Genomic DNA, 51,204 nt, shown 5'->3' on the forward strand with positions numbered 1-51,204 from the left:
TACGAGCGCTATCCCAGCACACTCGCCGATCTCCACATCGTCGCCTTCGTCTGCCTCATGCTCAAACAGGCCGCTCAACTGGCAAGCGGTTCATAACAGTCTCTAGAGCGCAGGTCCCCAAACCTTCCAGGAGAGGGACAGGGTGAGGTGTGCGAACGCTCCGAAAAGGTCCCACACCTCACCCCAACCCTCTCCTTTCAGGAGAGGGAGCCCGTCGAGGCCACTCGATCCACGATAGAACCATCCCGCCGACCCTCAACCACGACAATCCATCCGTCGAAACCGCCATCGACCTCGTGCCGCACGAGGCCAAGCGCAAGTACATGGATGACGTCCTACCAAATTCGTTCGGTTTCCAAGGGACGAACGCGAACTTGGTGATGCGGCGGGTGGATCAGAGAAACTGCCACCTTCAGGTTGAAATTCTACGCCCGACTCGCGACCCGCGATTTGCTCGGGGCAGAAAACTATGCTTAGCTCAAGCATTATATATGGATGTTTGGTATGGCGTATGAATCTGCTCGAATTTTAATTCTTTGCAAGACGTATCCATCTCCGAGTTCGAAATACGCTGAGACATCGTGTGTCGCCGGCATTAGCGACACCGGAGAACTTATTCGCCTCTATCCGATACCTTTCCGTATGATCGGCGAAAAAGCAAAATTCAAAAAAATGGCAATGGATTACTGCGAAAATATCAAAGACAAAGTCGGATCGCCGAAGAGAAAGCCATCGGATCGGAGTCGACACGATTATCTGCGAAGGCAAGCCCTTATCGACCGATCACAACTGGAGGATGAGAAGAGATTGGCTTGAAAAACTTCCGGTATTTCGTAGCATCTTAGATTTAGAAGCCGACCGCAAGTTAAATGGCACGACATTAGGTCTATTGAAAATTGACCAAAATCTACGCCTCGACATCACCAAAGCCGACCATCCAGAATGGACAGAAGAAGAACAGTCAAAACTCTTAATTCTGCAAAATAAACTCGACTTATTTGATCCAACAGACAGATCCCAGATAAAAACCCTTAGAAAAATTCCATATAACTTTTATTACTGCTATGATCTAGATCGAACAATAAAGCATAAGATTGTAGATTGGGAAATCGGAGCATTATATTGGAACACCAGATTCTCCCACGGCCCCAGGCGGGAAACACCATTCAGAGAGAAAATCGAGCAATACCTTCCAAAGCAGGATCTATTTCTACTAATGGGAAATATTCATCGATTTCCAGACCAATGGCTGGCTATAAGTTTAATATATCCGCCGAAGATCGAGCCTTCAATTCAAGGCTCCTTTTTTGACTAAGAGATGATCAGTTTTTGAATTCGACAGCCGATCAGCTGCTTCTGATATAAAATTGCGATGGCAAGTTTTGAAATCTGCCTCAAAACAAACCAGACATACATTCAATTCCATTGAGGTGTCCGCAATCCATTCCACTAAATCTGAATTTTTATTGAGATATTCTACAAATTGCGATGTATAATTTGACCAATTTTTGTCAGCCTTATACTTATTTCTAATCGATTTCGGGCATCCGAGCGCCGGCAAGTGAGTATAGTCTATACCAGAAATCCTTAATCCATCGCAGAAGGCCTTTTTAGAAAATCCCGGCTTGCGCGAAAGGGGCAATTGACGAACATCTAGCACTAGATCGATGGACCTTTGTTTTAATTCCAGCAAAAAATCTGGAAACGTAGATCCCTCATACCCTATAGTAAATAATGAAAAAATTACTCCAAAATCTCAATGGACCTATCTGCTAAAGCAACAGCTTTAAACGAAGCACGTCGCGCCGCAGTGGGTTATCGCACAACGACCACACGAAAGCTTCTTTTGCAATACAGCGGATAACTGACTGCCAAAGCGGGCCCATTTCTGCAAGCGGGATGGGTTAAAGGCAATCCCCATTTCGCCACAAAACCGACCAAACTCGCGCGCCTAACGGCCAGCCCGTCGCGCCCATTCGAGGTGGCGCGAGACTGTCCCACGTCCTCGAAAAACGGCGGGGGAGGGGGCCCGAGGCCCGAACAGGATGTCCATGTTCTTCCGCAAGCGCCCGAATCCCGAGCCCGTGCCGGCCGCCTCCGAGGAGCGGGCCTTGCCGCAGCGCCTGTCGCCGCGCAGCCCGAGCGAGGCCATCAAGCCCACCGCCGCACCGCCGCCGCCCGATCTGCCGGAGCGCCGCCGGGGCGGCCTGCTCGCCACCATCTCGGGCCTGCTCACCTTGTCGGTGGTGCTGGCCATCGGCGTGATGATCGGCATGACGCTGTTCGAGCGGCAGGTGAAGGAGCCGGGGCCGCTGCCCGCCGACAAGGTGGTGGTCATCTCGCCTCGCAGCGGCACCTCCGAGATCGCCGAGGCCCTGTCCCGCGAGGGCGTCATTGCCCACACGGCCCTGTTCGAGTGGGCCGCCCGCCTGAGCGGCAAGGCCCTCAAGGCCGGCGAGTACACGTTCAAGGCCCATGCCAGCATCAACGAGGCCATCGAGACCCTGTCGTCGGGCCGGCAGGTCCAGCACGCCGTCACCTTCCCGGAGGGTCTGACGAGCGAGCAGATCGTGGCGCGGCTCAACGACAACGACATCCTGTCGGGCGACATCAACGAGATCCCGGCCGAGGGCGCGCTCCTGCCCGACACCTACAAGTTCGAGCGCGGCGCCACCCGTCAGCAGATCGTCAACCTCATGCGCGCCAAGCAGCGCGAGGTCCTGGCCGACATCTGGAAGCGCCGCTCCGCCGAGATCCCGGTGAAGACCCCGGCCGAGATGGTGACGCTGGCCTCCATCGTCGAGAAGGAGACCGGCCGGGCCGACGAGCGGCCCCGTGTGGCAGGCGTGTTCGTCAACCGCCTCAACAAGCGCATGAAGCTGCAATCGGACCCCACCATCGTGTACGGGCTGGTGGGCGGGCGCGGCACCCTCGGGCGCGGCATCCAGCGCTCCGAGATCGAGCGTGCGACGCCCTACAACACCTACGTGATCGAGGGCCTGCCGCCCGGCCCCATCGCCAATCCGGGCCGCGCCGCCCTCGAGGCCGTCGCCAACCCGTCGCGTACCAAGGACCTGTTCTTCGTGGCCGACGGCACCGGCGGCCACGCCTTCGCCGAGACCCTGGAGGGCCACTCGCGCAACGTCGCCCGCTGGCGCCAGGTCGAGCGCGCCCGCCAGGCCCCGACCCCGGACGCGGCCGTCGACAAGGTCGAGCCCAACCCGACGCCCGATCCGGGCCGCGCCTCGGCCTACGCGCCGGCCGACGGCACCAACTTCGCCGGCGGCGCCGACCCCTCGGCTCCGCGTCCGAAGGCCTTCGACGCCTCCGAGGGCACACGCCTCGATCCCCTGCGCAACAAGACCTTCGACCTGAATTCGCCCAAAAGCGTCCCGGTGCTGAAGCAGCCGTGAGACGCGGGGTAGCCGCGCGCGTCCCCGCGCCCCGCTTGCGGGGAGAGGGCCGCGACGCCCCCGTCGTCGGCGCGGCGAGGCGGAAGCCGAGGGTGAGGGGGCGGCCCCGAACGAGCCTCCTGCTGATGAGAGGCCCCCTCACCTTCGCTTCGGCTTCGCCTGCGCTCCCCGCCTGCACGCCGAGGTGCAGGCAGGCCTCTCCCCGCCCGGCGGGGAGAGGGGAGCGGCAACCGGTGTGGCTCTCCTTCGAATACGGTCCAGTCCAACAATGATCCTCTCCAGCATGACAGGATTCGCCCGGGCCGTCGGCACCACCGGGGCGGTGCAATGGGCCTGGGAGGTCCGCGCCGTGAACGGGCGCGGGCTGGAGGTCCGCCTGCGCGTGCCCAACGGCTACGACGCGGCCGGGGAGGTCGCCCGCACCGCCCTGCAGAAGACCCTGGCGCGCGGGCAGTGTCAGCTCTCCCTCAACCTCTCCCGACCCGACGCGGCCCCGCGCATCAAGATCAACGAGGGGCTGCTGGCCGAACTCGCGGCGGCGGTGGCGCGGGTGCCCCGGCCCGAGGGCGTCGCCCCGGCGACCCTCGACGGGCTCCTGGCCCTGCGCGGCGTCATCGAGGCCGAGGACGAGGCGTCGACGGATACGGAGGCCCTCCACCGCGATCTCGCCGAGGGGGTGGTGCGCCTCGTCACCGACCTCGTGGAAGCCCGCCGCGCCGAGGGGCGGCAGCTGCGCGCCGTCATCGAGGCGCAGCTCGCCGAGATCGGCCGCCTGACCCGAGCGGCGGAAGACTGCCCGGCGCGCAAGCCCGAGGCCGTGCGCGCCCGCCTCGCCGCCACGGTCTCGACCCTGATCGCGGTCGGCAACCTCGACCCCGACCGCCTGCACCAGGAGGCGGTGCTGCTCGCCGCCAAGGCCGATGTCCGCGAGGAACTCGACCGCCTGGCCGCCCACCTCGCCAGCGCCGCCGACCTGCTGGCGGCCGGTGGTCCCGTCGGCCGCAAGCTCGATTTCCTGGCCCAGGAACTCGGCCGCGAGGCTAATACCCTGTGCGCGAAGGCGAACGACATCGCCCTGTCGCGGATCGGACTCGACTTGAAGGCCGTGGTGGAGCAATTCCGCGAGCAGGTTCAGAACGTCGAGTAGGTTTTTTTGCGATGCAGGCGACGGCGATCGAGCGGCGCGGGTTCATCCTCATCCTGTCCTCACCCTCGGGCGCGGGCAAGACCACCCTGACGCGGGCCGTGGCCGGCGACCCGAAATGGGGCCTCGACCTCTCCATCTCGGTGACCACCCGCGCGCGCCGCCCCTCGGAGATCGACGGCAAGCACTACAACTTCATCGACCGCGAGGCCTTCGACGCCCTGCGCAGCGCCGACAACCTCCTCGAATGGGCCGAGGTGCACGGCAATTTCTACGGCACCCCGCGCCGCCCCGTGGAGAAGGTGCTGGGGGCCGGCCGGGACATGATCTTCGACATCGACTATCAGGGCACGCGGCAGGTGCGGTCCAAGCTCACCCAGGACGTGGTGACGGTGTTCATCCTGCCGCCCTCGCTCGCCGAGCTGCGCCACCGCCTGGAGCGCCGGGCCGAGGATTCGCCCGACACCATCGAGAAGCGCCTCGCCAACGCCCGGATGGAGATCCAGCGCTGGAGCGAGTACGACTACGTCATCGTCAACGACGACCTCGACGACGCCTTCCGCTCGCTCGAAGGCATCCTCATCGCCGAGCGGCTGAAGCGCGACCGTCGCACCGGCCTGACGCCGTTCGTCGAGGGACTGCTCGCCGAGCCGGACTGAGCTACACCCGGGGCGAGACCACCGTGGCGCGGCGCGCCTCCAGCATCTGCCACGCGATGAGGGCCGGCACGCCCAGCACCACGTCGGGCACGCGCTTGGCCAGCGACAGCGCCAGCGACGTCCCGGGATCGAGGCCGAACAGGCCGCCGAGGAGCACGAACCCGCCCTCCTGCACCCCAAGGCCGCTCGGCACCGGGAACGCCGCGGACTTGATCGCCTGACTCAGCGCCTCGATCACCACGATCTCGGTCCACGTCACCCCCTCGACGCCGATGCAGGCGAGCGCGATCCAGATCTCGACGGCGCCCATGCCCCAGGCGAGGAGGTGGAGGCCGAATCCAGCCGCGAGCGCACTGCGCCGATCCGGGGCCCAGACCGCGTCGAGGGCGTCGTAGACCCCGCCCGGCGGGCCGTTCCGCGGCGTCACGGCCGCGCCAGCCCAGCGGCGCATCCGGTCGGTGGAACGGCGCACGAGGTCACGGGCCGCGCCGCTGCGCTGGACCGCGAAGAAAGCCGCGACGATCACCGCCGTCACGGCGAGCGCCCCCGCCGTCCAGGTCGCCAAGGCCTCGGCGGTGCCGCCGCCCACCTGCGCGAGCAGCACCACGCCGAGGAGCGCGAACAGCCCCTGGGTCGCCACCTGCATCAGCATATCGACGAGGATCGAGGCCGCCGCCAGGGACCCCGCCACGCCCCAGAACGTCAGCAGCCGCCCGCCGACCACATCGCCGCCGACGGACGCCACCGGCAGCAGCACGTTGATGCCCTCGCGCACGAAGCGCAGGATGAGGAACGCCCCCGCTTCAACCTGAGCGAGCCCCGCAAGGAGCCGCGCCCAGGCGAAACCACAGGTTGCCACGATGGCCGCCCGCACCAAGACGATGCCGATGAGGCCGAGGGCGCCGATCCGCCCGAACGCCTCCCCGACCGCATGCAGATCGTGCGTCACCACGAGCCAGATCCCGAGGCCCAATCCCAGAATCGTCCCGATCAAGGGCAGCCGGCGCAGGAGCGCCCGGCCGATGGCGCCGGTCGAAGACGGCTTCATGATGGGCGATCCTGGCGGATCGAAACGCTTCGGATCAGCATCATCGCGGGGGGCGGATAGCCTCGGAAATTCAGGGCGCACGCGGCCCGGAACACGGATCTTCCGGAGTGCCGGGCGGCGTTAGCTTAGCTTTGGGGCCGAAATCGGGGAGGAGGGCGGCGAGGATCGCCCGGCGGTCCCCCGCCGGGTCGATGAGGACGATGCGCCCCTCGGCGAGGCTCGCGGTCGTCGCCACCGCCACGGTGCGTTTCGGGCATGGACCGAGGCACCCGACCTCGACGAGGCGGGGCTTGAGGAGGCCCCCCTTCGACGACCCGCCGCACTCCTTCAGGGCGCGTTTGAGGATCGTGCGCACGGCGCCCTTGGGGAGTCCCTGACGCTTGGCGCATTTGGTGCAAACGAGAACGACATCACCGAATTTGGCCCGGGCGTACCGGATCTTATGGGGCGTCACATCGGTCAGGTCTCGTGTCATCGTGTTCCTTGGCGGGGCGGTCTGCCCGGCGTTCATTCGTTCCTGCGCTCGACCCGGCCGCTCGGGTCTAGCCACCCGGGCTCGACCGCTGAAGCCACGCCTTAAAAAGGGCCGAAAAACACGGGACTTCCCAGGGTAACGGCATGGGGTCGAAAGGGCTCCGCGCCGCCTCCGGTGCCATGGGTGCCGGAAGCGCGGTGTGGGGTCGCGTTCGCGCGCCGAGCCTTCAGGAATCCGATGCGATGAATGTCGACGAGGTCAAGCAGTCGGAGCGCCTGCGCGGGGTCATCGACCTCGCGCTGCGGGCGGTCCCCGATCTGCGGCGCAACGCCGAGACCGTAGAACCGATCCCCACCGGCCGGGCGCCGACCCTCCTGCGCAGGGCGAGCGAACGCCTCGACTGGCGGCGCCTTCCCGGCCTGCGGCCGGCATCCTCCAAGCCGCCGAACCTCACCATCGACCTGATCCGCAACTTCAGCGTCTTCGTGCTGCTACCGACGCTGATGCTGGCGATCTATCTCTACGGTTTCGCCGCCAACCAGTACGTCGCCGAAGCACAATTCACCGTCCGGGGCAATGTCGAGCCCATGGAGGAGGCTTCGGTCGGCCAGTTCGCCGACCTGATCCAGAAGCATAACAGTCAGGACAGTTTCATCGTCAAGGACTATATCCAGAGCCAGACGCTGGTGTCCAAGATGGAAGAAACGTTGAAGGTCTCGGCGATGTTCGCCCGTAACGAGGCCGATTTCTGGACCCGCTATCGGCCGCCCCAGCCCATTGAGGACCTAGCTCGATACTGGCGTAAGCATGTCATCGCCCGCATCGATGTGATCTCGGGCGTGATCACCCTGACGGTTCGCGCCTTCACGCCGCAGGATGCGCTCGCGATCTCCAAGGAGGTGATCGCGCGCACCGAGGTGCTGATCAACCAGATCTCGCGCGCGGCCCAGGCCGATCTCGTCGCCCATGCCGAAGCCGATGCCGTGCGGGCGCAAACACGCCTGCGCGAAGCCCACCTCGCCCTTCAGAAATTCCGCAACCGCTGGGGCATCATCGATCCGATCAAGGCGGCGGAAGCGACGCTGACGACCCTCGGCAGCCTGCGCAAGGATCAGCTCAAGGCCGAAACCGATCTCCAGGTTCTGCGTGGATCGAACCTCGACGAGAAGTCCCGCAGCATCCAGACCCTCGTCGCCAACCTCGCGGCGATCCAGCAGCAGACCAAACGGCTTCAGGATCAGCTGACGACGGAAGGTCTTTCGGGTTCCGACCCGTCGAACAACATGACCCGGGCGCTGCTCGAATACGAAGGGCTGCAGGTCGAGAAGACCATCGCGGGCAAACTGAACGAATCCGCCAATCTCATGGTCGATCGGGCCCGCGTCGCGGCCACGAAGCAGCAGATCTTTCTGGCGACCTTCGTGCCGCCGGATCTGCCCATCGCCTCGCTGTATCCGCAACGCGGGTATGCCCTCGTCGTCGGCTTCTTCTGCTTCCTGGTGGTGTGGAGTTCCATCGCCCTGATCGTCGCCGGTCTGAAGGATCAGCGTCTCTGAGGCTGCGACCGATCCGGCCGGATCGGATCGCGGCTCTCGGTCACCGGTTCGTCGTGGTATCTCGCCGAGCCGGCATTCCCGCCCGCCCATGCGTCACAGCCGGAACGACATGTCCGAATTCTCCGACCTCATCGCTCGCGCCGTAAACCCGTCCATGACGCGCGAGGCACGGGAATCCGTCTACGGCGTGGTCAAGGAAGCGGTGCAGCGCCTCCAGACCCGCGATGGGCTGGCGGCGGACGACCCACGCATCGCGCTGCAGCAGCACCTCGTCGAGGAGACGATCCGCGACGTCGAGGCCGATATCGCCCGCTTCGTGTCCCTGGAGAAGCTCGAGCGGGCGCACGCGGCCCAGGTCGCCGACGAGGCAGCGCGGAACCGCTGAGGGCCATGGGGGTGAGCTGAACCCAATCCCCCGTAAAGCGGTCTCCCTGGAGAGCCAGCGGCGAGCCCCGGAATGCTCGTCGGAGCGCCTCCTTCACCCGGGCGTCAGCCGTAGGCGGCAGCCGCCCGCGCGCTGCCGGGTTCGGCCACGCTCAGACCGGCATCGACATACTCGTTGAGCTTGTTCCGCAGGGTCCGGATCGAGATGCCGAGGATCTTGGCGGCATGCGTCCGGTTGCCGAGGCAATGGTCGAGGGTGTCGAGGATCAGGTCGCACTCCACCTGCGCCACCGTCTGGCCGACGAGGCCGCGGGTGGCGGCTTCGGCGACGCGCGCGGCACGCTCGGCCGGACCGGCGGCGGGACCACCGATGCTTTCGCCCTCGGGCGTCAGGATCGCGTCGGGGCCGATCTCCGGACCGGAAGCCAGCAGAACCGCCCGGTGAAGGGTGTTCTCGAGTTCCCGCACGTTGCCGCGCCAGGGATTGGCACGGACGAGCCCCTGCGCCTCGCGGCTCAGGGGTCGCACGGGCACGCCGTTCACCTCGGCGTATTTCCGGGCGAAGTGGCCGGCGAGTTCGAGAATATCGGCGGGGCGCTCACGCAGAGGCGGCAACTTCAGGTGAACGACGTTGAGGCGGTAGTATAGATCCTCGCGGAACGTGCCCTTTCGAACCTCGTCGAGGAGATTGCGGTTCGAGGTCGCGAGCACCCGGATATCGACCTTGACCGGCGCCGAGCCGCCGACCCGGTCGATCACCCGCTCCTGGAGGGCACGCAGCAGCTTCGATTGCAGCCGCACGTCCATTTCCGAGATCTCGTCGAGAAGGAGAGTGCCGCCGCTGGCCTCCTCGAAGCGGCCGATACGGCGGGCGACCGCGCCGGTGAAGGCACCCTTCTCGTGGCCGAACAGCTCGGATTCGAGGAGCGCCTCGGGGATCGCCGCGCAATTGACGCAGACGAAGGGCTTGGCCGTGCGGTTCGACTTGCCGTGGACGTGGCGGGCCAGCACCTCCTTGCCGGTGCCGCTCTCGCCGGTGATGAGCACGGACGCCTCCGAGCGGGCGACCTGTTCGGCGAGCTTCACCACCCGCTCCATGGAAGCATCCCGCCAGACGAAGGCGCGCCCGTCTTCGGAGACCGCCTGCAGCACCGCGGCGATGAGCTCGGGGTCGGGGGGCAGGGGAATGTATTCGCGTGCGCCCGCCTGGATGGCCGCCACCGCCGCCTTGGCGTCGGTGGCGATGCCGCAGGCGATCACGGGCGTGCGGATGCGTTCGTCGGTGAGCGCGGTGACGAGTTCGCGGATCGGCAGACCGACATCGATCATGATGAGGTCGGCGCCCTTGGCCCGCAGCACAGCCAGTCCCTGCGGCAAGCTCTCGGCGTTGGTGACCGCCGCTCCCCGGTTCATGGCGATCTTGGAGGCGGTGACGAGTTCGCCGTTGAGGCGTCCGATGATGAGAAGCCGCATGGCTCAAGGTCTCCGTGTCGGGGCCTCGCGCGGGCGCGCGGTGGGCCGGGAATGGTCAGTGATCGTTCTTGATGATCTCGGTCATGGTCACGCCGAGGCGCTCCTCCACGAGGACGACCTCGCCACGGGCGACGAGGCGGTTGTTGACGAAGATGTCGATGGCCTCGCCGACCTTGCGGTCGAGTTCGAGCACGGCACCGGGCTGGAGCCGCAGCAGATCACCGATGGGCATGCGCGAGGAGCCGAGCACCGCCGAGACCACCACGGGTACGTCGAAGACCTGTTCGAGGTCGGCTGCACTCTTGGGTGTGGTCGGCGCTTCGCGGATGGATTCGGTGCCGAGTCCATCGAAGGACGCATCCATTCCATTGAGCTGCGGCAGGGTGAAATCGTCCGACATGGTCTGGCTTTCAAAGGATCAGGCGGTGAGGCCGAGGGCATCGAGCACGGCGGCTTCGATGCGGGCGCGGTCGCGCACCACACCGCCGTCGGCCCATTCCATCCGGGCATCCCCCGGAGCGAGGTCGGGTTCCCCGAGAACCACGAGGCGGCCCTCGAAGCCACGCTCGCGCGCCAGACGCTTCACCAGGGCTTCGGCTTCGTCGACGAGGCTCTCGTGGACGCGGACCACGAGGTGAGGCACGCCGCGCAGATGCTGCAGGGCGGAACGGGCCGCATCGCCGATGGCGGCCAGGGGTTGTGTATCGAGGGCCTCGCCGGCGATGCGCCGGGCCAGCGCCACGGCGAAATTCATGGCCTGCGCCTCGCGCTCGGCGTCGCGTGCGTCCGCCTGGCCGAGCAATCCGGCTGCGGCGAGCCCGAGGCGCGTAAGGGCATCGGCCATGCGACCCTGCGCCTGCATCTCGGCCTGGGCGCGGCCCTCCTGCACGCCACGGGCGTAGGCGTCGGCCACCGCCTCGGCCAGGGCCGCATCGTCCTTGGGCGAGGCGACGCTGGCGGGGCGGGGCCGGAAGTCGGTGTCGAACAAGAAGGGACGGGCGTTCAATAGACCAGTTCCTCTTCACCACTCGACTTGGCGATCATGATCTCGCCCTTCTCGGCCAGGTCCTTGGCGAGTTCGGTCATCTTGGCCTGGGCCTCGTCGACCTCCTTGAGACGGATCGGCCCGAGCGATCCCATCTCGTCGGTGATGTTCTTGGCCGCCCGGGTGGACATGTTCGACAGGAAGAAGCCGCGCACGCGCTCCTCCGCCCCCTTCAGGGCCCGGCACAGGGTATCGTTGTCGATCTTGCGCAGGAGGGTCTGCACGCTGCCCGGATCGAGCTTCAGCAGATCCTCGAAGGTGAACATCAGCTGGCGAATCTTCTTCGCCGACCCACGGTTGGCCTGATCGAGGGCGGCGAGGAAGCGGCCTTCCGTCTGGCGGTCGAAGGCGTTGAACACATCGGCCATGAGCTCGTGGGCGTCGCGCCGCGTCGTCTGGGCGATGGTCGAGACGAACTCGACGCGCAGGGTCTCCTCGATGTGGCGCAAGGCCTCCTTCTGCACCGTCTCCATGCGCAGCATCCGGTTCAGGACGTCGATGGCGAAATCCTCGGGCAGGATGGTCAGCACCTTGGCGGCGTATTCCGAGCGGACCTTCGAGAGAACCACGGCCACCGTCTGCGGGTACTCGTTGCGCAGGAACGAGGCGAGGATCTCGGGATCGATCTGGGTCAGGCTCGCCCAGACCCGCTTGCCCGAGGCCCCTTTGATCTCGGCCATGATCGAGGAAACCTGATCCTGCGGAAAGATCTTGAGGAGAAGCGATTCGGTCCGCTCGAAGTTCGACGTGATGCCGCCGCCCGACGACAGGCGCGAAACGAAATCGACGATGAGTTTCTCCACGGTCTCGGCCTCGAGGGAGCCGAGCTGGACCATGGCATGCGAGACCTTCTTGACCTCGTCCTCGTCGAGCATCTGCCAAATCGGCGCACCTTCGGTATCGCCGAGCAGCAGGAGGAGGGCGGCGGCGCGCTGGGTGCCGGGCATGGCGGCGAAGGCCGCTCCGCCGGCATTGGCCAGTTCCGCCGCGATGTTCAAACCCGAGGACATGGCCTCAACTCCTTAGGGACGACGCGCGAAAGGCTAGGCGGATCTCAGTTGTCGTTGATCCAGTTGCGCAGGACCTCGACGGTCTCGCCGGGGCTGGCACGGACCATGTCGACCACTCGTTGCACGGTTTCGGCCTGAACCTGGCCGTTGATCTTGGCGAAATCGACGAGGCGGGCGGTCGGGTTGTCGCGTGGCGCCATCATCGCATCCAGCGCAGGGTCGCCGGTGCTCGCGGACGGGCCGGCCACCAGTGCGATGGCGACGGGCTCGGCGGTGAGCACCCTGCGCAGGAGCGGACGCACCACGGCGAGCAGCACGATGAGGGTCAGCATGGCCAGGACCGTCAGCTCGACGATGCGCATGACGTCCTCCTTGGAGGGAGACATCAGGGACTGGACGAGGCTCGGCTCGATGAACTCGGGCGGGGCCGGAGCCTCCGCGAAGCGCAGGTTGACCACCTCGACCTGATCGCCGCGCGCCTTGTCGAAGCCGATGGCCGTGCGCACCAGGGTCGTGATGCGTTCGACTTCGGCCGCCGGGCGCGGCTGGTAGGTGGGTTTGCCGTCGGCCCCCGGCACGTAGGCTCCGTCGACGAGGACCGCCACGGAGAGCCGCTTGACCCGGCCGCCCTCGACCACCTCGGTCTTGGTCACCCGCGAGATCTCGTAGTTGGTGGTCTCTTCGTTCTTGTTCGTGGAATCCTTCTGGGCCGGGGCGGCGCCCGGCTGATTGGCTCCGGGCAGTTCGTTGCCGACGCTGACGGCCCCCTCGGTCCCGCCCGTCAGGGAGGTCTCGCTGCGGGTCTGGGTCGAGCGCACCACGCGGCTCTCGGGATCGAAGCTCTCGGAGCGGCTCTCGATGCGGTTGACGTCGAGTTCGGCGCTGACCTGCACCCGGGCGCGGCCGGCACCGACGATGCCGGCGACGATCTCCTCGATCTGCGCGCGCAGGCGCCGTTCGAGGCCGACCTGCTTCTCCTCGAGCCCCAGCCCCTTGTCGGCCTCCGCGTCACGGGCGCCATCGGCGAGAAGTCGGCCGCGCTCGTCGACGATGGAGACCCGCTCGGGCTTGAGCCCCTCCACCGCCGAGGCGGTGAGGTGGCGGATGGCGCGGACCTGGGACGGATCCAGGTCGCCCATGAGCTTGAGCACGATGGCGGCGCTCGGCGTCTCGCGGTCACGGTCGAACAGGCGCCGCTCGGGGATCACGAGGTGGACGCGCGCGGCCTGGACCCGGCCGATGGCGCGGATGGAGCGGGACAGTTCCCCCTCGAGGGCCCGCAGGTGGTTCACGTTCTGGACGAAGTTGGTGGACGAGAACGCATCGCCCTTGTCGAAAATCTCGTACCCCACACCCGCCTGGCCCGGCAGCCCCTTGCCGGCAAGATCCATGCGCAGGCGGGGAAGATCGGCGCGGGGAGCCATGATGGTCTGACCGGCATCGCCCTTGGTCTCGTACTTGATGCCCCGCGCATCGAGGTCGCGGATCACCGCGGAGGAGTCGGACATGGACAGGTCGGCGAACAGCACGCCCATGTCGGGCTTCGAGACGCGAAGGATCACGAAGGCGAAGAAACCGATCAGCGTCATGGTGACGGCGGCCATGGCGGCCAACCGCGCCGGCCCCAACTTCATCACCAGTTCGAGAACCGATTTCACCGCGCGACGCACCCACCCGAACAAGCGTGGCGGACACCCCGCCCCCGCCCGGCAAAATTTGCCCAGGCCGTGGTTAGCGAGCGGTTAACGATGCGGAGACCATCGCGGGAATCCGAACGAGCGCCCCCCGAAAACACGAAAAAACCGCGTCCCCTGGGGGGCGCGGTCTTTCGAGAGGATCGGCGGGCGCTTTCCCCGTCGGACGAGGCGGTCCCGGTCAGATCCGTTTCGTCAGTGCCGGTAATGCTGGATGCGCGTGGTGCGCAGGCCGGCAAGGCCGTGCTGGTCGATGGAGAACTGCCAGCTGAGGAACTCCTCGGTGGTGAGGGTATAGCGCTGGCAGGCCTCCTCCAGGCTGAGCAGGCCACCCCTCACGGCGGCGACCACCTCGGCCTTGCGACGGATCACCCAACGGCGGGTAGTCGTCGGGGGAAGATCGGCAATGGTTAATGGACTACCATCAGGCCCGATCACATACTTCACTCTCGGGCGGCTTGGTTCGGTCATGATACGCTCTACAACTCGACTGACCTGTCGAGATTGGAAGCTACTTGCCTCCACTTAAAATATGTTGAAGCGGAACGATTGCATCTGATTCGTCTCGACGCTCATGTGGACAACCCTGTTCCGATGCTCCGCACGCTGCCGATCGGAACCCGTGCAGAGTCGATCAGGAGGACCGGTGCGGTGCCGCTGAGATCGATCCCGTCGACCTTGCCGGTGATCTGCGTATCGACGTTCACCTGGGTCCCCGTCGCGTCGCGGGCATCGACCTTGATGGAATAGGTTCCCGACGGTGCGCTCATCCCCGTGGATGCCCGCCCGTCCCATACATAGCTCTGCGCCCCGGCCGGCATGGCCTTGCTCTGCGTCGCCACCACGTTGCCCTGGGCATCCGTGATGGTGATGGTCGCCTGGGTGGCGGCGCGCGAGGGCGTCAGGGTCCAGGTGGCCGAGCCGCCGGCCAGATCGGCGGTCTTGCCGTCGGCGGTCACGGTCTGGCCGATGAAGCCCGTGGCGGAAGCCGAACTCGACGCCTTGGCGTTGGTGAGGATCGAGTCGAGGCGATCGTTGGACTTCAATTGCTGCTCGACGCCCGCGTACTGCACCAGCTGCTGGGTGAACTGGTTGGTGTCCATCGGGTCGAGGGGATTCTGATTCTTGAGCTGCGTCGTCAGCAGCGTCAGGAATTGCGTGAAGTTGCCCGCGATTTCCTGGGCGGACGTCCTGGTGGTCGAACTCGCCGACGCGGCGGTGTTCGCCAAGCTGCTGATGCCGGATGACATATCGGATGCCCCTTCAGATTCGGATGTCGAGGCCGGTCAGGCCCCTCAGGGTGCGTACGGGGATGGCTTCGAGGGCGGCGAGGCCCTCGGGCTGGTGGGAAAGGCCGGGTCCACCGGAGCGGCCATCGGGGCGGCGCCCATCGGAGCCCTGGTTCTCCGTGCCCTGGCCGCCGGACTGCGTGTCGCTGCGCAGGGACAGGCTGATGTTGGCCTCAGGGGCGTCGAGGCCGGCCTGCGAAAGGGCCTGCTGCAGGCTGCCGGCATCGCGCTGGAGCAGGGCGAGGGTCTCGATGCGGTCGACGACGAGATGTGCCATCACCGTCCCGCGCTCCTTGTCGATGTCGAGGCTGACGTCGATGCGTCCGAGTTCACCGGGATCGAGCCGGATCTCGAAATGGTTCGAACCCTGAAGTGAGCGTAGGCCGATGGTCATCGGCACGGCTCCCAACGGTACGGCGGGCGCGGCGGCTTGCGGCGCGGGGGCGGCCGTGACCGACGCACCGGACGCCGCCGTTGCGGCGGGCGCGGCCGAGAAGCCCGGCACGAGCGCATCGAAATTCTCCCGGACGGCGGACAACCCTTCGGGCATGGCGAACGCCGCGACGGGCTCGGCGCTGCCGAACGCCTCGTGCACGGCCACCGCCGCATCGGACTTGCCGCCGAGTGCCGGATCGAACTTTCCGGCCGCCGATATGTCCGGCCGGGCTAGGGTATTCTGCCCAGCGGCGGCGGGCGCCCCGCCCCTGGACGACGGGACGCCCCCGGATGGAAGCTGGAGCTGCCCCGTCGAGGACGAGACTTGCCCAGTCACGGCTGAGGCCTGACCCGCCGCATCCTGCCCCCCCGACACCGCGTCCCCAGCGACGGATGTCTGTCCCCCTTGGCCGGGTCCTGCTTGGAGCATGGGCTGGGGCGGAGGGGGCGCGGGCAGAACGCCGAAGCCCATGAGGGAGATGGCCGGCTCGTCGGCCGACAGCCCGGCGGGGTCCGTGTCCTCCTCCGTCCCGTCGCCGGTACCCACTTCCGAGGAACCGATGATCGCCGCGACATTCGAACTGGCGAGGACCGCCCCGGCCATGCCCGCCTCGGGGGAGCCCGCAGCGCCGGCCGGAACGGAGGCGACGAGGCCTACCCGGTCTTGCGACAGGGCGTTCGTCCCAGCCCCAGCCTCGCCGGATGGGCCGGCATTCGCCTTTGTCGAGACCTTCGCCGAAGGAGCCGGGGCGTCACGCACGGCTCGAACGGGCGCCGGTGAGCTTTCAGCCCCGGATGAATCGATCCTCGATGACCCGGCCTTGGTCCGTTCCGTGGTCCGGGTCTGCCCCGTGTCGATGTCCGGCGTCCGGGCTCGCTCGGATCGGCTGGCGATGTTCGCGCGGGCAAGCTCGGCCCGGGCGGTCTGCGTACGGGCGTCCGGTGTATGGACGTCCTGGGACCGGGTGGCCACGGTCGCACGGGACGGTTCGGGATCACGAACGACGAAAGCGGCCCGTGCCGGGGCTTGCGCCGAAACACGGGGGGCGGTCGGCGTCGCACGGCGCAGGAGAAAATCCGTTTCGAGGAACGTCTGCGCCATGGGTCCAAGGTCTCCTTGTCGGATCCTGGAGCAAGGGACGCGCCAGCCTCCCGAACCAGTCAATATCTTGTAAAGACGAGATTTTTTCGTCTCGGCCCGAAGGCGATGCGGCGAAATCTGCGCGTCGCCCGGCAAAACTTGCCGGGTCTGCAGAGGGATGCCCGACTCCGAATGAGCCGTTTCGTTCCTAGAGACGCGCTCTCTTCGAAGGCGCGAACCGAGTCCGTTCCGGTGGCGATCGGCCCTGCCGGCCCTGTCCCTGGAACTCGGGCGCAAGGAACGCTATAGACTCGCGACCGGGACCGGACCGGCCCCGTCGGTGAAACCTGGCGCGATGAATTCCCTCGATCTTCCCAAGGCCCCGCACGAGACGCGTGTCGTCGTCGCCATGTCCGGCGGCGTCGATTCCTCCGTCGTGGCCGGCCTCCTGAAGCGCCAGGGCTACGACGTCGTCGGCATCACGCTCCAGCTCTACGATCATGGCGCCGCGACCCACCGCAAGGGCGCCTGCTGCGCCGGTCAGGACATTCACGATGCCCGCCGGGTCGCCGAAGTCCTCGAGATCCCGCATTACGTCCTCGATTACGAGGATCGGTTCCGGGAATCGGTGATCGACAGGTTTGCCGAGAGCTACCTCGCGGGCGAGACGCCGATCCCATGCGTCGAGTGCAACCGGTCCATCAAGTTCCGCGATCTCCTCGCCACGGCGCGCGACCTCGATGCGGACGCCCTGGCGACGGGCCATTACGTCGCGAGCCGGCCCATGCCGCAGGGCGGACGCGGCCTGTACCGCGCCCTCGATCCCGCCCGCGACCAGAGTTATTTCCTCTACGCCACCACGGGCGAGCAGCTCGATTTCCTGCGCTTTCCCTTGGGTGAATTGCCGAAGGACGAGACCCGGCGCCTTGCCCACGAACTCGGCCTGTCGGTGGCCCAGAAGGCCGACAGCCAGGACATCTGCTTCGTGCCGCAGGGACGCTACGCCGACGTCATCGCCCGCCTGCGGCCCGACGCGGCCCGGGCCGGCGACATCGTCGATCTCGCCGGCCGGATTCTCGGTCGCCACGAGGGCATCGTCCACTACACCGTCGGCCAGCGCCGGGGACTGCGCCTCGCCGTCGGCGAACCGCTCTACGTGGTGCGTCTGGAGCCCGACACCGCCCGTGTCGTCGTCGGCCCGCGCGAGGCCCTGGCCACCAGTCGCATTCGTCTCACCGACGTGAATTGGCTGTCCGAAAGCGTGCCGGTCGATCTGTCCGTGGCCGTGCGGGTCCGGTCGACCCGGGAGCCGCGCCCGGCCCATCTCACCCTCGACACCGCCGCCGGCACCGCCGAGGTCGTTCTGGCGACGCCCGAGGACGGCGTCTCGCCGGGCCAAGCCTGCGTGATCTACGCGGATGACGGCCCGCGTGCGCGGGTGCTCGGCGGTGGCACCATCCGGCGCATCGACGCGTTGCAGGCTGGAGCCGCGCAGGCGGCCTGACCCACTCTTCCACTTCCCACAGGACTTCGAGATCGACATGCTGAGCGAGCCGCGGGAGGCCGGTCCGAGCACCGCCCTGATGCGCAAGGCCTATGCCCGCTGGGCGCCGGTCTACGACGTCGTCTACGACAAGCTGACCGAACCCGCCGCCCGCGACGCCGTGGAAGCGGCCGTGGCCTGCGGCCCGCGCATCCTCGAAGCCGGCGTCGGCACCGGCCTCTCCCTGGGTTACTACCCGCGCACCAGCTTCGTCTGCGGAGTCGATCTGTCCGAGGACATGCTGAAGCGCGCCCGCGCCAAGGTGCGCCGGCGCGGCCTCACCCACGTGCGCGGTCTCCAGGTGATGGATGTCTGCCGCCTCGGCTACGCCGATGCCAGCTTCGACGCCGTGGTGGCCCAGTTCCTCATCACCCTGGTGCCGGATCCGGAAGGCGCACTGTCGGAGTTCCTGCGGGTGGTACGGCCGGGCGGCGAGATCGTGCTCGCCAACCATTTCGGTCAGACGGACGGGCCGATGGCCAAGGTCGAGGAGATCGTCGCCCCGCTCTGCACCAAGATCGGGTGGTCGTCCGACTTCAAATCCACACGGATCGAGGCCTGGGCCCGCACCAACGGCGTCGAGTTCATCGGCGTCGCCCCGACCTTCCCGGGTGGCTTCTTCAAGATCCTGCGGATGCGCAAACGCGCCTGACACCGAAACCCCGCGAACCTCTGAATCCGGCCCGGCGCGTCCCGCACGCTCCGGGCTTCTTCATGATTGCGGCTTGGAATTTCATCCTCCTCCGAAGGTCCTTCGCGCGGTCGCACCGGACCAAAGCGTGGCTGTGGCGAGGTCGCAACACCCCAAAACCATCCAGACTTTGCCTTGGGAGGCGCCAGCCCCCGCCGCGATCCCGCCATAAACCGGGACCACCTCATGCCGTGCGGTAAACGGTAGTCCCCCCAACGATTTACCGCAGAGTTCCGAGTCATTCGACGAGTGAACCACGTGGGTTCGCACGCCACCCGCGTGGGGTCGTGCGGCACACCGGACGACCGGACCTCATGTCCAAGCGTAGCAGGCCGGGGCGGCGAGATTGACCATGGACGCGCGCACCACCGACAAGTCCAAGCTTCCGAGCCGTCACGTGACGGAGGGACCCGAGCGCGCGCCCCACCGCTCGTACCTCTATGCCATGGGCCTCACCAAGGAGCAGATCCATCAGCCGCTCGTCGGCGTGGCTTCGTGCTGGAACGAGGCGGCGCCCTGCAACATCTCGCTGATGCGTCAGGCCCAGGCCGTGAAGAAGGGGGTTTCGGCCGCCAACGGCACCCCGCGCGAGTTCTGTACCATCACGGTCACCGACGGTATCGCCATGGGGCATGCCGGCATGCGCGCCTCCCTCCCGTCCCGCGAAGTCATCGCCGATTCCGTCGAACTCACCATGCGCGGCCACGCCTACGACGCCCTCGTGGGGCTGGCCGGCTGCGACAAGTCCCTGCCCGGCATGATGATGGCCATGGTGCGCCTTAACGTGCCGTCGATCTTCATCTACGGCGGCTCGATCCTGCCCGGCTCGTTCCGGGGGCGTCCCGTGACGGTGCAGGACCTGTTCGAGGCGGTCGGCAAGGTCGCGGTCGGCGACATGTCCCTCGAGGATCTCGATGAGCTGGAGCAGGTCGCCTGTCCGTCGGCCGGTGCCTGCGGCGCGCAGTTCACCGCCAACACCATGGCCACCGTCTCCGAGGCCATCGGCCTGGCGCTGCCCTACTCGGCCGGCGCACCGGCACCCTACGAGATCCGCGACAGATTCTGCATGACGGCGGGCGAGAAGGTGATGGAGCTCATCGCCAAGAACATCCGTCCGCGCGACATCGTCACCCGCAAGAGCCTCGAGAACGCGGCGGCGGCGGTGGCCGCTTCGGGCGGCTCCACCAACGCGGCCCTGCACCTGCCGGCCATCGCGCACGAATGCGGCATCAAGTTCGACCTGTTCGACGTCGCCGAGATCTTCAAGCGCACGCCCTACATCGCCGACCTGAAGCCGGGCGGGCGCTACGTCGCCAAGGACATGTTCGAGGTCGGCGGCATCCCGCTCCTCATGAAGACGCTCCTCGACCACGGCTTCATGCACGGCGACTGCATGACGGTGACCGGCCGCACCATGGCGGAGAACATGGAGCGGGTGCACTGGAACCCGGACCAGGACGTGGTGCGGGCCGCCAACACGCCCCTCACACCCACGGGCGGCGTCGTCGGCCTGCGCGGTAACCTCGCCCCCGAGGGCGCCATCGTGAAGGTCGCGGGCATGCCGGCATCCGCCCAGGTCTTCACCGGCCCGGCCCGGGTGTTCGATGGCGAGGAGGCCTGCTTCGAAGCGGTCCAGAAGCGCACCTACAAGGAAGGCGAGGTTCTGGTCATCCGCTACGAGGGCCCGAAGGGCGGCCCCGGCATGCGCGAGATGCTCTCGACCACCGCGGCTCTGTACGGCCAAGGCATGGGCGACAAGGTCGCCCTCATCACCGATGGCCGGTTCTCGGGCGCGACGCGCGGGTTCTGCGTCGGCCATGTCGGGCCGGAAGCCGCCATCGGCGGCCCCATCGGCCTGATCCGGGACGGCGACGTCATCACCCTGGATGCGATCAACGGCACCCTCGACGTCGCCGTGAGCGACGAGGAGTTCGCCACGCGCCGGGCCGCTTGGACGCCGCGGACCAACTCGGCGACGTCCGGCTACCTGTGGAAGTACATGCAGACCGTCGGTCCTGCCGTGGACGGCGCGGTGACCCATCCGGGCGGCGCCGAGGAGACGCACACCTATGCCGACATCTAGGACCGCCCTCGGCCGCCCCGTGCGGCCGGACCGGGCCGCCCCGGATCGGCCGACGCGCGGACGGCTGCGCGTCGCCATGGCGGCCGGGCTCCTGTTCCTGTGCGGAATGCCCGTGGAGGCGCTCGACGCCACTGCACGCACACCTGTGCCCCCGGCGGGCTATCGCACCGCCCGCGAGGCCCTGCGCTCGGGCGTGCGCGACTACAACGCCGGCGACAAGGAAGGCGCCGCGCGTGCCCTCGAATACGCCGCCGGCCAGGGCCACGCCCTCGCCCTGTGGAAGCTCGGCCGCATGTACGCCGAGGGCGACGGCGTGCCCCACGACGACCTCAAGGCGTTCGAGTTCTTCTCGCGCATCGCCGACGACACCACCGACGACGGGCCCGACGCTCAGAATTCGGGCGTGATGGCCAGCGCCTTCACGGCTTTGGGCGCCTACTTCCTCGACGGGATCAAGGGCACATACGTGCGCCCCAACCCCGAGCGCGCCTACGACATGTTCAACTACGCGGCGTCGTATTTCGGCGACCCGAACGCCCAGTACAACCTCGCCCGGCTCTACCTCGACGGCACCGGCGTCGAGGCCGATCCGCGCCAGGCCGCGCGGTGGTTCAACCTCGCGGCCGAGAAGGGCCACGCCCCGGCTCAGGCGCTCCTCGGCGAACTCCTCATCAACGGCCAGGGCGTGCCGAAGCAGCGCGCCCGCGGTCTGATGTGGCTCTCCCTGGCGCGCGAGGCCGCGCAGGGCCGTAAGGACGACTGGATCGTCACCCTGTACGACAAGGCCTGGACGGCCGCGAGCGAGGACGACCGCCTGACCGCCCAGGCACAGGCCCTCCAGGCGCAGGCCCAGGTCACCGGATCGGCCCGGCGCCGACGCTGAGGTACAAGCCGCAGCGTCGGGCCGTCCGGCCTACGGGTTCGTGCGCGCCGCGAGCGCCGTGATGAAGGACGGACGCTCCAGGGTCGTGGCGACGTAGCGGGCGAGCTTGGGCCAACGCACGGCATCGACCTTCTCGTCGGCCAGGTGCAGGTTGTGGAAGCCGGTCACCACCGAGATATCCGCGATGCTGAAAGCGTCGCCCACAAGGTACGGCCCGTCGATCTGCGCTTCGAGGTAATCGTAAATCTTCGGCAGATCCTCGTTCAGCGCCTTCGTGACAGCGGCTTCGTCGCCCGGCTGGCCCAGCAATTTGGGCTTCACGACCCGGTTGGCGAAGGGGGCGATGATCACCGGAAACATTTCCGTATCGCCGAACTTGTCGAACCAGACCGCCCGGCCGCGTGCCTTGGCTTCCGTCGGCAACAGCGGCGGAGTCGGATGTTTCGCCTCGATGTAGAACAGGATTGCGGACGAATCCGCGAGGAGGAAACCGTCGTCGTCCATGGCCGGGATCTTGCCGAGCGGGCTGGCGGACTGAAAGTCGGCGTCGGGATCGTGGAAGAACAAGGGAATGTGCTCGGCGCTCTGACCCTTCTCGGCAAGCGCCACGAGGACCTTGCGGACGTAAGGGGAGTAGCCGGTACCGTAGAGTTTCACGTGGGAAGGCTCCTGTTCCAGAGGGACGCGGCGTGGCAACCCGCCACCGGCCCCTTGGTTCAGGAAAAACCGACCCGAGCGGGATGCAGGTCAGGCGAGTTCCACCGTCACCGGCACGTGGTCGGACGGTTTTTCCAGCCCGCGCAGATGCTTTTGTACCGAGGCCGAGACCAGGCGATCGGCGGCCCGGGGCGAGAGCAGGAGGTGATCGATGCGAATGCCGGCATTCCGGTTCCAGGCACCGGCCTGATAATCCCAGAACGTGTAGAGGCCGGGCTTCGGATCGCAGGCCCGTAAAGCCTCGGTGTAGCCCTCGGCCAGGAGCGTGCGGAAAGCCGCACGGGTCTGGGGCAGGAAGAGCGCGTCATTCACCCAGGCCGCCGGATCGGACGCGTCCTCGGGCTCTGGGATGACGTTGTAGTCGCCTGCGAGCACCACGGCTTCCTCGCTGGTTAGGAGATCGCGGGCGTGGTGCCGCAGGCGCTCCAGGAACGCGAGCTTGTAGGGGTATTTCGGGCTGTCGACGGGATTGCCGTTGGGCAGGTAGAGCGAGGCGACCCGCACGGGTGCCGTATCGTCCCCCGTGATCAGGCCTTCGATGTACCGGGCCTGCTCGTCGGTCTCGTCGCCGGGCAAGCCGCGCCGGACCTCGCTCAGCACGAGGGGGGCCCGCACCAGCAGGGCGACGCCGTTATAGGCCTTCTGCCCCAGGGTCTCGACGGCATACCCCGCCCCTTCGATCTCGGCGCGCGGGAATGCCTCGTCCTGGCATTTCAGTTCCTGGAGGCAGACCACATCGGGCTTGGCCTCGTCGAGAAACGCCACGAGGTGGCCGACCCGCTGCTTGATGGAATTGACGTTCCACGTGACGATCCGCATGGGGCTTGATGTCCTGAACCTCGGCGTCGCCCGTCATCGGGGCTTCGCGCAGCGGTGGCAAGCCGTCGGGGCGATCGCGAAGTCGAAGATGGACCGGGAAAAAGGATATGCCCGACACGTGGTTCGCGCCGCTCCAGGCCTATTGCGAGCGAACCGACGCGACATTCTGGGCCGAGCCCATCAACGCGGTCTCGAACGCGGCCTTCCTGGCGGCCGCGTTCGCGGTGATGCGGCACGAGGGGAGGGGCAGGCGACCCGACGCTCCCGTGCGAATGCTGGCCGGACTCGTCGCCCTGGTCGGCCTCGGCTCGTTCCTGTTCCATACCCTGGCGGTACGCTGGTCGCTCCTGGCCGATGTCATTCCCATCGCGCTGTTCATCCACGCCTACTTCTTCCTGGCCTTGCGGCGCTTCTTCGATCTCGGGTCGGGGCCGGCCCTGGGTCTGACGTTGCTGTTCGCCGGGGTCGGCTTCGGTCTGGAACCGGCGTTGACGGCCTTGAGCGGCAGCGATGTCGATGCCGTCAGCAACGGCTCCATCGGTTACGTCCCGGCGATCCTGGCGCTCTTCGGTGTCGGCGCCGGTCTCGCCCGCTCGAACGGAATCCCTCAAGAACCGGCGCGGCACGGGGCCGGGCGGGCGCTCCTCGGCATCGCCGCCCTGTTTGGCGTCTCCATGGCTTTCCGGACCCTCGACCGGAGCCTGTGCGCGAGCGTACCTCTGGGCACGCATTTCCTGTGGCATGTCCTCAATGCCGGCGTCCTCTACGGGCTCCTCGTGACAGTCCTTCGCCACGGCGCACGGAAGGCGTGAGCACGCCATCGGCGGGTTTGTTGCACCCCCTGGAAATTCGTTGCAGAAGAGCCCGCCGCTCCCGACCGGGGCGAACGGAATGCCCCGTGGACGGTCGCCCTGTACCGGGCAAGCCCTGGACGGGCCACTGGAAGATGACGGATCGCGCGCCATGAAACAGCCCCTCCGCCTCGGCGTCGCCGGCCTCGGCACCGTCGGTGCCGCCGTGGTCCGCATGGTCGCCCGCCGGGCCGACGCGCTCGCTTCCGCCAGCGGCCGCGAGGTCCGGGTCGCCGCCGTATCGTCGCGTGATCGAGGCCGAGACCGCGGTCTCGACTTGACGGGCGTCACCTGGTTCGACGACCCCGTGGCACTTGCCGCGAGCCCGGACATCGATTGCGTGGTCGAGCTCATCGGTGGCGCCGAGGGTCCGGCGAAAGCCACGGTGGAAGCGGCACTCGCGGCCGGCAAGCACGTGGTCACGGCCAACAAGGCGTTGCTGGCGCGGCACGGCGCCGCCCTGGCCCGGGCGGCGGAAGCGAAGGGCGTCAGCCTCGCCTACGAGGCGTCCGTCGCCGGCGGCATCCCGGTGATCAAGGCCCTGCGCGAGGGGCTCACGGGCAACGCCGTGTCGCGCGTCTACGGGATCATGAACGGCACCTGCAACTACATCCTCACGCGGATGGAGCGCGAGGGCCTGACCTTCGAGGCCTGCCTCAAGGATGCGCAGGCCCTCGGCTACGCCGAGGCCGACCCGACCTTCGACGTCGAGGGCTTCGACACCGCCCACAAGCTCGCCATCCTCACGAGCCTCGCCTTCGGCGTGGAGATCGACGCCGAGGGCGTGTCGGTGGAGGGCATCTCGGCGATCCAGCCCCTCGACCTCACCATGGCGGAGGAGCTGGGCTACCGCATCAAGCTGCTCGGGGTCGCTCAGGTCGCCGAGGGCGGGATCGAGCAGCGCGTACACCCGACCATGGTGCCGAAATCCTCGGCCATCGCCCAGGTGATGGGCGTCACCAACGCGGTGACGATCGACGCCGACGCGGTCGGTGAACTCACCCTCATCGGCCCCGGTGCCGGCGGCGAGGCCACGGCCTCGGCGGTCGTCTCCGACATCACCGACATCGCGGCGAACGTGAACCGCCCGACCTTCGGCCGACCCAACGCGGATCTCGGCCCCTCCCAGCGCGTCGCCATGCAGCGGCACGAGGGCGGCTACTACATCCGCCTCACGGTCCACGACCGGCCCGGCGTCGCCGCGGGTGTCGCCACCCGCATGGCCGAGCGCGACATCTCCATCGAGAGCATCCTGCAGCGCCGTTCGGAGAGCGCGGCCTCCAAGGACCCGCACGGCCGCTCGGGCCAGCCCGTACCCCTCGTGCTGATCACCTACGCGGCCACCGAAGGAACCATCCGCGCGGCCCTCGACGCCATCGCGTCCGATGGTCTGCTGGCGGAGGCGCCCCAACTCATCCGGATCGAGCGGGAATAGGCGCCCGGCGCAAGATTTCGCTGGAACACCGGAAGAAAACGCCCGGAACAGTAGTGTTTCTCGAACTTTAGTTCATAGAGAGCGCACGAACGGCGAAAGGCGCGGACAGGTCCATGGCGTACGGCAAGACACCCCCCGGCGGTACGGTCGATCGTACCCTGGCCCTGGAACTGGCACGGGTCACGGAGCGCGCCGCCATCGCCGCCGCCCATCTGCGCGGCCAGGGCAAGGAGCGGGAGGCGGATCAGGCCGCCGTCGATGCCATGCGGGTCGAGTTGAATACGCTTCCCATCGACGGCACCGTGGTGATCGGCGAGGGCGAGCGCGACGAGGCGCCGATGCTCTACATCGGTGAACGCCTCGGCACCGGAGCGGGCCCGAAGGTCGATATCGCCGTCGATCCCCTCGAAGGCACCACCCTGTGCGCCAAGGACATGCCCGGCGCCATCGCGGTGATGGCGCTCGCCGAGGCCGGGTCCTTGCTGGCCGCCCCCGACGTCTACATGCAGAAGATCGCCATCGGCCCCGGCTATCCGGCGGGTCTCGTCGATCTCGATGCCAGCCCGGCCGACAACATCGCCGCCCTGGCGCGCCACAAGGGGATCGACCCCGCGCAGATCACCGCCATCATCCTCGACCGGCCACGGCATATGGCCCTGGTCGCCGCCGTGCGGGCGACGGGCGCCGGTATCCGCCTGATCTCGGACGGCGACATCGCCGCCATCATCCACACCACCAGCCCGGACGAGACCGGCGCCGACATCTACCTCGGCATCGGTGCCGCCCCCGAGGGTGTCATCGCCGCCGGGGTGCTGCGCTGCATCGGCGGCCATATGCAGGGCCGGCTCATCCTCGACAGTCACGAGAAGCGCGAGCGCGCGGCACGGATGGGCATCAGCGACCCGAACCGGAAGTACGAGCTCCACGACATGGCGCGCGGCGACGTCATCGTGGCGGCCACGGGGGTCACGGACGGAGCCCTCCTGAAAGGCGTGCGGTTCAAGCAAGGGCACGTCGAGACCGAGACGGTGGTCTATCGCTCGGCCACCGGCACCGTGCGCCGGATCATCGGCGAGCATCGCCGGACCCGACCCTTCGAAGGCTGACGATGGACGGCCGGGAACTCAGTCCCGGCAGCCGTTCCGTTGCTCTTCACGCACGATATCGGCAATCTTCGCGCGATCGCGGGCGGAAAGCGGGACATCGCGGATTTCGTCGTAGCGGCAATCGGCGTTGCCGAAAGCCTTGATGCCACGGGCCGTCTTGAAGCAGTAGCCGGCCTCGGCATAGACGGCATTGCGCTCGCCCCAGAACGCGTCGCACGGAAAGGCAGCCCAGGCCGGTGCGGCAGTCGGGACGAAAAGGCAGACAAGGATCAGACGACGCAGCATCGGAGAGCTCCCATGGATGCGCGATCCTGCCGCGTTTTCACGATGCCGCACATGTCCTCAGCCGTAAATTCCGAGCCGAGATCGCCCGGAGGCAGGCAAGCTTTCCCAGGCGGGGGCTCTCCGAGGCCCAAGAACTCCGCTCGATTGCTCCGGACCAGGCCGAGCCCGCTATCGAGCGGAGGCTGCCGTCAGTTGAAGAGCGAACCCACACCGCCCTGGACGCGCCCGAGGCCCTGCTTGGCGATGGGATTGCCGGGGTCGAGCTGCGCGGCGCGCTGGTAGCTCTCCATCGCCTCCTTGCGGCGGTTGGACTTCTCGTAGGCGACGCCGCGATAGGCCCAGGACGTCGCGTCCTTGTTGTTGACGTTGAGCGCCGCGTTGTAGTCCTCGATGGCCTTGTCGAACTGGTTGGTGGCAATCAGGCTCTGGCCGCGGGCGGCGTAGGGAGCGGCGACGAACGGGTTGCGGTCGATGGCGGCGTCGAAGTCACCGATGGCCTGGGTGTTCTGGTTCTGCTTCTGCCGCACGAGCCCACGCGCGTGATAGGCCTCGGCGGATTCCGGCGTCAGGCGGATCGCCTGGTTGAGGTCGTTGCCGGCGCCTTCGAGGTCGCCCTGGGCGCGCAGCACGTTGGCGCGGCCGATATAGGCCGGGCCGTAGTTCGGGTCCGCCGCGATGGCCTTGGAGAAATCTCCGAGCGCAGCGTCGTTGCGGCCGATCTGGCGGTTGGCGAGCGCGCGGTTGTTGTAGGCCGAGGCCGAGTTCGGATCGATCTGCACCGCCTTGGTGAAATCGCCGATGGCGTCGTTGAACTGGCCCGAGCGCGCATAGGCCGCGCCGCGCGTGACATAGGCGGCGGCATCGTTCGGGTTGCGCTGGATCACTTCGCTGAGCGAGGCGATGTTCACGTTGGTGGCGCCCGTGGTGTCGGTCTCGAGGACGGCGAACTGCTTCGGCGCACCGGCATTGCCATAGGTCTCGCACCCACCGAGCGCGACCGCCACGAGGGCGGCCCCGATCAGCCCCGCCTTCGATGCCCGCAGCGTCAGAACCGTCATGAACCCGCTCCCCCCGGGCGTCCGTGCCCTGCACGGTACCGCCCAACCAACTTGTGCCCGAACCTGAGGCCGCCCCGATCCGCGAGCCCGCGCCGGAACGGTCGCGCATCGCGGTGAACGCACACTTAAGAAAGCGCCGTTCCCGACCCTCAAGCCCGGCGATGTGGCGAACGTATGGCTCGTGACACCGATGGGCTCCGGGGAGCCCCGGCGCCGGTCAAACGCTTCGGCCGTGTGGTGCCGGAGCCGCAGGTCAAGGCCTCCGTCAGGCTTCCGCGGCCTCGATGGCGCCGCTGAGCTCGAGCCACTCCTCCTCGGCCGATTCGAGGGCGCTGGCGGCGTCGGAGCGCATCTTCGCGAGTTCGCCCGCCTTGGCGGCGTTGGCCTGGAACGCGGTACCATCGGCGAGCGCCGCGTCGATCTTGGCCATGGCCTCGGCGAGCTTCTTCATGCGCGCCTCAACCGCCTCGATCTTCTTGCGCAAGGGAGCGAGGGCCACCCGGCGTTCGGCATTGGAGCGCCGCTCCACCGCCTTGACCCCGCCGGCCGCCTCGGACGCCTCCTTCTCCGCCGGCCGCTCGGGACCGGCGAGGACGAAGCGGCGATAATCGTCCATGTCGCCGTCGAAGGCCTTCACGCTGCCATTGGCGACGAGCCAGAGCCGATCGGCACAGGCCTCGACCAGGAAGCGGTCGTGGGACACGAGGATCACGGCCCCTTCGTAATCGTTGATCGCCTCGACCAGGGCCTGCCGGCTCTCGATATCGAGGTGGTTCGTCGGCTCGTCGAGGATGAGCAGGTGTGGCCCCTTGAAGGCCGCGAGGCCCATGAGGAGCCGTGCCTTCTCGCCACCCGAGAGCTGGGAGACGGGCGTTTCGGATTTCGTGCCAGAGAAGCCGAGCCGCGCGGCGGCGGCGCGTGCCTTGGATTCCGGCACGTCCGGCATGAGGTCTCGGACATGGGCGTAGGCGCTCTCGGCGGGGCGCAACTCGTCGAGTTGGTGCTGGGCGAAGTAGGCGACCTCCATCTTGCCCGAGCGGCGCATCTCCCCGCTCAACGGCGGCAGACGTCCGCCGATGAGCTTGCAGAAGGTCGACTTGCCGTTGCCGTTGGCCCCGAGCAGGGCCACGCGGTCGTCGGGGGCGAGGGACAGGTTGAGCCCCGACAGCACGATGCGGTCGGGGTACCCGGCCTGGACCCGCTCCATGGCGACGATGGGCGGCGAGAGCGGCCGCTCCGGACTCGGCAGGCGGAAGGCCGGCACGTCGTCCTCGATCACCGAGGCGATGATTTCCATCTTGGCCAGCCGCTTGACGCGGGACTGCGCCTGGCGCGCCTTCGTCGCCTTCGCCTTGAACCGATCGACGAAGCTCTGGAGATGCGCCCTCTCGGCGTCCTGCTTCACCTTGGCCTTGGCCTGGAGCGTGCGCTTCTCGGCGACCTGCCGGGCGAACGAGGTGTAGCCGCCCCGGTAGATCGCGAGCTTGCCCCGGTCGAGGTGCAAGATGTGGTCGACGCACTCGTCCAGCAGGTCCCGGTCGTGGGAGATGATCACCGCCGTGCGCGGATAGCGTTCGAGGTAGTCGTACAGCCAGATGGTGCCTTCGATGTCGAGGTAGTTGGTCGGCTCGTCGAGCAGAAGCAGGTCGGGCTCGGAGAACAGCACCGCGGCGAGGGCCACGCGCATGCGCCAGCCACCCGAGAAGTCGGAGCACGGGCGGCCCTGCGCCTCGGCATCGAACCCAAGGCCGTGCAGGATCGCCGCCGCGCGGGCGGGTGCCGAATGCGCTTCGATGTCCACGAGCCGGGTCTCGATCTCGGCCCGGCGCAGGCCGTCGGCGTGTTCGGCGTCCGCCATCAGGCGCGCGCGCTCGGTGTCGGCCGCGAGCACGACGGCGTGCAGGGTCTCGGGGCCGGCCGGGGCCTCCTGGGCGACGGCGCCGATGCGCATGCCCTTGGGCATCGACACGGTTCCGCCCTCCGTCGGCAACTCGCCGAGGATCGCCCGGAACAGGGTGGTCTTGCCGGCCCCGTTGCGGCCGACGAGCCCGACCCGGGCCCGGTCCGGAATGACGAAGGTGGCGCCGTCGAGGATCAGGCGCTCGCCGATGCGATAGGTAAGGTCGTTGACGCGCAGCATGGACGGCGTTCTGGCGCCGTGCCCCGGCCGTGGCAAGCGTCGCACCGCGGTTTCGAACCCTCCCGGACGGTTTCCCCGCCGGCGCGCCGGATCGGATGCGTTCCGAGGCGGCGGGATCGGCGCGGGGCGGGCCTATCCACGCCGATCTGGGAGGCGGCGGCTTGACCGCTCCAGACCCGGCGGTCACCATCGCGGCGCGGTAAGGACCTGTCAGGTGCCGGGCTAGAATGCCGGATCGGCGGCGATCCCCTTGAGGTCAGGATCGGGCGCAGGGCGCCACCAGGAGTTTTTTCGATGAGTCGGCTGGCGACAATCCCGTTCTTCAAGGAACCGGGAATCGAGTTGTCGTCCTACGAGACGCGCTGTCATTGGCGCCGGTTCGACGAGAACGAGGTCCTGGTCGACTACGACGACGTCTCAACCGACGTGTACTTTCTCGCCTCCGGCGAGGTTCGCATCCTCAACCGGTCGCAATCCGGCAAGGAAGTGATCCTCGGCGAGATGCGCGGCGGCGCGTTCTTCGGCGAACTCGCAGCACTCGATGGCATCGGCCGTTCGGCCAACGTCACCGCGCTGACGCGGGGCGAGGTCTGCGTGGTGCCGGCGCCGATCTTCCGCCAGATGATCTTCGCCTCGGAGGCCATCGCCGACCGGCTGTTCCGCCTCCTCGCCAAACGCGTGCGCGAACTCAACACCCGCATCATGGAGCACGCGCTCCTCGATCTGCGTCATCGCCTCTACGCCGAGTTGCTCCGCCTCTCGGTGCCGCGTACGGGCGGGGACGGCGCGCGCGTCGTGACCCCACCGCCCTATCACCACGTGCTCGCCGCCCGCATCGGTTGCCGGCGCGAGCAGGTGACCCGCGAATTCACCGTCATGGCGGCCGACGGTCTCATAGACCGCACCCGCGGCGCCCTCGTGATCCGCCGGCCGGACCTGCTGGAGGCCCGCGTGGCCGAGGCTCTGCGGGAGGACAGCTGAACCTTGGGCGATACCGGTTCGGTGCCCCGCCTCGGTCTGGAGGGAGTCACGAAGCGTTTCGGCGACGGGCTGGCCGTAGCGGATGTGTCGCTGGTCCTGGCGGCGGGGGAATTCTTCTGCCTGCTTGGGCCATCGGGCTGCGGCAAGAGCACGTTGCTGCGTCTGATTGCGGGTTTCGAGACGCCGAGCACCGGGCTCATCCGGGTCGATGGTCGGGATCTGGCAGGCCTGCCGCCGCATCGGCGGCCGGTGAACATGATGTTCCAATCCTATGCTCTGTTCCCGCACAAGACCGTCGCGGGCAACATCGCCTACGGCCTCGATGGTCTGAGCCGGACGGACAGGAGCGCCCGGGTGAAGACCCTGCTGGCCCGCGTGCGCCTGGAGAACTTCGAAGACCGCAGGATCGAGACCCTGTCCGGCGGCCAGCGTCAGCGCGTGGCCTTGGCCCGCGCTCTGGCCCGCGAGCCGGGCGTCCTTCTCCTCGACGAGCCCCTTGGCGCCCTCGATCGGGGCCTTCGCGAGGAGACGCAAGGGGAGTTGCGCGCCCTTCAGCGCCGGCTCGGCACCACCTTCGTCATGGTCACGCATGATCCCGGCGAGGCGATGGCGCTGGCCGACCGCATCGGGGTGATGGATCGGGGCCGCCTCGTGCAAGTGGGCGACGCCACCACCCTGTACGAACGTCCCGCGACCCGCTTCGTCGCCGGCCTGCTCGGCGACGTGAACCTGATTCCCGGCCGAATCACCGGGCGCGACGGCGAGTGGATCGTGGTCGAGACCGGGTTCGGCCCGCTGCGCGCCTCTGCCTCCGAATCCGCCCCGGGGGAGGGGGAAGCGGCCACCCTCGCCCTTCGCCCGGAACGGATCGGCATGGATGCCTCGGAGGGACCCGCCGGCACGATCACGGAGGTGACCTACCTCGGCGAGCGCGTGCGCAGGCAGGTCCGCATGAACGATGGTACGCTCCTGCGGGTGAGTACGCCGGCGGCGAGCCATGCATTCGGCCTCCAGGCCCGGGACCTCCATGGCCCAGGCGACACGATCCGCCTCGACCTCGCCCCCGAGGCCTGCCGGATCCTACCGCCATGATCCAGTTGCCGGCATGATCAGACCCGCCCGCCTCCTGGCCCTGGTACCGGCCCTGTGGCTCGGAGCCTTCGTGCTCCTGCCGGCCCTGATCATCCTCAAGATCAGCCTCTCCTCCGCGGCCACGGCCCAGCCGCCCTACCTGCCCGTGCTCGATTGGAGTGCGGGCCTGGAGGGGTGGAGCAGCTTCCTCGAAGCCCTCGATTTCACCAATTTCGAAACCCTCCTGAGCGATACCCTCTACCGGGATGCCGCCCTGTCGTCCCTGGCGCTGGCAGGGCTCGCGACACTGATCCTGGCGCTGATCGGCACGCCCATCGCCCATGCCATGGCGCGCGCGCCGGAGCGGGCGCAACCCCTGCTGGTCGCCCTCGTCATCGTGCCGTTCTGGACGAGCTTCCTCATCCGCATCTACGCCTGGATCGCGATCCTCAAGCCGGAAGGCCTCCTGAGCGGCGCCCTCCTGCGCCTCGGACTGGTCGACCGCCCCCTGGAGATCCTCGGCACGCAAGGGGCGATCCTCATCGGGCTGACCTACGCCTATCTGCCGTTCATGGTGCTGCCGCTCTACGCCGTCATGGCGCGCCTCGACCCGCATCTGCGCGAGGCCGCGGCGGACCTCGGCGCCTCGCCGGCGCGGGTCTTCTGGAGCGTGACCTTGCCCTTGGCGCGGCCGGGCCTCATGGCCGGAGCGCTCCTGTGCTTCGTGCCGATGGTCGGCGAATTCATCATCCCGGATCTGCTCGGCGGCTCCGACACCCTGATGCTCGGTCGCGTTCTGTGGAGCGAGTTCTTCTCCAATCGCGACTGGCCGCTGGCGTCCGCGGTGGCGATCCTGATGCTCGCCCTCCTGGTCGTCCCCCTGGTTCTCCTGCGCGACTCCGGCGCGCGTCCAGGGGAGGCGGGGCGGTGAGCGCCTTCGGCCGCCTCTCCTTAAGCCTCGGCCTCGCCTTCCTGTACGGGCCGATCTTCGTTCTCGTGGCGTACTCGTTCAACGCCTCGACGCTGGTCACGGTCTGGGGTGGATTCTCGACCCGCTGGTACGGCGTGCTGTTCGCCGATGGGCCGTTGCTCGCCGCCGCAACCGTGTCCCTGCACGTCGGCGTCGCGGCGGCGGCGCTCGCCACCCTTTTCGGCACCTTCGCGGCGCTCGCCCTCGATCGCGGCGGACGTTTCCCCGGTCGGCCCGTCTTCGGCGGCCTTCTCTATGTCCCCATGGTCATGCCTGAGGTCGTCACCGGGCTCGCCCTGCTGCTGCTGTTCGTCGGAACCGGCTTCGAGCGCGGCCTCGTCACCCTCGTGGTGGCGCACGCCACCCTCGGCCTCGGCTTCGTCGCGGTGATCGTCGGTGCCCGGTTGAAAGGCATCGACCGCGCCCTGGAGGAAGCGGCCGCAGATCTCGGCGCCGGGCCGCTGCGTGTGTTCGCCACGGTCACCCTGCCGCTCATCGCTCCGGCAGTGGCGGCGGGCTTCCTGCTGGCCTTCACCCTGTCCCTCGACGATCTCGTGATTGCGAGCTTCGTCACCGGACCGGGCGCCACCACTCTGCCGATGCGCCTCTACAGCCAGGTCCGCCTCGGGGTGAACCCGGAAATCAACGCCGCCTCGACACTGCTGGTCGGTGGCGTCACCACCATCGTCCTCACCGCCTCATGGCTGTCGGCACGTCCCGCACGGTCTTCGGTGAAATCCGTCTGATCGCCGCGCGATGCGGGCGACCATCGGCTGGCGGTACACCGATGGGGCGACGGAGCAGAATCAGGGCGCGTAGGCACGGGCGGCCGGCGGTAGATCCGGCTTCCCGCCTGCCGCAGGGTGGCGCAGGGCACCGGTCGCCGTGAAGCCGGTGTCGCCATCCTCCGGGGCGGCCTTGCGGACCACGACGGCGTTCCACGGGCCGGTGATGGCATAGCTCGGCCCCGGTCGGGTGGTTCCATCGGGGGCCGCGCGCGGCAGGATCTGCGCCCGCGTCTCGATGCGACGCTCGGGGAGGACGACGGCGCCGCTCAAGGCTCCGGTCAGCGCCGATGTCCGCAGGGTGGCGTCGACGATTTCTCCGATGCCATCGACGACCCGCAGGCTCAGGCCGGCATGCTCGAAGGCGGTCCGGCCGTTGCGGCGAGCCAGCGCGCCGGCCGCGACGGCACCGTTGCGGTGGACGACATCGGCGAGATCGATCCCCGCCAGGGCTCCACCGTCGATGGCGACGCTCGCGCGTCCATCGATATGGCGCACGAGGGCGTCCGGCGTCGTTCCAGCGCCCTCGAAGGTGAACTGACCGCGTGCGCCTCCGAACACCCAGCGATCCTGGCCGAGATCGACCAGGAGGGCGCCGAAGTCGAGACGGTCGAACGCGCCCTGGAGCCTGACCTCGGTCTTGTCCGGATCGTCCACCCCGGGCGTGAGGCCGAGGCGGCCCTTCACCAGCCCCCCCTGCAGGGTCGCGCGATTCAGGGATGCCTCGATACCGCCCTGGCGCACCAGGACGCTCGCGGCCACGTCCTCGAACGCGAGCGGTCCCATGCGGGCCTGGCCGGCCGAGATCCGCAAATCGAGGTCTCCCCCCGTGAGGGGCCGCAGGGCGAGACTGCGTCCGGTCCGACCCGGCGGGTCGTCCGCATCGAGGCCGAAGAGGCGCAGGGTTTCGGCGAGGAGGGGCGCGAGGTTGAGGGTGTCGGCCGCCAGGGTCGCCTGGATCGACGGACGCGCACCTGCCAGGGAAACGGAGCCAGCGCCCTCGAAACGGTCCTCGCCGATATTCAGGCGCACGCTCGGCAACAGAAGGGTCCGCTCGCGTACCTCGAAGCGGCCCGAGAGGGCGAGGGCTTCGATCACCGGGGAGAGAGCCATATCGCCCCCCATCCACCCCAGGGTCTCGGGCACGGATCGAGTCCGCAGACTGGCGCTGCCGGTGAGCGCCGGTTGAGCCGTGAAAGACCCATCTCCCTCGATGGAAAGGCTGCCCGCCGGCCAATCGGCCGTCGCCGCGAACGGGCTGCGTGCGCCGGCGGCGAGATCGGCCGCCCGTAATCCCGAAACGGTGAAGCGGGCCGGAACCGCGTTCCAGCGGAACGCGCCCGCGATGTCGATCTCCGCGCTCCAGGCCGGCCAGGAGACGTTGAGATCGACATCCTGCGCGGTCTGGGTCTGTCCGTCACGCAAGTCGCGCCCGGTCACGGTGACACGGCTCAGGGTCAGGCGACGGGGATGGGCCGCGCCCGGCTCCAACAGACGCGCGGCCCGTGCCCTCGGTTCGGCCCACCGCATATCGTCGTCGCGGGTCGGCAGGTTCACCATCCCGCCCTCGAGGGAGGCGGTGGTGACCTCGATGCGGCCAGTCAGGAGGGCGAAGAGATTGAACTGGAGCTTGAGGGCTCCGCCTTCGGCGAGGGGGATCTCGCCGCCCATCGAAGTGAGGCGCACGCCGCCGAGGCTGAGGCGGGGCAGGGGAAGGAGAGCCGATTCCGCCGGGCCGGAGGCGCTCAGGACGATCCCGTAGGTACGCGCGAGCGGGCCGCCGAGAAAGGCGACCGCGCGCTCGGTCGGTACCGCCCACGGGAGACAGCCCGCCGCGAGGCCGGCGGCCAGGACACCCAGGCCGAGGAGGGAAGCGAGACGTCGCAGCGACAGGGCACTCCGTGCGGAGGAACGCGAGCCGGACCCTTCCGGCGCGTCCAGCCGATGATCGTCGCGGGCGCCCCCACCCATCGACGAACACTGATGCGATTCAAATCCCTACGCCCTCCGGAGCGGTTTGTCTCCCAGGGCCCGGGGCCGTGCACCGGCCAATGCCGGCGCGGGAGGGGACGTCCGAATCGGATGACACCCGTGGGGACCTGTCGGGGCGCATGGTAAACCCCCGCTGGTCATCACGAATTGCTTGGCGTAACCGCAGCGAGGCGCGATGCTGACGGCGGGCGGAAAACCTGTTGCCGGAGACCTTTGGGAGGGCGTTGATGAAGAAGGTACGCAAGGATGCGACGGAGGCCCTGGCCGGTCTCCTGACCGACGGGATGACGGTGATGGCCGGGGGCTTCGGCCTGTGCGGGATCCCCGACGAACTCATCGACGCGATCCGCGCGTCGGGGGTCAAGAACCTCACCGTGATCTCAAACAACGCCGGCATCGACGGCGTCGGCCTCGGCAAGCTGCTCGAGACCCGGCAGGTCGCCAAGATGATTTCGTCCTACGTCGGCGAGAACAAGGAATTCGCCCGGCAGTATCTCGGCGGCGAACTCGCCATCGAGTTCAATCCGCAGGGGACCCTCGCCGAGCGCATCCGCGCGGGCGGTGCCGGCATTCCGGCCTTCTTCACCAAGACGGGCGTCGGCACCCTCATCGCCGAGGGCAAGGAGGTGCGTGAGTTCGAGGGTGAGAACTACGTGATGGAGCGCGGTCTGTTCGCCGATCTGTCCATCGTCCACGCCTGGAAGGGCGATACGGAGGGCAACCTCGTCTACCGGAAGACGGCGCGCAACTTCAATCCGATGATGGCCACGGCCGCCAAGGTCACCGTCGCCCAAGTCGAGCACCTCGTGCAGCCGGGCGAGATCGACGGTGACGCGGTCCACACGCCGGGCATCTTCATCAAGCGGATGATCCACGTGGCGACCCGCGAGAAACGCATCGAGCAGCGCACGACGCGCAAGCGCGGCGAGCCCGCCATCCCCCCCGCCGCCGTCTGACGAGAACGCAGGAGACACCCCCATGGCCTGGACCCGCGAACAGATGGCGGAGCGCGCCGCCAAGGAGCTGCGCGACGGCTTCTACGTGAACCTCGGCATCGGCATTCCGACGCTGGTGTCGAACTACATTCCCGACGGCATGTCGGTGCAGCTGCAATCGGAGAACGGCATGCTCGGCATGGGCCCGTTCCCGTTCGAGGGCGAGGAGGACCCCGACCTCATCAACGCCGGCAAGCAGACCATCACCGAGCTGCCGACCACGAGCTACTTCTCGTCCTCCGACTCGTTCGGAATGGTGCGGGGCGGGCACATCAACCTGTCGATCCTCGGCGCCATGCAGGTCGCTCAGAACGGCGATCTCGCCAACTGGATGATCCCAGGCAAGATGGTGAAGGGCATGGGCGGCGCCATGGACCTCGTGGCCGGCGTCAAGCGCGTCGTGGTGGTGATGGAGCATGTCGCCCGCAACAAGGACGGCTCCGAATCCCCCAAGCTGCTCTCGGCCTGCGACCTGCCGCTGACGGGAACGCAGGTGGTCGATCTCGTGATCACGGATCTCGGGGTCTTCACCATCGACAAGAAGGGGAACGGTGGCATGACCCTGATCGAGCTCGCCGACGGCGTGACCGAGGACGACATCCGGGCGAAGACCGAAGGGGCCTTCACGACGCGTCTCGCCTGAGCCGCCTCGTTTCGGGACGCCGAAGCCGGGCACGGCGCCCGCATGGCTAAGCGCCCGTTAAGCCGACTCGTCGAAATGTCGGCGCAGGCCGGGGACCGGGCGTTCCCGGCCTGCGTTGCGTAAGACGAGGATGATCAGCTGATGGATCACGTTCCGGCAAGGATGGACAATGTCGTGCCGTTCCGGCGGGCGGCCCCCACGACCCCCCCCCCGGCCGGAAGCGTTCCGCGCAAGGCCACCAACGCGACCCGGCGCGGCGACCAGCGCGCGGTGATGGATGCGGTCTACGCCACCGGCACTCTGGCGGTCGCGGCCGGGGACCGGGAGACCAAGCTCATCGCCGCTCGTCTCCAGGTCTACGGCTTCCTGACCATCGAGGAGATCGACACCGACGGTGCGCTCCGGCGCCTGCGGCCCTCCGAGTCGATCCGCGCCCGCCCCGAACGCCCCTGGCGTGTCACCAAGGCGAGCTACGGCGCCGGGCTCGCCGTCTCGATCCCGGCCGTCGACGGCTTCCTGTTCGAACAGCCGGCCTGAGCGGAGGGCGTCATGCGGTTCCCAGCGGAGCCGTGCGCTCGGGGCTAAGATCCTCGCGTTCGAGCTCAGCGCAGGCCGCGCAGCGCCATTTCCTCCGGCGCCTGTTCGGCGGCGTCCTGGCGCGCCAGCGCGGTCGCGAGATCGACGGGGCGGTAATCCCATGCGTCCATGCCGACATCGCAGGCACGGCTCGTGTCGGGCAGGCACGCATGCGTGTGTCCGTAGAGATGCCGCGTCCCACGCCAGAAGCCCGGCCAGGACCGGTGCGGGTAGTGCGACAGGAACAGGCGCCACGCCGCGCCGTCGGATGCCGCCACGGTGATCCGGGCGCTCGCCTCCGGCGGATCCGCCCATGGCAGGTCCAGCACCCGGTTGGTGTCGTGATTGCCACGGATGAGCCGTTTGGTGCCGTTGAGGCGCGCGAACACCCACGCGCAATGCACGCGACTGGCCCCTGCGGCGAAGTCCCCGAGGTGCCAGACGTCGTCGTGGGGGCCGACGACGGCGTTCCAGCGGTCGATCAGGGCTTCGTCATGGCCCTCGACGGAGCCGAAGGCGGACCGGCGCCGCTCCACGAGGGGCGCGTCTCCGAAGTGGGTGTCGGCCGTGAAGAAAGTTGCCATGCATCCTGCCGGGAGGGGCGCCCCCGGGACTCGAGAACGGCGAAAGGGCTCGCGGTTCCCGACATGGCGCGGCCCGAGCGGCCAGCAAGGCGACGTGCTGACTCAGGCGAGCCGACACCGTCGTCTTCCTGGCCGAACCGGCGCCGTCAGTCGTTGACCGCCGGAATGGCGAGCGGGGGTGTCTGCTGGTGCTGCACGACACGCCACTCCTCGTGGGAGAGACGTCGATACGTCGAGGTGCAATTGGCTTCGTAGGTCTCATCGTCCCGCGAGGCTTTCGCATTGTAGCCGATGACGATGAGGCCTTCCTGCGGACGGGAGATCTGGCCGTTGGAGATGTCGATGCTCGACCAGCGCGGTGTATTGGCGACGGCCTCGATCGCCTGCTTGCCACTCATCACGAAGGGTGGGTGCGGCAGGACCATCAGGCATTCGCCGTCGACCAGTTCGCGATAATGATCGGCATCGCCGACCCAGAGACTCTTCTCGAAAGACCAGACCCGATTGTCGTCCACGGTGATATTCTCCCTCGTCCAAGGCTTGAGATCCAAGGCTGGTAGGAGAAGCCCAGCGCCGAAGGTTCGTTCCGCCGTCGTTCCGAGCCCTCGAATACGCTGCCCGTCGAGGATCGGGCCGATGGCCTGAACGCGGGGGTCGTACCGACGAGCGAATCCCCTGTTGGCAAGTCCCGCGACTTCTCGTCCACCTCGGAACACCCTGCGCCTGCCCCCTGTTGCCCAGATCCACGCCACCGGCTGCCGCACTCCTGCGCAACCGGGTGGCTGAGTGACGAGTGCGTATGCAGTTTCCGAGAGACGACCGCGATCACGCTTTGGCCCACGCGTTCCGCGACTTCATCCGCGACCCGCCGTTCCCCTGTGTCGGCGCGAAATCGGCCTTGTCCAAGGGGCAGATGAAGATCGTGGTGGCCCGCGACATCACCTCCGGCTGGGACGACATGCGGATCTATCCCGCCCTCCTGGCCTTCGCGGCGCGCTACAAGCGGGCGCCTGATCTGTTTCAGAGCTTCGCAGTGGTGTTCGAGGGGCCGGGGGACCTCGGCGAAGAGCAGTTCGAGCGCCATCTCTGGGCCCGTGCCCAATCCCTCGCCGACAAGGATTGCTGGCTTGGCCAGCCATGGGACCAGCGTGTAGCCGACGATCCCGAGAGTCCGCATTTCTCCCTGAGTTTCGGCGGCGAGGCCTTCTTCATCGTCGGCCTGCATCCACGCGCGAGCCGACCCGCCCGGCGCTTCTCCTCTCCGGCGCTCGTGTTCAATCTTCACGCCCAGTTCGAGGCCCTGCGGGCGGCCAACCGTTACGAGAAGCTGCGGACCTCGATCCTCGAACGCGATGCGGCGTTGGCCGGGTCCGTGAACCCGATGCTGGCCCGCCACGGGGAAATGTCGGAGGCGCGCCAGTACAGTGGGCGGGCGGTGTCCGAGGCTTGGCGCTGCCCCTTCCAGGGCCGGACCGGAGCAGGCGGAACACACGATGTGTGAGGCGCACGCATTCAAAGAGATCGCGCCGCGCTCAGGCGTCGCCTTCACCCTCGACAGGGGGCAGCGCCTCACGGTCATCGACCCGAAGGGCGAGCAGGTCGCGGATCTGTTGGCCTACAACCGGCACGATACCGGTGAAGTTCTGTCCTCCGGGCGCACCCTCGACTACGCGAGCCGGATCTACCTCACCACGGGCGACCCACTGTATTCCAACCGCTCCAACGTGATGCTCACCATCGTGGCCGACACGGTCGGACGCCACGACTTCCTGCTGACCCCGTGCTCGAAGGATACCTTCCGGATCATCTATGGCGACACCGACCCGCATCGCGGCTGCTTCGGCAATCTGGCAGCGGCGCTCGCTCCCTACGGCATCGAGCCGGATCAGATCCCCATCGCGTTCAACTGCTTCATGAATGTGCCCATCGATGCGACGACCGGTGTCATCCGCGTGGAGGCACCCCTGAGCCGGGCGGGAGATCACATCACCTTCGAAGCTCAGACCGACCTCGTCATCGGCCTGACGGCGTGTTCGGCCCTGCAATCCAACAACGGGAGCTTCAAGCCGATCCATTACCGAATCGATCCTCCAGCAGGTGCATGAGCGGAAGGGGGACATTCCGGCGCGCGTGAAATCCGCGCAAGCCCGTTGTTGTCCGCAACGCCTCCGACTCCCGCGCGTAGGCCTTCCGATAGGGGCCCTCACTGGCACCCACCGAAGCGGAGGAACGGTAGATGAAGCATAAGGCCCTGCGCGATCAGGTGATCGTCATCACCGGCGCCTCGTCCGGCATCGGCCTCGCCACGGCCCGCATGGCCGTGAAGAGCGGCGCGCGCGTCGTGCTCGCGGCCCGCAGCGGCACGGCCCTCGCCGCAATCGTGTCGGAGATCGAGGCAAGCGGCGGGCGGGCGGTCTCCGTCGTGGCCGATGTCGGTGTGCGGTCCGATGTCGAGACGATCGCAGAAGTGGCGGTCGCGACGTTCGGAGGCTTCGACACCTGGGTCAACGTCGCCGGCGTCACCATCTACGGTCCGCTGACGGAGGTGTCCGACGCAGATCATGCCCGACTGGTGCAAACCAACCTCTGGGGCACCGTCTATGGCTCCCTCGTCGCCGTCGCGCATCTCGGGCGGCGGGGTGGAGCGCTCATCAATGTCGGCAGCGTCGCCTCCGATCTCGCCTTCCCGTTCCAAGGAATGTACTCGGCGACAAAGCATGCGGTGAAAGGCTTTACCGATGCGTTGCGCATGGAATTGCGACACGCCGGCACTCCGGTCTCGGTAAGCTTGATCAAGCCGACGTCCATCGACACGCCCCTGCCACGGCGTGCCCGCAACTACATGAACCGCGAACCGATGCTGCCCCCGCCGGTCTACCCGCCGGAAGAGGTCGCAAACGCAATCCTGCACTGTGCCGTGCATCCGCAGCGCGACGTCTTCGTCGGCGGCGCCGGAAAGGTGTTCGCGGCCAGCAAGGAATTCGCGCCCGGCGCGTTCGATCTCCTCGCCCCGGCCATCGTCGCCCTTCAGCAGCGGCCCGGCCGCCCGAGACGTCCGGCGGGCACGCTCCACGGACCGGAGCAGGACGACACCGGTCATGCGAGGGGTGATCAGCCCGGCTACGTCATGCGAACGAGCGCCTATACCCGTGCCAGCCTTCACCCGGTCGCGCTGATCGCCGGCGCAGTTGGTCTCGGCCTTGCCGCGACGGCTCTGGTGGCGCCGCGTTCAACCGGCCGACGGTCCTGAGATGAGGGCGACCGCACACCGCCTGCCATCCCCGCCACCCGTTCAACCTTCGACGGCCGACCGGGCTGTGGCGCGCCGGGTCGTCGACCTGGGCCAGGGTCGCACCCTCGCCTATGCGGAGGCGGGGGAGGGCCCCGCCATCGTCCTCATCCACGGGACATTGATGGCCCTGGAGGATTCCTGGCTCGCCCTCGTGCCGACCTTGGCCCAGCACTATCGCGTCATCGCGGTGGATCGACCAGGCCATGGGATGAGTGCGCGGCGGCGGCTCGTCGATGCCTCGCCCTGGCGCCAAGCGGAGATCATCCGGGATGCGATGGCGGCCATCGGCGTCGACCGCCCGTTGCTGATCGGTCACTCCTTCGGGGGCACCGTCGCGTTGTGCCACGCCCTGCGATTTCCGGAACAGACGGCCGGAATCCTCGCCCTCGCGCCGCTGTGCTTCCCGGAGATGCGTCTGGAACAGGTGCTCTTCGGGCCGCGGTTCACGCCCGGCCTCGGAGAGGTTCTGGGGCCATTGCTCGCGGGATCGGCCGACCCTGCCCTGCTGCCGCTCCTATGGCGCGCGATCTTCCTGCCTCAGGCCATGCCGTCCTCGGTTGCCGAACGCTTTCCGTTCGCGCTGGCGAGCGGGTCGGAGCGGATGATCGCCGAAGGGGAGGATGCCGTCAGTGTCTGGACGGCGCTGACCCGCGCCGCGGCCGCTTACGGAACCTGCAAGGTGCCGGTTCATATCCTCGGGGGCACCGCCGACCTGGTTGTCAACAACGCCCTCCACGGTGCTCTGGCGGCGCAAGCGATCCCGCGCGCGCACTTCGACTGGGTGCCTGGCGCCGGCCATATGCTTCATCATTTTCACCAGGACACCGTGCTGGCGTCCGTGAGAGATCTGATCGAGCGTGACCACGTCGGACAAACAGGTCGGACAGGCGCAGCGCCCAAACTCGGCACACGGTGATCTCGGCCGACGAAGCTCGGGCCGAGACGCAACGGCACCGTCGAATCACGCGACAGCCCCGCCGCCCGATCGGATCACGGGTCGACGGGGCGTGCTTACGCAACAGGAGCCGGTACGCAACTTGGCTCGCAGCGAGAATGCCGGGGCTCGGTTATCATCACGTATCGTCACGGAACCCGGATTTCCCGAAACGGGAAAGGCCTCGAAGGCTCGGGGCCGATCCCACGTCGGTAGACACCGCTCCGAGACGTCCGGACCCTCGCCGGGTCGACCCGGGCCGCCAGGCTGTCTTCCCCACGCGCGAGCGCTACCGGCTCGCAGTCGCACCGCTCAGGGTCAGTTCGAGGTAGCGCTGGGTCGTCGGCGCCACGAGGGCGGCGACGGCCTTGGCCATGCCTTCCTCCTGCTGGATGGACAACGTGAAAGCCGACCTGTGCGCGCTCTGGCCGGCAGCCTCGCCGATGGTGAGAAGCGATGTATAGGCGGCGATCTCGAAATTCTCGAAGGCTTGGTTCGCAAAGGTGTTCTTGAGGATCTCGTCCTGGGCTGGCACGTGAGCGATGGCCATCATGTTGCCGACGAATCCAAGGAATCCCTCCTTCAGGGCAGACGGCGTTTCCGACAGGGACGAGAGAGCTTCCTCCAACCGGTCGCGTTGGCCATGGGTTTCCTCGATGTGGCGGCGGAGAGCGACCTCCATCTCCGGATAGTTCTCGAGGCGCTCGACCTGCCGCTCCATGATCTGGAGCGCCTGCAACTCCAGGGCGTGGGTATTCTTGAGGGCCGTGACGTAGATCGCTCGTGCATCGCTGGTCATCGGACGCTTTCCTTACGACGATGGCGGCTATGGCCAAGTTACTGCGGTGAACTGCGCCTTGATGGCACGTGGTTCTTCGACAACTCTGCTCATGCCAATACGTTGCGTATGCGCGATCAGAACCACGATGACGCTGAGCCGCACCTTCCATCCCGTTGGTGATCTTGCCCGTTGGTGATCTTGTGACACTTTGCCCCCGCCGCCACGCGAGCATCGCGCATCAAGCTATGGGCAACCCTGCGAGGCGACGAGGCCGGCGGCCCGGGAACCGGGGCGGCACCCGGCCGGAACGTGGCCGCTGGCGGGGCGTTGCGCTCGGTCTAACCGATCGGCGCTCCGGAGATTTCCGTGCCACAGGGACACCCACTTCGGCTCTGGATCGTCCGCCACGGCGAGAGCTCCGGCAACGTCGCCCGGGATGCCGCACAGGCGACGGGCGCAGCCCGGATCGACATCCCCGAGCGCGATGTCGACGTCCCCTTGAGCGCCCTCGGACATCGGCAAGCCGGTGCCCTCGGCCGCTGGTTCGCGGCCTTGCCCGAGGACGAGCGCCCGAATCTGCTCCTCGCCTCGCCCTATCGTCGTGCGGTCGAGACCGCCGAAGCGATCAGGGGGGCGGGCGGCCTCGCGGCGGCGGCACCACCGCTTCTCGTCGACGAGCGCCTGCGGGAGAAGGAATTCGGTATCCTCGATCGCCTGACACGCGCCGGCATCGAGCGATACCATCCCGAGCAGGCCGCACTCCGGAGCGACCTCGGAAAGTTCTACCACCGCCCCCCAGGCGGCGAGAGCTGGTGCGACGTGATCCTGCGCCTGCGCAGCGCCCTCGATACGATCTCGCTCCATCACGATGGCCGCCGGGTGCTTCTCGTCGCACATCAGGTCGTGGTGCTGTGCTTGCGGTATCTTCTCGAGGAGATGACCGAGGATGGGATCCTCAGCATCGACGCGGACGGCGACGTAGCGAATTGTGGGGTGACCGAGTACGCCTTCTCGGCGTCGGCAGCGCCCGGCAGCGGTCTCGCGCTGGTGCGCTACAACTTCGTCGCACCCCTTGAGGCGGACGGCGCCCCCGTTACCTCCGAACCGGACACCGACGCCGTGCAATAGTTTTCGCGGCGACGATGGAGGATCGATCCATGCAGTCCGTCACGCCAGTCACCGAGCACCTGCTCCGGAGCATGGCCCCGCCCGAGCCGGACGGCGACAGCAAGGACAGTCGCGGTCGTGTGCTGATCACGGCGGGCTGCACCGGCCTTCCCGGCGCGGTACTTCTCGCCGCCAATGCGGCCCTGCGCGCCGGCGCCGGAAAGGTGCAGCTTGCCGTCTGCCGCGATCTCGCGATCCCGATGGGACTCGTCGTCCCGGAAGCCTTGGTGGTCGGCCTGCCACAGACCAAGGATGGCGGCATCAGCCGGGCCTGCGCCGACGGCCTCGCATCGCGTGCGGCATCCAGCGATGCGGTTCTGATCGGACCCGGCATGGCCGAGGACGCGGATACCGAGGCCGTGACCACCGCGCTCGTTCACAATGCGAGGGACGTCGCCATCGTCCTCGATGCCGGTGCCCTGATCGCGCTCCGTGCCGACACCGACCTGACCCGCACGCGTAGGGAACCTGCGATCATCACCCCGCATGCCGGCGAGATGGCCCAGCTCCTCGGCCTGGAGCGCGAGGCGATCGAAGCCGATCCCCTCGCCGCGGCACGCCAAGCGACGGAGCGCTTCGGAACGGTGACGATCCTGAAGGGCGGCCGGACTCACATCGTCGCCCCCGACGGCCGCGCATGGTGCTACGAGACGGGACATGTCGGATTGGCGACCTCCGGATCGGGGGACACGCTCGCCGGCATCATCGTCGGGCTGCTCGCCCGCGGCGCCGGACCGGAAACGGCCGCCCTGTGGAGCGTATACGTTCACGGCGAAGCCGGTCGCCGCCTCGGACGCCGCTATGGCGGGATCGGCTACCTCGCCCGGGAGATCCCGAACGAGATCCCGTCCATTCTGGCCGAGGTGCTCGTTTAGATAGGAGATCGGCGGAGCTGAAGCCTGCCGATCGGAGCGCAATCGAGTCTCGGCGGTCCGACGCAATCCAGCCTTGCCGAGCGGCCGACTTCGCGATAGCCAGACGCGTCGGCGTCGGCCCCGTTCCCAGCGCGGATGGGAAGGCATAGGCTGAACCGATAAGTCGGGCCTGTAGCTCAATGGTTAGAGCCGACCGCTCATAACGGTCTGGTTGCAGGTTCGAGTCCTGCCGGGCCCACCAATTTTCCCCTCTGTAGAGACGCACCGCGAGACCCGCCCCCGATCTAGGGGGACAGTTATGGGGACAGATACGCGCGTTTAGACCCCACTCGGACGGGGTCCGGCGGGGTGGTCGGCGACGCGGGATCGGGGCTCGAAGCCCTGTCCGTGCTGGTCACGATTCGACGGTCTCACGCCGCGTTGTCACTCCCAAGGGGGGGCGCGGCGTTCCTGTCAGGGCCTCAGGGCGCCAAGGTTGCGGCCGACGCCTCCGCATCGTGGTCCCGATCCTCAGGCGCCTCCGGGATCCCCAGGACTTCCAGCATCCGAATGAGCGCCCGCTCCCGGCTTGGGTCCATGTCCAGGCGATACTCGCCATTCTCGAACAGCGAGATGGCCTTGGCAAAAACGGCGATCTTAACCTTGGCGAGCGCGTAGCTGAGCACGGTGTCGTTTTTACCCGGGGCAAGAACGATGTGCAGGCCCACCACGGGCATCCTGTCGGCCCGGATCTCACGGACGGAGGCGACATGTTCGAGGATCCGCCGGCGCGTGATCTTCGTCATGTCGGCGGCGACGAAGATGGGGTGCGTCGCCAGCTCGGCGACGGTGATCTCGCCGAACTGGATCTCCGCGTCCTTGGCGCCCTCCGGCCGGTACCGGTGGACCAGGAACACCACGGGCTCCTTGGCCGGGTCGATGTACGGGATGTGTTTCGTGGGGGGCAGGTTCTCGGGCATGCCCGCCATCATGCCGGCGCCGCGTTAAGCACGTCTTGCATTGCCGGATGACGGCGGCGCCGTCGTCGGGCATACAGAGTCCGTCGACACCGCTCTGCCCACACGCGCAGAGATGACCCCAACGTCATGGCCACGACCCAGTCATTCGTCTGCCTCTGCCCCTGTGCAGAGTTGAACCCGTGTCGTTGACCCGCTTGAAGCGTTCGAGCTCGCCCTGCCCACACGCGCAGGGATTATCGGAGGGGCTAGGGGAAACCCGACGCCCGCTCCCTACCGGGCCCCCTCACGCGCCCGGCGTTCCCGCCCGAGCTTCCTGGCCAAGTCGGCCGGGCGTTGGGCCCGCACGAAGCCGCGGCTGACCTGTCCGGACAGGGAGGCCATCTCCACCAGCGCATCCCCGAGCGCCCGGCGCAGGGCGTCCCGCGCGTCGCCGTCGGCGGCTTCCATGTACGCACGTTCCATCTCGTCCACGATCGTCTCCACCGTCTCGTTCATGAGAACGAATAGAGAACAAATCGGCGGGGGAGTCGATCCCCGGACGCGGCGTTTTGGCTTGGATTCAGACGAACCAGGTGACCACCAGGGCGGCCGCGATGGCGAGGCCGACCATCAGGACGGTTGAGCGGAGGCGCTCCACGGCGGCGGTGAGGTTGGCGTCATCCGGGCTGGGGGTCGGGTCCACCGGATCCGCCGTCGGTACCGGGTCCGGCACGCGCTCGTCCTCGTCGACCTTGGGCCTGACGGCATCGCTCCAGCTCACCAGCCGAACAGTGCCGCGTGCCACCTCGGGGCTCTCGCTCGGCCTGCCCTCCGACGGGACGAGGTACCAGGTGACGCCGTAGCCGATGGGGGTGTGCTCGTCGCCCTTAGCGATCCACAGGTCGAGCTTCGTGCCGAGGTGGAACGACGGCATCTCGCCTGCGCGGTAGGCGGCTAGCATCGCCGCCATGTCCACCTCCGGGATCCAGCACTCCAGGAACCAGCTGTCCTCGGTCTTGATCTCCCAATCGCCCGGGATGAAGCCGAGCACGCCGGTGAACGGGGTGTAGCCGTTGCCGTCTTCCTGCGGGATCGCGGGCCGGATGGTGACCGGCAGCGACTTGCACGCATCCCCCCATCCCGCGAGCCGGACGCGGTCCCTCCGAATCGTGGCCATGCCCGTCAGGTGCGACGACCTGGTGATGGCGCCGTAATCGGTCGAGACGACCTGGCTGAGCCCGATGCCCGAGACCTCGACCCAGAAGGTCCGGTGCGGGTCGTGATGCCACTCGCCCTCGACCTCCGGGATCGTGAGCGTCCCGTTCGTGATCACGGCATTCAACCGCGTCCGCTTCGCCTGTCCCGCCATGTGCTCTCCCAAGGTTGAGGCACTCTCGCGGGATGGTGGCGCCTCGTCTAGCGGGCGCGGCCGGGCTTCACGGTGCTTCATCCCGAGGAGCGTTCCGGGACGTCTGTACGGGTCGGGATGACCACCGGACCAGGTGGCCGCCCTTGTTGTCGATCGGAAAGCACAGCCCGACATGCGGCACCGGGATGGCCAGCCGCCCGCATGCCTGACGCTCGATCGGATCATCCTCGGTTCGAGGCAGCGGGCGTCCGCATGTCTGACATGTCTGCGGAGGGTCCACCGGTTCGACCGGGGAGTACCTGCTGCAGATGTTGAACTCCTCCTCGCCGACCTCGGTCCACCCGCTCGCCGGGGCCTTCACGCACACCACGGTGAACCCGTCCGGCGGGTAACCCTCCGACCCGTTGTGGCTGACGACGCGGTGCACGTCGGTGCCGTCCCGGGTCACCAGGTCGCCCGCCTCGTAGAAGGGCTGGCCATGCTCGTTGCGGGGAATCTTGCGCTGCTCGGTCATGGCCTGAGATCCAGTTCGATTTTGTCACCTGACGCGTACCAGGGTCGCTCGGCACCGTGCTCGGCTTCCCGCGATCCGTAGGGATCCGCCGGGTCGACGTACTGGGACAGCACGTAGAGCGGTACGGTCCCGTCCGGATTGCGGGCGCCTTCGATCGAGAGGCCGGCCAAGCGGCCGTCGTCGCGGATGACAAACGATGGTCTCAGCTCCGAGACCCAGCACCCGAGCATGCGTCGGAGCTCGGCCTCGCGAAGCTCCTGCCGCTTGGCGATGACGCGATCGCACATCGCACCGAACACGGCGGCCGGCGACATGGCGTCGACCGCCGAGGGATCCGGTGCGGTCGCCTTCAAGGTCGACACGCCGTGTTGGAGGCGGTCCCACAGTTTGGAGCTCATGCCCGCTTCCTCCCCATGGCCTCGGCCGCCCGGCGCTGCCTGCGGTTGGCCCCCGGCGCGGGATGCCTCGCCGGCCGGGGAGCCGGCTCCATGAGCGCCAGGAGCCGGTCGACCTTCGCGGCGAACGCGTCGACCTCAGCTTGCATCTCGGCCAAGGATTCCTCAGGGGATCGGGCCGGCATCGCCCGAAGGAGCGCGGCCTGATCCGGGGTGGCGACGAAGACCGCGATGCCCCCGATCGAGGCATGCCCGCCCGGGGCGTAGGCCATCTCGGGCTCGTTCTCCCAGGCCGATCGGCGCAGGGCGGCGAAGGTCTCGCGATCCTCGCAGTAGATGCCTAGGGGGAGCGCCCAAAAGGCAGGGGTGTCGAAAGGTGCAACGAGATCGCCCGGCCACCAGCGGTCCTTGTGCCAGATGGTTGGCATGTCAGCCCCTCCTCTCGAACCCGGCCTCGCGGAGGAAGATCACGCCGGCGCTGAGGCCAGCGCCGCGCTGGACGATGACGATTGCCTCGGCGAGGACCGCCTCGTCCGGCATCGCGGTGACGTGCATGCCCCGCTCGCGGTCAAGCCGCTCGGCCTCCCGCGCCGCGGCGGCCGCCTTCCCGGCGTCGGACGCCTTGAACCGGCGGACCCAGTCCTCGTGCGCCGAGATCTGCTCGGGGGTCATCCCACGGTAGAGCCGCTCCCGGTCCTCGGTCATGCCCGCCTCCCCAGGATCGCCAGGGGCGACATGTCCACCCGGACCCCGACGGCCGGCACGACCGGCGCTGGGATCTCGACCTTCTCGTTGGCCTTGAGCCAGGCGAGCTGCTCGGCCGATGCGACGTTCATCATCAGGCCGGCCGGAGGTATTCCCGCGACCTTCGACACGCCGACCTTCCGGATGACGTCCAGCCCAGGCCGGAAGCTCCTCGCCCGCAGGCGCTCCCAGTCCTTGATGCTCTCGGCGTAGATGCCGGGCGGGATCGCGCCCGGCAGGGCACCGCCCGTGATGGGCGACGTCTCGGACGGCCAGAGGCGGTCCTTGTGCCAGAGGGTCGTCATGCCAAGCTCCCCAACGATTCCAGGTCCTCGTCCGGCACGGCGGCCGCCGGCGCGGGCCGGACGTTGCGGGCCAAGTCCCCGAGCCCCCGCACCCACCATTTCTGGTCGACGAGATGCATCGTGCGGTGGGCGGTCTCGATGGTCGGGCGCGCGTCGCTGACCAGGACCGCCAGGCCCCGGAGCGCGCCGAACTGCTCGGGGTACCGCCGGTACCAACCATCCGGGATTGCAGCCCCGCCGGCGCACAGGCGCCCGACGAGCTCGGAGATCTCGGCGTCCAGGCCCGCCGCGTGTCGGACCCGGTAGGCCTCCCGCTGGGCGGCGCCGCGGCCGCTGCGCTCGGTGATCCGACGCCAGCTCCCGGATCCCGTCCGCTCGAACAGCGGCTCACGGCGCACGAGCTTGAAGGCCCGGCCACCGTCGATCGAGATCTCCTCCAGCACGCCGAGGCGCAGGCCATGGCCGACAAGGTTGCCGACGACGTCGTGGAGGAAGGCACCCACCCAGTGGCGGCCGAATCCGAAGAAGCTCGGGTGGGAGGCGCGGGTCGCCTCATGCACGACTACGAGGTGCTCGTAGCGGAGGACGTCGGCCGCACCCCACATCATGGCGATGCGGCCGTGGTAGTCCGCCATCAGGCCGAACTGATGCGCCTCCCCATACGTGGGGGAGCGGATCGCGCGCTGGAGGGCGGTGTCATCGTCGACGCCGCGCAGGTGGCTGTAGTCGGCCTTGGGCGTCCGGTACCAGGGCATCAGGAACTCCCGGGGATTGGCTGCAGCCCGAGCAGATCGAGCCATGCGGTCCAGACGGTCTCTACGGCTGCCTTGGCGTCGGCCTCGGTGGCGGCGGTGCCGTCCATGTCGAGGCCCGCGACTGGTCCGCCCCCATTGAAGTGGTCCGCCCTTTGGTATGGCTTTTAAGCCTGGAGGACGGACAAGATGGCAAAGCACCCGAAGCCCGAGGAGATCGTTGC

At 67.8% G+C, this 51,204-nt stretch carries 54 protein-coding genes, 1 tRNA gene and 2 pseudogenes; 29 read left to right on the top strand and 28 right to left on the bottom strand.

What is annotated here, in order from left to right:
• The 6 genes and pseudogenes from ASF22_RS24860 to gmk all read left to right on the top strand — a co-directional run.
• Positions 1 to 96, top strand: a pseudogene (locus ASF22_RS24860) (IS5/IS1182 family transposase); the annotation flags it as partial.
• A 146-nt stretch (positions 97 to 242) separates the two neighbouring features.
• Positions 243 to 392 (top strand): annotated as a pseudogene (locus ASF22_RS24865) (beta-ketoacyl-ACP synthase II); the annotation flags it as partial.
• 404 nt (positions 393 to 796) lie between these two features.
• Positions 797 to 1,315, top strand: coding sequence for a hypothetical protein (locus tag ASF22_RS24870; RefSeq protein ID WP_244474263.1), 519 nt, complete (start codon positions 797 to 799; stop codon positions 1,313 to 1,315).
• Between the two features lie 736 nt (positions 1,316 to 2,051).
• Positions 2,052 to 3,413 carry an endolytic transglycosylase MltG gene (mltG, locus tag ASF22_RS11270; protein WP_056174169.1) on the top strand — a complete coding sequence of 454 codons (1,362 nt, stop codon included), beginning with the start codon at positions 2,052 to 2,054 and terminating at the stop codon, positions 3,411 to 3,413.
• Positions 3,414 to 3,681: 268 nt separating this feature from the next.
• Positions 3,682 to 4,560, top strand: a complete 879-nt coding sequence (locus tag ASF22_RS11275) for a YicC/YloC family endoribonuclease (RefSeq protein WP_056264194.1) — start codon at positions 3,682 to 3,684, stop codon at positions 4,558 to 4,560.
• An 11-nt stretch (positions 4,561 to 4,571) separates the two neighbouring features.
• Positions 4,572 to 5,216 (top strand): guanylate kinase, encoded by a 645-nt coding sequence (gene gmk, locus ASF22_RS11280; protein WP_056173937.1) that lies wholly within the window; start codon positions 4,572 to 4,574, stop codon positions 5,214 to 5,216.
• 1 nt (position 5,217) lies between these two features.
• On the opposite strand, the gene ASF22_RS11285 is transcribed toward gmk, so the two are convergent.
• Both ASF22_RS11285 and ASF22_RS11290 read right to left on the bottom strand, forming a co-directional pair.
• Entirely contained in the window at positions 5,218 to 6,264 is a 1,047-nt protein-coding gene (locus ASF22_RS11285) for a lysylphosphatidylglycerol synthase domain-containing protein (RefSeq protein WP_056264196.1), read from the bottom strand.
• Between the two features lie 70 nt (positions 6,265 to 6,334).
• The gene (locus ASF22_RS11290) at positions 6,335 to 6,739 is read right to left on the bottom strand and encodes a hypothetical protein (protein ID WP_200927128.1); all 405 of its coding nucleotides are present in this window, start codon (positions 6,737 to 6,739) and stop codon (positions 6,335 to 6,337) included.
• A gap of 242 nt (positions 6,740 to 6,981) precedes the next feature.
• On the opposite strand from ASF22_RS11290, the gene ASF22_RS11295 reads away from it, so the two are divergent.
• Complete coding sequence (locus ASF22_RS11295; protein ID WP_056264274.1) at positions 6,982 to 8,295, top strand: hypothetical protein; 1,314 nt, start codon at positions 6,982 to 6,984, stop codon at positions 8,293 to 8,295.
• A 109-nt stretch (positions 8,296 to 8,404) separates the two neighbouring features.
• Positions 8,405 to 8,680 (top strand): hypothetical protein, encoded by a 276-nt coding sequence (locus ASF22_RS11300; RefSeq protein WP_056174174.1) that lies wholly within the window; start codon positions 8,405 to 8,407, stop codon positions 8,678 to 8,680.
• A 104-nt stretch (positions 8,681 to 8,784) separates the two neighbouring features.
• Here ASF22_RS11300 and ASF22_RS11305 read toward each other — a convergent pair whose 3' ends face one another.
• The 8 genes from ASF22_RS11305 to ASF22_RS11340 all read right to left on the bottom strand — a co-directional run bounded on the left by ASF22_RS11305 (position 8,785) and on the right by ASF22_RS11340 (position 16,727).
• Entirely contained in the window at positions 8,785 to 10,152 is a 1,368-nt protein-coding gene (locus ASF22_RS11305; protein WP_056173943.1) for a sigma-54 dependent transcriptional regulator, read from the bottom strand.
• 55 nt (positions 10,153 to 10,207) lie between these two features.
• Entirely contained in the window at positions 10,208 to 10,552 is a 345-nt protein-coding gene (gene fliN, locus ASF22_RS11310) for a flagellar motor switch protein FliN (protein ID WP_056173945.1), read from the bottom strand.
• Between the two features lie 18 nt (positions 10,553 to 10,570).
• Entirely contained in the window at positions 10,571 to 11,158 is a 588-nt protein-coding gene (locus ASF22_RS11315; RefSeq protein ID WP_056264201.1) for a FliH/SctL family protein, read from the bottom strand.
• Positions 11,155 to 12,207: a flagellar motor switch protein FliG gene (gene fliG / locus ASF22_RS11320; protein WP_056173951.1), complete on the bottom strand. Its 1,053-nt coding sequence runs from the start codon at positions 12,205 to 12,207 to the stop codon at positions 11,155 to 11,157. The genes ASF22_RS11315 and fliG overlap by 4 nt, the downstream gene beginning before the upstream one ends.
• 44 nt (positions 12,208 to 12,251) lie before the next feature.
• Positions 12,252 to 13,865 (bottom strand): flagellar basal-body MS-ring/collar protein FliF, encoded by a 1,614-nt coding sequence (gene fliF / locus ASF22_RS11325; protein WP_056264277.1) that lies wholly within the window; start codon positions 13,863 to 13,865, stop codon positions 12,252 to 12,254.
• Positions 13,866 to 14,096: 231 nt separating this feature from the next.
• Positions 14,097 to 14,372, bottom strand: a complete 276-nt coding sequence (locus ASF22_RS11330; protein ID WP_018044452.1) for a DUF1153 domain-containing protein — start codon at positions 14,370 to 14,372, stop codon at positions 14,097 to 14,099.
• A gap of 101 nt (positions 14,373 to 14,473) precedes the next feature.
• On the bottom strand, positions 14,474 to 15,151 hold the full coding sequence (locus tag ASF22_RS11335) for a flagellar hook capping FlgD N-terminal domain-containing protein (RefSeq protein WP_056173954.1): 678 nt from the start codon (positions 15,149 to 15,151) through the stop codon (positions 14,474 to 14,476).
• Between the two features lie 13 nt (positions 15,152 to 15,164).
• Positions 15,165 to 16,727 carry a flagellar hook-length control protein FliK gene (locus tag ASF22_RS11340; RefSeq protein ID WP_056264203.1) on the bottom strand — a complete coding sequence of 521 codons (1,563 nt, stop codon included), beginning with the start codon at positions 16,725 to 16,727 and terminating at the stop codon, positions 15,165 to 15,167.
• A gap of 334 nt (positions 16,728 to 17,061) precedes the next feature.
• On the opposite strand from ASF22_RS11340, the gene mnmA reads away from it, so the two are divergent.
• The 4 genes from mnmA (at position 17,062) to ASF22_RS11360 (ending at position 21,906) form a co-directional block, all read left to right on the top strand.
• Positions 17,062 to 18,210 (top strand): tRNA 2-thiouridine(34) synthase MnmA, encoded by a 1,149-nt coding sequence (mnmA, locus tag ASF22_RS11345; RefSeq protein ID WP_056264206.1) that lies wholly within the window; start codon positions 17,062 to 17,064, stop codon positions 18,208 to 18,210.
• A gap of 37 nt (positions 18,211 to 18,247) precedes the next feature.
• Entirely contained in the window at positions 18,248 to 18,901 is a 654-nt protein-coding gene (locus ASF22_RS11350; RefSeq protein WP_056264209.1) for a class I SAM-dependent methyltransferase, read from the top strand.
• A gap of 391 nt (positions 18,902 to 19,292) precedes the next feature.
• Positions 19,293 to 21,023, top strand: a complete 1,731-nt coding sequence (ilvD, locus tag ASF22_RS11355; RefSeq protein WP_056264211.1) for a dihydroxy-acid dehydratase — start codon at positions 19,293 to 19,295, stop codon at positions 21,021 to 21,023.
• The gene (locus tag ASF22_RS11360) at positions 21,010 to 21,906 is read left to right on the top strand and encodes a tetratricopeptide repeat protein (protein WP_056173969.1); all 897 of its coding nucleotides are present in this window, start codon (positions 21,010 to 21,012) and stop codon (positions 21,904 to 21,906) included. Before ilvD ends, ASF22_RS11360 begins: the two co-directional genes overlap by 14 nt.
• Positions 21,907 to 21,936: 30 nt before the next feature.
• Here the strand turns inward: ASF22_RS11360 and ASF22_RS11365 are convergent, their stop codons facing one another.
• Positions 21,937 to 22,563 carry a glutathione S-transferase family protein gene (locus tag ASF22_RS11365; protein WP_056264214.1) on the bottom strand — a complete coding sequence of 209 codons (627 nt, stop codon included), beginning with the start codon at positions 22,561 to 22,563 and terminating at the stop codon, positions 21,937 to 21,939.
• A gap of 90 nt (positions 22,564 to 22,653) precedes the next feature.
• Positions 22,654 to 23,442, bottom strand: a complete 789-nt coding sequence (gene xth, locus ASF22_RS11370) for an exodeoxyribonuclease III (RefSeq protein ID WP_056173974.1) — start codon at positions 23,440 to 23,442, stop codon at positions 22,654 to 22,656.
• A gap of 107 nt (positions 23,443 to 23,549) precedes the next feature.
• On the opposite strand from xth, the gene ASF22_RS11375 reads away from it, so the two are divergent.
• From ASF22_RS11375 to glpX, 3 genes are all read left to right on the top strand, one after another.
• A complete protein-coding gene (locus ASF22_RS11375; RefSeq protein WP_056264216.1) occupies positions 23,550 to 24,254 on the top strand; it encodes a ceramidase domain-containing protein in 705 nt (234 codons plus the stop codon).
• A gap of 151 nt (positions 24,255 to 24,405) precedes the next feature.
• The gene (locus ASF22_RS11380; RefSeq protein WP_056264219.1) at positions 24,406 to 25,728 is read left to right on the top strand and encodes a homoserine dehydrogenase; all 1,323 of its coding nucleotides are present in this window, start codon (positions 24,406 to 24,408) and stop codon (positions 25,726 to 25,728) included.
• 113 nt (positions 25,729 to 25,841) lie between these two features.
• The gene (glpX, locus tag ASF22_RS11385; protein WP_056173982.1) at positions 25,842 to 26,834 is read left to right on the top strand and encodes a class II fructose-bisphosphatase; all 993 of its coding nucleotides are present in this window, start codon (positions 25,842 to 25,844) and stop codon (positions 26,832 to 26,834) included.
• A gap of 18 nt (positions 26,835 to 26,852) precedes the next feature.
• Here glpX and ASF22_RS11390 read toward each other — a convergent pair whose 3' ends face one another.
• From ASF22_RS11390 to ASF22_RS11400, 3 genes are all read right to left on the bottom strand, one after another.
• On the bottom strand, positions 26,853 to 27,119 hold the full coding sequence (locus ASF22_RS11390) for a YARHG domain-containing protein (protein WP_056173985.1): 267 nt from the start codon (positions 27,117 to 27,119) through the stop codon (positions 26,853 to 26,855).
• Between the two features lie 188 nt (positions 27,120 to 27,307).
• Positions 27,308 to 28,177 (bottom strand): tetratricopeptide repeat protein, encoded by an 870-nt coding sequence (locus ASF22_RS11395; protein WP_056173988.1) that lies wholly within the window; start codon positions 28,175 to 28,177, stop codon positions 27,308 to 27,310.
• Positions 28,178 to 28,442: 265 nt separating this feature from the next.
• Positions 28,443 to 30,317, bottom strand: a complete 1,875-nt coding sequence (locus ASF22_RS11400) for an ABC-F family ATP-binding cassette domain-containing protein (RefSeq protein ID WP_056173992.1) — start codon at positions 30,315 to 30,317, stop codon at positions 28,443 to 28,445.
• A gap of 294 nt (positions 30,318 to 30,611) precedes the next feature.
• On the opposite strand from ASF22_RS11400, the gene ASF22_RS11405 reads away from it, so the two are divergent.
• Genes ASF22_RS11405 through ASF22_RS11420 form a run of 4 tightly spaced genes read left to right on the top strand, consistent with a single transcriptional unit; the run spans position 30,612 to position 34,085 of the window.
• A complete protein-coding gene (locus ASF22_RS11405) occupies positions 30,612 to 31,298 on the top strand; it encodes a Crp/Fnr family transcriptional regulator (RefSeq protein WP_056092281.1) in 687 nt (228 codons plus the stop codon).
• Between the two features lie 3 nt (positions 31,299 to 31,301).
• Positions 31,302 to 32,390 (top strand): ABC transporter ATP-binding protein, encoded by a 1,089-nt coding sequence (locus ASF22_RS11410; protein WP_056264223.1) that lies wholly within the window; start codon positions 31,302 to 31,304, stop codon positions 32,388 to 32,390.
• 13 nt (positions 32,391 to 32,403) lie between these two features.
• Positions 32,404 to 33,300 carry an ABC transporter permease subunit gene (locus ASF22_RS11415; protein WP_056264226.1) on the top strand — a complete coding sequence of 299 codons (897 nt, stop codon included), beginning with the start codon at positions 32,404 to 32,406 and terminating at the stop codon, positions 33,298 to 33,300.
• A complete protein-coding gene (locus ASF22_RS11420) occupies positions 33,297 to 34,085 on the top strand; it encodes an ABC transporter permease subunit (protein WP_056264228.1) in 789 nt (262 codons plus the stop codon). The genes ASF22_RS11415 and ASF22_RS11420 overlap by 4 nt, the downstream gene beginning before the upstream one ends.
• 60 nt (positions 34,086 to 34,145) lie before the next feature.
• Here the strand turns inward: ASF22_RS11420 and ASF22_RS11425 are convergent, their stop codons facing one another.
• Positions 34,146 to 36,095 carry an AsmA family protein gene (locus ASF22_RS11425; protein WP_244474264.1) on the bottom strand — a complete coding sequence of 650 codons (1,950 nt, stop codon included), beginning with the start codon at positions 36,093 to 36,095 and terminating at the stop codon, positions 34,146 to 34,148.
• 248 nt (positions 36,096 to 36,343) lie between these two features.
• Here ASF22_RS11425 and ASF22_RS11430 point away from each other — a divergent pair, with 248 nt between their 5' ends.
• The 3 genes from ASF22_RS11430 (at position 36,344) to ASF22_RS11440 (ending at position 38,291) form a co-directional block, all read left to right on the top strand.
• On the top strand, positions 36,344 to 37,072 hold the full coding sequence (locus tag ASF22_RS11430; protein WP_056174004.1) for a CoA transferase subunit A: 729 nt from the start codon (positions 36,344 to 36,346) through the stop codon (positions 37,070 to 37,072).
• 22 nt (positions 37,073 to 37,094) lie between these two features.
• Positions 37,095 to 37,754, top strand: a complete 660-nt coding sequence (locus ASF22_RS11435; protein ID WP_056174007.1) for a 3-oxoacid CoA-transferase subunit B — start codon at positions 37,095 to 37,097, stop codon at positions 37,752 to 37,754.
• A 141-nt stretch (positions 37,755 to 37,895) separates the two neighbouring features.
• Entirely contained in the window at positions 37,896 to 38,291 is a 396-nt protein-coding gene (locus ASF22_RS11440; protein ID WP_056174012.1) for a hypothetical protein, read from the top strand.
• Between the two features lie 65 nt (positions 38,292 to 38,356).
• Here the strand turns inward: ASF22_RS11440 and ASF22_RS11445 are convergent, their stop codons facing one another.
• Positions 38,357 to 38,914 carry a metallophosphoesterase gene (locus ASF22_RS11445; protein WP_056264230.1) on the bottom strand — a complete coding sequence of 186 codons (558 nt, stop codon included), beginning with the start codon at positions 38,912 to 38,914 and terminating at the stop codon, positions 38,357 to 38,359.
• A 146-nt stretch (positions 38,915 to 39,060) separates the two neighbouring features.
• Complete coding sequence (locus ASF22_RS11450) at positions 39,061 to 39,429, bottom strand: DUF4440 domain-containing protein (protein WP_056264283.1); 369 nt, start codon at positions 39,427 to 39,429, stop codon at positions 39,061 to 39,063.
• A gap of 284 nt (positions 39,430 to 39,713) precedes the next feature.
• Here ASF22_RS11450 and gntA point away from each other — a divergent pair, with 284 nt between their 5' ends.
• From gntA to ASF22_RS11470, 4 genes are all read left to right on the top strand, one after another.
• A complete protein-coding gene (gene gntA / locus ASF22_RS11455) occupies positions 39,714 to 40,415 on the top strand; it encodes a guanitoxin biosynthesis heme-dependent pre-guanitoxin N-hydroxylase GntA (RefSeq protein WP_056174018.1) in 702 nt (233 codons plus the stop codon).
• Positions 40,408 to 41,019: an urea carboxylase-associated family protein gene (locus ASF22_RS11460; RefSeq protein WP_056264232.1), complete on the top strand. Its 612-nt coding sequence runs from the start codon at positions 40,408 to 40,410 to the stop codon at positions 41,017 to 41,019. Before gntA ends, ASF22_RS11460 begins: the two co-directional genes overlap by 8 nt.
• A 131-nt stretch (positions 41,020 to 41,150) precedes the next feature.
• Entirely contained in the window at positions 41,151 to 42,164 is a 1,014-nt protein-coding gene (locus tag ASF22_RS11465) for an SDR family oxidoreductase (protein ID WP_056264234.1), read from the top strand.
• 1 nt (position 42,165) lies between these two features.
• Positions 42,166 to 43,122, top strand: coding sequence for an alpha/beta hydrolase (locus ASF22_RS11470; RefSeq protein WP_082483650.1), 957 nt, complete (start codon positions 42,166 to 42,168; stop codon positions 43,120 to 43,122).
• A gap of 307 nt (positions 43,123 to 43,429) precedes the next feature.
• Here the strand turns inward: ASF22_RS11470 and ASF22_RS11475 are convergent, their stop codons facing one another.
• Positions 43,430 to 43,939, bottom strand: coding sequence for a ferritin-like domain-containing protein (locus ASF22_RS11475; RefSeq protein WP_056264237.1), 510 nt, complete (start codon positions 43,937 to 43,939; stop codon positions 43,430 to 43,432).
• A gap of 348 nt (positions 43,940 to 44,287) precedes the next feature.
• Here ASF22_RS11475 and ASF22_RS11480 point away from each other — a divergent pair, with 348 nt between their 5' ends.
• The 3 genes from ASF22_RS11480 to ASF22_RS11490 all read left to right on the top strand — a co-directional run bounded on the left by ASF22_RS11480 (position 44,288) and on the right by ASF22_RS11490 (position 46,204).
• Positions 44,288 to 45,049, top strand: a complete 762-nt coding sequence (locus ASF22_RS11480) for a histidine phosphatase family protein (RefSeq protein WP_056264240.1) — start codon at positions 44,288 to 44,290, stop codon at positions 45,047 to 45,049.
• 29 nt (positions 45,050 to 45,078) lie between these two features.
• Complete coding sequence (locus ASF22_RS11485) at positions 45,079 to 45,963, top strand: NAD(P)H-hydrate dehydratase (RefSeq protein WP_056264243.1); 885 nt, start codon at positions 45,079 to 45,081, stop codon at positions 45,961 to 45,963.
• A gap of 165 nt (positions 45,964 to 46,128) precedes the next feature.
• Positions 46,129 to 46,204, top strand: a tRNA-Ile gene (locus ASF22_RS11490).
• Positions 46,205 to 46,424: 220 nt separating this feature from the next.
• On the opposite strand, the gene ASF22_RS11495 is transcribed toward ASF22_RS11490, so the two are convergent.
• From ASF22_RS11495 to ASF22_RS11535, 9 genes are all read right to left on the bottom strand, one after another.
• Positions 46,425 to 46,922 (bottom strand): hypothetical protein, encoded by a 498-nt coding sequence (locus ASF22_RS11495; RefSeq protein WP_056264246.1) that lies wholly within the window; start codon positions 46,920 to 46,922, stop codon positions 46,425 to 46,427.
• A 270-nt stretch (positions 46,923 to 47,192) separates the two neighbouring features.
• Positions 47,193 to 47,384 carry a hypothetical protein gene (locus ASF22_RS11500; RefSeq protein ID WP_348271140.1) on the bottom strand — a complete coding sequence of 64 codons (192 nt, stop codon included), beginning with the start codon at positions 47,382 to 47,384 and terminating at the stop codon, positions 47,193 to 47,195.
• A gap of 97 nt (positions 47,385 to 47,481) precedes the next feature.
• Positions 47,482 to 48,270 (bottom strand): hypothetical protein, encoded by a 789-nt coding sequence (locus ASF22_RS11505; RefSeq protein WP_056264252.1) that lies wholly within the window; start codon positions 48,268 to 48,270, stop codon positions 47,482 to 47,484.
• Between the two features lie 67 nt (positions 48,271 to 48,337).
• On the bottom strand, positions 48,338 to 48,784 hold the full coding sequence (locus tag ASF22_RS11510) for a hypothetical protein (protein WP_056264254.1): 447 nt from the start codon (positions 48,782 to 48,784) through the stop codon (positions 48,338 to 48,340).
• The gene (locus tag ASF22_RS11515; protein ID WP_210166652.1) at positions 48,781 to 49,146 is read right to left on the bottom strand and encodes a hypothetical protein; all 366 of its coding nucleotides are present in this window, start codon (positions 49,144 to 49,146) and stop codon (positions 48,781 to 48,783) included. Before ASF22_RS11515 ends, ASF22_RS11510 begins: the two co-directional genes overlap by 4 nt.
• A gap of 32 nt (positions 49,147 to 49,178) precedes the next feature.
• The gene (locus tag ASF22_RS11520; protein WP_056264258.1) at positions 49,179 to 49,607 is read right to left on the bottom strand and encodes a hypothetical protein; all 429 of its coding nucleotides are present in this window, start codon (positions 49,605 to 49,607) and stop codon (positions 49,179 to 49,181) included.
• Position 49,608: 1 nt separating this feature from the next.
• Positions 49,609 to 49,884 carry a hypothetical protein gene (locus ASF22_RS11525; protein WP_056264268.1) on the bottom strand — a complete coding sequence of 92 codons (276 nt, stop codon included), beginning with the start codon at positions 49,882 to 49,884 and terminating at the stop codon, positions 49,609 to 49,611.
• Complete coding sequence (locus tag ASF22_RS11530; RefSeq protein ID WP_056264269.1) at positions 49,881 to 50,228, bottom strand: hypothetical protein; 348 nt, start codon at positions 50,226 to 50,228, stop codon at positions 49,881 to 49,883. Before ASF22_RS11530 ends, ASF22_RS11525 begins: the two co-directional genes overlap by 4 nt.
• The gene (locus tag ASF22_RS11535) at positions 50,225 to 50,983 is read right to left on the bottom strand and encodes a hypothetical protein (RefSeq protein ID WP_056264272.1); all 759 of its coding nucleotides are present in this window, start codon (positions 50,981 to 50,983) and stop codon (positions 50,225 to 50,227) included. Before ASF22_RS11535 ends, ASF22_RS11530 begins: the two co-directional genes overlap by 4 nt.
• Between the last annotated feature and the right edge of the window lie 221 nt (positions 50,984 to 51,204).

Origin of the sequence: Methylobacterium sp. Leaf87 (assembly GCF_001422775.1) — a bacterium.
Taxonomy (GTDB): Bacteria; Pseudomonadota; Alphaproteobacteria; order Rhizobiales; family Beijerinckiaceae; genus Methylobacterium.

Excerpts from the sequence above, each read along its gene's own strand:
- ASF22_RS24870 (WP_244474263.1), top strand. The coding sequence starts at position 797 with ATGAGAAGAGATTGGCTTGAAAAACTTCCGGTATTTCGTAGCATCTTA.
- mltG (WP_056174169.1), top strand. The coding sequence starts at position 2,052 with ATGTTCTTCCGCAAGCGCCCGAATCCCGAGCCCGTGCCGGCCGCCTCC.
- ASF22_RS11275 (WP_056264194.1), top strand. The coding sequence starts at position 3,682 with ATGATCCTCTCCAGCATGACAGGATTCGCCCGGGCCGTCGGCACCACC.
- gmk (WP_056173937.1), top strand. The coding sequence starts at position 4,572 with ATGCAGGCGACGGCGATCGAGCGGCGCGGGTTCATCCTCATCCTGTCC.
- ASF22_RS11285 (WP_056264196.1), bottom strand. The coding sequence starts at position 6,264 with ATGAAGCCGTCTTCGACCGGCGCCATCGGCCGGGCGCTCCTGCGCCGG.
- ASF22_RS11290 (WP_200927128.1), bottom strand. The coding sequence starts at position 6,739 with ATGACACGAGACCTGACCGATGTGACGCCCCATAAGATCCGGTACGCC.
- ASF22_RS11295 (WP_056264274.1), top strand. The coding sequence starts at position 6,982 with ATGAATGTCGACGAGGTCAAGCAGTCGGAGCGCCTGCGCGGGGTCATC.
- ASF22_RS11300 (WP_056174174.1), top strand. The coding sequence starts at position 8,405 with ATGTCCGAATTCTCCGACCTCATCGCTCGCGCCGTAAACCCGTCCATG.
- ASF22_RS11305 (WP_056173943.1), bottom strand. The coding sequence starts at position 10,152 with ATGCGGCTTCTCATCATCGGACGCCTCAACGGCGAACTCGTCACCGCC.
- fliN (WP_056173945.1), bottom strand. The coding sequence starts at position 10,552 with ATGTCGGACGATTTCACCCTGCCGCAGCTCAATGGAATGGATGCGTCC.
- fliG (WP_056173951.1), bottom strand. The coding sequence starts at position 12,207 with ATGTCCTCGGGTTTGAACATCGCGGCGGAACTGGCCAATGCCGGCGGA.
- ASF22_RS11330 (WP_018044452.1), bottom strand. The coding sequence starts at position 14,372 with ATGACCGAACCAAGCCGCCCGAGAGTGAAGTATGTGATCGGGCCTGAT.
- ASF22_RS11335 (WP_056173954.1), bottom strand. The coding sequence starts at position 15,151 with ATGTCATCCGGCATCAGCAGCTTGGCGAACACCGCCGCGTCGGCGAGT.
- ASF22_RS11340 (WP_056264203.1), bottom strand. The coding sequence starts at position 16,727 with ATGGCGCAGACGTTCCTCGAAACGGATTTTCTCCTGCGCCGTGCGACG.
- mnmA (WP_056264206.1), top strand. The coding sequence starts at position 17,062 with ATGAATTCCCTCGATCTTCCCAAGGCCCCGCACGAGACGCGTGTCGTC.
- ASF22_RS11350 (WP_056264209.1), top strand. The coding sequence starts at position 18,248 with ATGCTGAGCGAGCCGCGGGAGGCCGGTCCGAGCACCGCCCTGATGCGC.
- ilvD (WP_056264211.1), top strand. The coding sequence starts at position 19,293 with ATGGACGCGCGCACCACCGACAAGTCCAAGCTTCCGAGCCGTCACGTG.
- ASF22_RS11360 (WP_056173969.1), top strand. The coding sequence starts at position 21,010 with ATGCCGACATCTAGGACCGCCCTCGGCCGCCCCGTGCGGCCGGACCGG.
- xth (WP_056173974.1), bottom strand. The coding sequence starts at position 23,442 with ATGCGGATCGTCACGTGGAACGTCAATTCCATCAAGCAGCGGGTCGGC.
- ASF22_RS11375 (WP_056264216.1), top strand. The coding sequence starts at position 23,550 with ATGCCCGACACGTGGTTCGCGCCGCTCCAGGCCTATTGCGAGCGAACC.
- ASF22_RS11380 (WP_056264219.1), top strand. The coding sequence starts at position 24,406 with ATGAAACAGCCCCTCCGCCTCGGCGTCGCCGGCCTCGGCACCGTCGGT.
- glpX (WP_056173982.1), top strand. The coding sequence starts at position 25,842 with ATGGCGTACGGCAAGACACCCCCCGGCGGTACGGTCGATCGTACCCTG.
- ASF22_RS11390 (WP_056173985.1), bottom strand. The coding sequence starts at position 27,119 with ATGCTGCGTCGTCTGATCCTTGTCTGCCTTTTCGTCCCGACTGCCGCA.
- ASF22_RS11395 (WP_056173988.1), bottom strand. The coding sequence starts at position 28,177 with ATGACGGTTCTGACGCTGCGGGCATCGAAGGCGGGGCTGATCGGGGCC.
- ASF22_RS11400 (WP_056173992.1), bottom strand. The coding sequence starts at position 30,317 with ATGCTGCGCGTCAACGACCTTACCTATCGCATCGGCGAGCGCCTGATC.
- ASF22_RS11405 (WP_056092281.1), top strand. The coding sequence starts at position 30,612 with ATGAGTCGGCTGGCGACAATCCCGTTCTTCAAGGAACCGGGAATCGAG.
- ASF22_RS11415 (WP_056264226.1), top strand. The coding sequence starts at position 32,404 with ATGATCAGACCCGCCCGCCTCCTGGCCCTGGTACCGGCCCTGTGGCTC.
- ASF22_RS11425 (WP_244474264.1), bottom strand. The coding sequence starts at position 36,095 with ATGGGTGGGGGCGCCCGCGACGATCATCGGCTGGACGCGCCGGAAGGG.
- ASF22_RS11430 (WP_056174004.1), top strand. The coding sequence starts at position 36,344 with ATGAAGAAGGTACGCAAGGATGCGACGGAGGCCCTGGCCGGTCTCCTG.
- ASF22_RS11435 (WP_056174007.1), top strand. The coding sequence starts at position 37,095 with ATGGCCTGGACCCGCGAACAGATGGCGGAGCGCGCCGCCAAGGAGCTG.
- ASF22_RS11440 (WP_056174012.1), top strand. The coding sequence starts at position 37,896 with ATGGATCACGTTCCGGCAAGGATGGACAATGTCGTGCCGTTCCGGCGG.
- ASF22_RS11445 (WP_056264230.1), bottom strand. The coding sequence starts at position 38,914 with ATGGCAACTTTCTTCACGGCCGACACCCACTTCGGAGACGCGCCCCTC.
- gntA (WP_056174018.1), top strand. The coding sequence starts at position 39,714 with ATGCAGTTTCCGAGAGACGACCGCGATCACGCTTTGGCCCACGCGTTC.
- ASF22_RS11460 (WP_056264232.1), top strand. The coding sequence starts at position 40,408 with ATGTGTGAGGCGCACGCATTCAAAGAGATCGCGCCGCGCTCAGGCGTC.
- ASF22_RS11465 (WP_056264234.1), top strand. The coding sequence starts at position 41,151 with ATGAAGCATAAGGCCCTGCGCGATCAGGTGATCGTCATCACCGGCGCC.
- ASF22_RS11470 (WP_082483650.1), top strand. The coding sequence starts at position 42,166 with ATGAGGGCGACCGCACACCGCCTGCCATCCCCGCCACCCGTTCAACCT.
- ASF22_RS11475 (WP_056264237.1), bottom strand. The coding sequence starts at position 43,939 with ATGACCAGCGATGCACGAGCGATCTACGTCACGGCCCTCAAGAATACC.
- ASF22_RS11485 (WP_056264243.1), top strand. The coding sequence starts at position 45,079 with ATGCAGTCCGTCACGCCAGTCACCGAGCACCTGCTCCGGAGCATGGCC.
- ASF22_RS11495 (WP_056264246.1), bottom strand. The coding sequence starts at position 46,922 with ATGCCCGAGAACCTGCCCCCCACGAAACACATCCCGTACATCGACCCG.
- ASF22_RS11500 (WP_348271140.1), bottom strand. The coding sequence starts at position 47,384 with ATGGAACGTGCGTACATGGAAGCCGCCGACGGCGACGCGCGGGACGCC.
- ASF22_RS11505 (WP_056264252.1), bottom strand. The coding sequence starts at position 48,270 with ATGGCGGGACAGGCGAAGCGGACGCGGTTGAATGCCGTGATCACGAAC.
- ASF22_RS11510 (WP_056264254.1), bottom strand. The coding sequence starts at position 48,784 with ATGACCGAGCAGCGCAAGATTCCCCGCAACGAGCATGGCCAGCCCTTC.
- ASF22_RS11520 (WP_056264258.1), bottom strand. The coding sequence starts at position 49,607 with ATGCCAACCATCTGGCACAAGGACCGCTGGTGGCCGGGCGATCTCGTT.
- ASF22_RS11525 (WP_056264268.1), bottom strand. The coding sequence starts at position 49,884 with ATGACCGAGGACCGGGAGCGGCTCTACCGTGGGATGACCCCCGAGCAG.
- ASF22_RS11530 (WP_056264269.1), bottom strand. The coding sequence starts at position 50,228 with ATGACGACCCTCTGGCACAAGGACCGCCTCTGGCCGTCCGAGACGTCG.
- ASF22_RS11535 (WP_056264272.1), bottom strand. The coding sequence starts at position 50,983 with ATGCCCTGGTACCGGACGCCCAAGGCCGACTACAGCCACCTGCGCGGC.